Origin of the sequence: Bradyrhizobium sp. CCGB20 (genome assembly GCF_024199855.1) — a bacterium.
GTDB lineage: Bacteria > Pseudomonadota > Alphaproteobacteria > Rhizobiales > Xanthobacteraceae > Bradyrhizobium.
On sequence record NZ_JANADN010000001.1, the window covers coordinates 8,374,771 to 8,432,179 of the forward strand.

48 protein-coding genes and 1 pseudogene (2 of these 49 running past the window's edge) are annotated in these 57,409 nt (G+C 64.7%); 25 read left to right on the forward strand and 24 right to left on the reverse strand.

Annotated elements, in window-relative coordinates:
* Window positions 1–1,030, forward strand: partial view of a hypothetical protein gene (locus NLM15_RS39455; protein ID WP_254123346.1) — the 3' portion only. Its footprint begins 182 nt before the window's first position; only the last 1,030 of its 1,212 coding nucleotides appear in the window; the start codon falls outside the window, past its left edge; it ends in the stop codon at window positions 1,028–1,030.
* A gap of 1,251 nt (window positions 1,031–2,281) precedes the next feature.
* On the opposite strand, the gene NLM15_RS39465 is transcribed toward NLM15_RS39455, so the two are convergent.
* Both NLM15_RS39465 and NLM15_RS39470 read right to left on the reverse strand, forming a co-directional pair.
* Complete coding sequence (locus NLM15_RS39465; protein WP_254123348.1) at window positions 2,282–2,680, reverse strand: META domain-containing protein; 399 nt, start codon at window positions 2,678–2,680, stop codon at window positions 2,282–2,284.
* A gap of 141 nt (window positions 2,681–2,821) precedes the next feature.
* Window positions 2,822–4,486 (reverse strand): L-lactate permease, encoded by a 1,665-nt coding sequence (locus NLM15_RS39470; protein ID WP_254123349.1) that lies wholly within the window; start codon window positions 4,484–4,486, stop codon window positions 2,822–2,824.
* Between the two features lie 311 nt (window positions 4,487–4,797).
* On the opposite strand from NLM15_RS39470, the gene NLM15_RS39475 reads away from it, so the two are divergent.
* The gene (locus NLM15_RS39475; protein WP_254123350.1) at window positions 4,798–6,561 is read left to right on the forward strand and encodes an ABC transporter ATP-binding protein/permease; all 1,764 of its coding nucleotides are present in this window, start codon (window positions 4,798–4,800) and stop codon (window positions 6,559–6,561) included.
* A 245-nt stretch (window positions 6,562–6,806) separates the two neighbouring features.
* Here the strand turns inward: NLM15_RS39475 and NLM15_RS39480 are convergent, their stop codons facing one another.
* The 4 genes from NLM15_RS39480 to NLM15_RS39495 form a co-directional block, all read right to left on the reverse strand.
* Window positions 6,807–7,817 (reverse strand): TorF family putative porin, encoded by a 1,011-nt coding sequence (locus NLM15_RS39480; RefSeq protein WP_254123351.1) that lies wholly within the window; start codon window positions 7,815–7,817, stop codon window positions 6,807–6,809.
* A gap of 449 nt (window positions 7,818–8,266) precedes the next feature.
* The gene (locus NLM15_RS39485) at window positions 8,267–8,638 is read right to left on the reverse strand and encodes a histone (RefSeq protein ID WP_254123352.1); all 372 of its coding nucleotides are present in this window, start codon (window positions 8,636–8,638) and stop codon (window positions 8,267–8,269) included.
* 70 nt (window positions 8,639–8,708) lie between these two features.
* Complete coding sequence (gene glcF / locus NLM15_RS39490; protein ID WP_254123353.1) at window positions 8,709–10,031, reverse strand: glycolate oxidase subunit GlcF; 1,323 nt, start codon at window positions 10,029–10,031, stop codon at window positions 8,709–8,711.
* Entirely contained in the window at window positions 10,028–11,266 is a 1,239-nt protein-coding gene (locus NLM15_RS39495; RefSeq protein ID WP_254123354.1) for an FAD-binding protein, read from the reverse strand. The genes glcF and NLM15_RS39495 overlap by 4 nt, the downstream gene beginning before the upstream one ends.
* Window positions 11,267–11,643: 377 nt before the next feature.
* On the opposite strand from NLM15_RS39495, the gene NLM15_RS39500 reads away from it, so the two are divergent.
* Complete coding sequence (locus NLM15_RS39500; RefSeq protein ID WP_254123355.1) at window positions 11,644–11,979, forward strand: putative quinol monooxygenase; 336 nt, start codon at window positions 11,644–11,646, stop codon at window positions 11,977–11,979.
* 61 nt (window positions 11,980–12,040) lie between these two features.
* Here the strand turns inward: NLM15_RS39500 and NLM15_RS39505 are convergent, their stop codons facing one another.
* Window positions 12,041–13,534 (reverse strand): FAD-linked oxidase C-terminal domain-containing protein, encoded by a 1,494-nt coding sequence (locus NLM15_RS39505; protein WP_254123356.1) that lies wholly within the window; start codon window positions 13,532–13,534, stop codon window positions 12,041–12,043.
* 267 nt (window positions 13,535–13,801) lie between these two features.
* Between NLM15_RS39505 and cycA the strand changes: the two genes are divergently transcribed.
* Window positions 13,802–14,197 (forward strand): cytochrome c-550 CycA, encoded by a 396-nt coding sequence (cycA, locus tag NLM15_RS39510; protein WP_254123357.1) that lies wholly within the window; start codon window positions 13,802–13,804, stop codon window positions 14,195–14,197.
* A gap of 118 nt (window positions 14,198–14,315) precedes the next feature.
* On the opposite strand, the gene NLM15_RS39515 is transcribed toward cycA, so the two are convergent.
* Window positions 14,316–15,272, reverse strand: coding sequence for an alpha/beta fold hydrolase (locus NLM15_RS39515; protein ID WP_254123358.1), 957 nt, complete (start codon window positions 15,270–15,272; stop codon window positions 14,316–14,318).
* A 327-nt stretch (window positions 15,273–15,599) separates the two neighbouring features.
* On the opposite strand from NLM15_RS39515, the gene NLM15_RS39520 reads away from it, so the two are divergent.
* Entirely contained in the window at window positions 15,600–15,782 is a 183-nt protein-coding gene (locus NLM15_RS39520; RefSeq protein WP_254123359.1) for a hypothetical protein, read from the forward strand.
* Window positions 15,783–15,789: 7 nt separating this feature from the next.
* Here NLM15_RS39520 and NLM15_RS39525 read toward each other — a convergent pair whose 3' ends face one another.
* The 3 genes from NLM15_RS39525 to ykgO all read right to left on the reverse strand — a co-directional run bounded on the left by NLM15_RS39525 (window position 15,790) and on the right by ykgO (window position 17,052).
* Window positions 15,790–16,050, reverse strand: coding sequence for a hypothetical protein (locus NLM15_RS39525; RefSeq protein WP_254123360.1), 261 nt, complete (start codon window positions 16,048–16,050; stop codon window positions 15,790–15,792).
* A 125-nt stretch (window positions 16,051–16,175) separates the two neighbouring features.
* Window positions 16,176–16,817 carry a tetratricopeptide repeat protein gene (locus NLM15_RS39530; protein WP_254123361.1) on the reverse strand — a complete coding sequence of 214 codons (642 nt, stop codon included), beginning with the start codon at window positions 16,815–16,817 and terminating at the stop codon, window positions 16,176–16,178.
* Window positions 16,818–16,926: 109 nt separating this feature from the next.
* The gene (gene ykgO / locus NLM15_RS39535) at window positions 16,927–17,052 is read right to left on the reverse strand and encodes a type B 50S ribosomal protein L36 (RefSeq protein ID WP_006611362.1); all 126 of its coding nucleotides are present in this window, start codon (window positions 17,050–17,052) and stop codon (window positions 16,927–16,929) included.
* A gap of 341 nt (window positions 17,053–17,393) precedes the next feature.
* On the opposite strand from ykgO, the gene NLM15_RS39540 reads away from it, so the two are divergent.
* Window positions 17,394–18,278 carry an amidohydrolase family protein gene (locus NLM15_RS39540; RefSeq protein ID WP_234685498.1) on the forward strand — a complete coding sequence of 295 codons (885 nt, stop codon included), beginning with the start codon at window positions 17,394–17,396 and terminating at the stop codon, window positions 18,276–18,278.
* Window positions 18,279–18,335: 57 nt separating this feature from the next.
* Here NLM15_RS39540 and NLM15_RS39545 read toward each other — a convergent pair whose 3' ends face one another.
* Window positions 18,336–20,036, reverse strand: coding sequence for an arylsulfatase (locus tag NLM15_RS39545; RefSeq protein ID WP_254123362.1), 1,701 nt, complete (start codon window positions 20,034–20,036; stop codon window positions 18,336–18,338).
* Between the two features lie 273 nt (window positions 20,037–20,309).
* Between NLM15_RS39545 and NLM15_RS39550 the strand changes: the two genes are divergently transcribed.
* The 3 genes from NLM15_RS39550 (at window position 20,310) to NLM15_RS39560 (ending at window position 22,634) form a co-directional block, all read left to right on the forward strand.
* Window positions 20,310–21,041: a haloacid dehalogenase type II gene (locus NLM15_RS39550; RefSeq protein ID WP_254123363.1), complete on the forward strand. Its 732-nt coding sequence runs from the start codon at window positions 20,310–20,312 to the stop codon at window positions 21,039–21,041.
* 40 nt (window positions 21,042–21,081) lie between these two features.
* Entirely contained in the window at window positions 21,082–21,549 is a 468-nt protein-coding gene (locus NLM15_RS39555) for a YbaK/EbsC family protein (RefSeq protein ID WP_254123364.1), read from the forward strand.
* Between the two features lie 254 nt (window positions 21,550–21,803).
* Window positions 21,804–22,634, forward strand: coding sequence for an adenylate/guanylate cyclase domain-containing protein (locus NLM15_RS39560; RefSeq protein ID WP_254123365.1), 831 nt, complete (start codon window positions 21,804–21,806; stop codon window positions 22,632–22,634).
* Between the two features lie 58 nt (window positions 22,635–22,692).
* On the opposite strand, the gene NLM15_RS39565 is transcribed toward NLM15_RS39560, so the two are convergent.
* Window positions 22,693–23,046 carry a hypothetical protein gene (locus NLM15_RS39565; protein ID WP_254123366.1) on the reverse strand — a complete coding sequence of 118 codons (354 nt, stop codon included), beginning with the start codon at window positions 23,044–23,046 and terminating at the stop codon, window positions 22,693–22,695.
* A gap of 99 nt (window positions 23,047–23,145) precedes the next feature.
* Window positions 23,146–24,117 carry an AraC family transcriptional regulator gene (locus NLM15_RS39570; protein WP_254124657.1) on the reverse strand — a complete coding sequence of 324 codons (972 nt, stop codon included), beginning with the start codon at window positions 24,115–24,117 and terminating at the stop codon, window positions 23,146–23,148.
* A gap of 260 nt (window positions 24,118–24,377) precedes the next feature.
* Between NLM15_RS39570 and NLM15_RS39575 the strand changes: the two genes are divergently transcribed.
* Complete coding sequence (locus NLM15_RS39575) at window positions 24,378–26,996, forward strand: autotransporter domain-containing protein (protein ID WP_254123367.1); 2,619 nt, start codon at window positions 24,378–24,380, stop codon at window positions 26,994–26,996.
* A gap of 7 nt (window positions 26,997–27,003) precedes the next feature.
* Here the strand turns inward: NLM15_RS39575 and NLM15_RS39580 are convergent, their stop codons facing one another.
* Window positions 27,004–27,990: a tripartite tricarboxylate transporter substrate binding protein gene (locus tag NLM15_RS39580; RefSeq protein ID WP_254123368.1), complete on the reverse strand. Its 987-nt coding sequence runs from the start codon at window positions 27,988–27,990 to the stop codon at window positions 27,004–27,006.
* A 147-nt stretch (window positions 27,991–28,137) separates the two neighbouring features.
* On the opposite strand from NLM15_RS39580, the gene NLM15_RS39585 reads away from it, so the two are divergent.
* Window positions 28,138–28,395, forward strand: coding sequence for a hypothetical protein (locus NLM15_RS39585; RefSeq protein ID WP_254123369.1), 258 nt, complete (start codon window positions 28,138–28,140; stop codon window positions 28,393–28,395).
* 89 nt (window positions 28,396–28,484) lie between these two features.
* Here NLM15_RS39585 and NLM15_RS39590 read toward each other — a convergent pair whose 3' ends face one another.
* The gene (locus NLM15_RS39590; RefSeq protein WP_254123370.1) at window positions 28,485–29,420 is read right to left on the reverse strand and encodes a LysR family transcriptional regulator; all 936 of its coding nucleotides are present in this window, start codon (window positions 29,418–29,420) and stop codon (window positions 28,485–28,487) included.
* 117 nt (window positions 29,421–29,537) lie between these two features.
* Here NLM15_RS39590 and NLM15_RS39595 point away from each other — a divergent pair, with 117 nt between their 5' ends.
* The 3 genes from NLM15_RS39595 to wrbA are packed head-to-tail and all read left to right on the forward strand — an operon-like array spanning window position 29,538 to window position 31,672.
* On the forward strand, window positions 29,538–30,290 hold the full coding sequence (locus NLM15_RS39595; protein WP_254123371.1) for an SDR family NAD(P)-dependent oxidoreductase: 753 nt from the start codon (window positions 29,538–29,540) through the stop codon (window positions 30,288–30,290).
* 35 nt (window positions 30,291–30,325) lie between these two features.
* Window positions 30,326–31,024, forward strand: a complete 699-nt coding sequence (locus NLM15_RS39600) for a pirin family protein (RefSeq protein ID WP_254123372.1) — start codon at window positions 30,326–30,328, stop codon at window positions 31,022–31,024.
* A 48-nt stretch (window positions 31,025–31,072) separates the two neighbouring features.
* Window positions 31,073–31,672 (forward strand): NAD(P)H:quinone oxidoreductase, encoded by a 600-nt coding sequence (gene wrbA / locus NLM15_RS39605; protein ID WP_254123373.1) that lies wholly within the window; start codon window positions 31,073–31,075, stop codon window positions 31,670–31,672.
* Between the two features lie 201 nt (window positions 31,673–31,873).
* Here wrbA and NLM15_RS39610 read toward each other — a convergent pair whose 3' ends face one another.
* Together NLM15_RS39610 and NLM15_RS39615 are read right to left on the reverse strand one after the other, a co-directional pair.
* Window positions 31,874–32,758, reverse strand: a complete 885-nt coding sequence (locus tag NLM15_RS39610; protein WP_254123374.1) for a protein-L-isoaspartate O-methyltransferase — start codon at window positions 32,756–32,758, stop codon at window positions 31,874–31,876.
* Between the two features lie 112 nt (window positions 32,759–32,870).
* Window positions 32,871–33,347 carry an Lrp/AsnC family transcriptional regulator gene (locus NLM15_RS39615; RefSeq protein ID WP_254123375.1) on the reverse strand — a complete coding sequence of 159 codons (477 nt, stop codon included), beginning with the start codon at window positions 33,345–33,347 and terminating at the stop codon, window positions 32,871–32,873.
* A 122-nt stretch (window positions 33,348–33,469) separates the two neighbouring features.
* On the opposite strand from NLM15_RS39615, the gene NLM15_RS39620 reads away from it, so the two are divergent.
* Window positions 33,470–34,009 (forward strand): alpha/beta hydrolase, encoded by a 540-nt coding sequence (locus NLM15_RS39620; protein WP_254123376.1) that lies wholly within the window; start codon window positions 33,470–33,472, stop codon window positions 34,007–34,009.
* Window positions 34,010–34,025: 16 nt separating this feature from the next.
* Here NLM15_RS39620 and NLM15_RS39625 read toward each other — a convergent pair whose 3' ends face one another.
* From NLM15_RS39625 to NLM15_RS39635, 3 genes and pseudogenes are all read right to left on the reverse strand, one after another.
* Entirely contained in the window at window positions 34,026–35,168 is a 1,143-nt protein-coding gene (locus NLM15_RS39625) for a GNAT family N-acetyltransferase (RefSeq protein WP_254123377.1), read from the reverse strand.
* 122 nt (window positions 35,169–35,290) lie between these two features.
* On the reverse strand, window positions 35,291–36,643 hold the full coding sequence (locus tag NLM15_RS39630; RefSeq protein WP_254123378.1) for an O-antigen ligase: 1,353 nt from the start codon (window positions 36,641–36,643) through the stop codon (window positions 35,291–35,293).
* A 38-nt stretch (window positions 36,644–36,681) separates the two neighbouring features.
* Window positions 36,682–37,753, reverse strand: a pseudogene (locus tag NLM15_RS39635) (glycosyltransferase).
* Window positions 37,754–37,993: 240 nt separating this feature from the next.
* On the opposite strand from NLM15_RS39635, the gene NLM15_RS39640 reads away from it, so the two are divergent.
* Entirely contained in the window at window positions 37,994–38,980 is a 987-nt protein-coding gene (locus NLM15_RS39640) for a glycosyltransferase (protein ID WP_254124659.1), read from the forward strand.
* 4 nt (window positions 38,981–38,984) lie between these two features.
* On the opposite strand, the gene NLM15_RS39645 is transcribed toward NLM15_RS39640, so the two are convergent.
* Window positions 38,985–40,013, reverse strand: a complete 1,029-nt coding sequence (locus NLM15_RS39645; RefSeq protein WP_254123380.1) for a glycosyltransferase family 2 protein — start codon at window positions 40,011–40,013, stop codon at window positions 38,985–38,987.
* 336 nt (window positions 40,014–40,349) lie between these two features.
* Between NLM15_RS39645 and NLM15_RS43695 the strand changes: the two genes are divergently transcribed.
* The 5 genes from NLM15_RS43695 to NLM15_RS39670 all read left to right on the forward strand — a co-directional run bounded on the left by NLM15_RS43695 (window position 40,350) and on the right by NLM15_RS39670 (window position 46,137).
* The gene (locus NLM15_RS43695) at window positions 40,350–40,913 is read left to right on the forward strand and encodes an acyltransferase (RefSeq protein WP_309144958.1); all 564 of its coding nucleotides are present in this window, start codon (window positions 40,350–40,352) and stop codon (window positions 40,911–40,913) included.
* A 477-nt stretch (window positions 40,914–41,390) separates the two neighbouring features.
* Complete coding sequence (locus tag NLM15_RS39655; RefSeq protein ID WP_254123381.1) at window positions 41,391–43,757, forward strand: exopolysaccharide transport family protein; 2,367 nt, start codon at window positions 41,391–41,393, stop codon at window positions 43,755–43,757.
* Window positions 43,750–44,556 (forward strand): WecB/TagA/CpsF family glycosyltransferase, encoded by an 807-nt coding sequence (locus NLM15_RS39660; protein WP_254123382.1) that lies wholly within the window; start codon window positions 43,750–43,752, stop codon window positions 44,554–44,556. The genes NLM15_RS39655 and NLM15_RS39660 overlap by 8 nt, the downstream gene beginning before the upstream one ends.
* A 19-nt stretch (window positions 44,557–44,575) precedes the next feature.
* Complete coding sequence (gene galE / locus NLM15_RS39665; protein ID WP_254123383.1) at window positions 44,576–45,568, forward strand: UDP-glucose 4-epimerase GalE; 993 nt, start codon at window positions 44,576–44,578, stop codon at window positions 45,566–45,568.
* Between the two features lie 227 nt (window positions 45,569–45,795).
* Window positions 45,796–46,137, forward strand: a complete 342-nt coding sequence (locus tag NLM15_RS39670; RefSeq protein WP_254123384.1) for a hypothetical protein — start codon at window positions 45,796–45,798, stop codon at window positions 46,135–46,137.
* Here NLM15_RS39670 and NLM15_RS39675 read toward each other — a convergent pair.
* The gene (locus NLM15_RS39675; protein ID WP_254123385.1) at window positions 46,111–50,226 is read right to left on the reverse strand and encodes a GAF domain-containing protein; all 4,116 of its coding nucleotides are present in this window, start codon (window positions 50,224–50,226) and stop codon (window positions 46,111–46,113) included. The two genes, NLM15_RS39670 and NLM15_RS39675, sit on opposite strands and share 27 nt — an antisense overlap.
* A gap of 294 nt (window positions 50,227–50,520) precedes the next feature.
* Here NLM15_RS39675 and NLM15_RS39680 point away from each other — a divergent pair, with 294 nt between their 5' ends.
* The 3 genes from NLM15_RS39680 to NLM15_RS39690 are packed head-to-tail and all read left to right on the forward strand — an operon-like array spanning window position 50,521 to window position 53,763.
* Window positions 50,521–51,573, forward strand: a complete 1,053-nt coding sequence (locus tag NLM15_RS39680; RefSeq protein WP_254123386.1) for an Ldh family oxidoreductase — start codon at window positions 50,521–50,523, stop codon at window positions 51,571–51,573.
* A gap of 22 nt (window positions 51,574–51,595) precedes the next feature.
* The gene (locus NLM15_RS39685) at window positions 51,596–52,963 is read left to right on the forward strand and encodes an LLM class flavin-dependent oxidoreductase (RefSeq protein WP_254123387.1); all 1,368 of its coding nucleotides are present in this window, start codon (window positions 51,596–51,598) and stop codon (window positions 52,961–52,963) included.
* 14 nt (window positions 52,964–52,977) lie between these two features.
* Window positions 52,978–53,763 carry a fumarylacetoacetate hydrolase family protein gene (locus NLM15_RS39690; protein WP_254123388.1) on the forward strand — a complete coding sequence of 262 codons (786 nt, stop codon included), beginning with the start codon at window positions 52,978–52,980 and terminating at the stop codon, window positions 53,761–53,763.
* Between the two features lie 117 nt (window positions 53,764–53,880).
* On the opposite strand, the gene NLM15_RS39695 is transcribed toward NLM15_RS39690, so the two are convergent.
* Entirely contained in the window at window positions 53,881–54,336 is a 456-nt protein-coding gene (locus NLM15_RS39695) for an Lrp/AsnC family transcriptional regulator (RefSeq protein WP_254123389.1), read from the reverse strand.
* Between the two features lie 154 nt (window positions 54,337–54,490).
* Between NLM15_RS39695 and NLM15_RS39700 the strand changes: the two genes are divergently transcribed.
* A protein-coding gene (locus NLM15_RS39700) for an indolepyruvate ferredoxin oxidoreductase family protein (RefSeq protein WP_254123390.1) crosses the window boundary here: on the forward strand, window positions 54,491–57,409 show its 5' portion. Its footprint extends 531 nt past the window's final position; 2,919 of the gene's 3,450 nt are visible here — the first part of the coding sequence; it begins with the start codon at window positions 54,491–54,493; the stop codon falls past the right edge of the window.

A 57,409-nucleotide genomic window follows, 5' to 3' on the forward strand; every position in this document is an offset into this window, starting at 1 on the left:
GACGCGGCAGGGCAAGACGGTGACGGCGGCCGTGCTCGATGTCTGCTATCCGGTCGCGAAGAATTCCGACCGCAAGGACCGCTTTGTCGTCAATCTCCAGGTCGCGGGCCAGAACCTGACCGGCACGACGCAGAGCCTCGGCGAAAAGGCGCCCGTCACCGTCAAGCTGCTGCGCAAACAGGCCGGCGACACGTTCGAATTCCGCGGCCAGATCGCGATCGGCCAGACCGTGACCGAGGTCACCTCGCCCGACAATTCCGATCTCAGCGAGAAGGAATTTCAGGACAACCAGACCTCGGACGACGGCATCACACCGCAGCCGAAGGATTTCACCGACGTCTCGCCGGAAGCGATCGCGGTCAAGGTCAAGCTGGATGCGGCGACCGAGTTCCTGAAGAGCCTGAAGGGCCAGGAGGTCGAGGTGACGCTGGCGAGCCTGTCGGTCGGCTGCGATGCGCTGCGCGCCGGCGAGCAGACCATCAACATGTCGGTCGATCCGGAACGCGCCGGCGCCCTGCTCGCAAAGTTCAAGGCAATGCCGGGCGTCACCGCGGCAGGCTGGACCGCTGGCATGACCGAGATGGACCGCACCATCCGCTTTGCGGCCGCCGACTGGCGCGACGGCGACAAGATCAACCGCGACAAGGTTTCGACCGCCGTCTCCAACGTGCTGAGCAGGACGCTCGCGGCAAAGCCGGTGTCGCACAGCTTCAACCCGGCCACCGGCAAGCTCAAGCTGGTCTTCAAGCGGCCGAACCAGGATTTTCCGGCGCTCGAGCTCACTGACACGATCGAGGTTGCGGGGCTGATCTCGCCGGACAAGCCCGGCACGACCGACAAGCTCATGCTGTGGATCGGAAGCCCCTCGACCACCACCGCAGATGAGAGCAGCGGCGCCAAGCTCAATCTCTCGGATGACGCTTCGGCCGACGAGGAAGGCGATCAGCCCGACGACAATGGTTCGATCGAGGCGCTCACCAAAGAACTCAAGGGCCAGCGCTGGGACGCCGACAAGTCGGTGTGGAAGTAGGCCCAGTTGCCGCAGTCATTCGCCTGATTGTTAAGATTCGATTCAGTTTAAACGGCCATCATCGGGTGGTCGAACGTGGGTCGCATCATGCAAGACCACGAGCCGAGTACCCTTGGAAACATCCGGTCCGGGAATGTGGTTGGCGGCCAGCTGCCAACGCATCCGGCCAGCCCATGGGATATCCTAGGCCACCATCGCGAAGAAGTGCTGGTGCTCCGAGACCCGTATGGCTTTCGAGCGCGCACCGCTCTGCTGTTTACAATCGCACTTGCGGCAAGCTTTGGGTTGGGGTGGGCCGGGGGACTGAATTGGCCCGCGTTCGCAAACATGCTCGGCGTCAGCCCAATTACCCAGAAAGCGGCGCCCTCACCGCGAGCTTCTGAAACAAGATCCGGAGGCAAGATTGAAGGCGCTCGAAAGATGGTATCCGCCTCCGAGCAAACAACCGCACCCGCTTTTGTAGGAAGCATTCCCAGGACCGCAACGTCGGGCGCACGCCCGTTGACGGCTTCGCAAGTCACTACAAGCCCATCCGGGCCAGCAATAGCAATGAGGCAGCCTTTGGCGCCGGCACCTGAAACGAGGCCTACAACCATACCCGGGTGGACGGTTGTCGACGTTCGGGACGGAACAGCTGTTCTCGAAGGTCCTGACGGCATTCGGATGGCCGCGCGCGGCGACATTATTCCCGGACTCGGGCGAATAGACTCTATCGTGCGCTGGGGCAGTCGTTGGATCGTCGCCACCGCCAACGGATTGATTGCGACGCCGTAACCGTCAAAGAACGGGGGCCAACTGGGCTGCGCTTGGCGAGGAGCAGGCCACGGTCCGAGCGACACGATTACAGCGTCACTCCGCGAACATGCGACTCTGCGATATCAACCAACTGCTCAATCGAGCTGGTGGCGCTGTCCAGAATGAGACGCCCCCGATCCCAAGGCTCGTAAACTCTATTCACGACACCGCCCCAAGTGGGCAAGTCATGCCCATAGATATCCGGCAAGCGGCCTTTTCCGCGGCCAGCGCGTTCGCAATCACATAACCCATCTCGCCACCGGCCTGGCCCGCCGCGTACAAACTCTGCTCGATCGCGTCGATGCGGAGATAGGTCGCTCACAGTCGTCGTGTGAGCTCCCGTGAGATGGTGGTCTTTCCGGTCCCGGGGAGGCCGCCGAACACAACCAGCAGGGGCTGTCGAGACGCTGCCATGGCTCAAGTCCAATGGCTATGAGGTGCCGGCTGTCGAGAAGCTTAATTCCCGGTCGTGCGGAAGCGTAGCGACTTGGGGCCGACGAGCGTCAGCACGTCACCCTGACGCTTCCAGGTCTCGACACTGCTCAGCGCTGCGACGAGTTCGTCGTCGGCCTGCGCCCTGGCCGGCGGGCAGGAGCGATCCTGGATCTGGCCGGGGACGAAGATCACGGTGTTGCCGGCGACCGAGAACTGGCCCTTGCCGCCCTTGCACCAGAGCTCCAGCACCACTTCGCCATTGTCGCCGATCTCGATGTTCGGAATCCGCTTCGAACCCGGTTGCGGCAGCGCCTCCAGCGTCATCTCGGTGCCGAACGGAAAGCCATCCTCGGCACGCGCGAGCGTGGACACCGCAAGCATTGCAACCGCTACACACACCATCTGCCTGAGCGAAACCATGAGACCTCTCGACCGACCTGATCTGCGGCACCTTCTATAAGACGGCGGCGCCGTTGAGAAGGTTCGCGCACGCTGGATACAAAAATCCCCGCAAGGCGGCGAAGCCCTGCGGGGATCTGCGTTGAAGCGAGGCGTTGCCTGTTACTTCAGGACCAGCGCCGTGAACGGCCAGACATAGGCCTGCAACGTCACGAGCACACCGACGAGGCAGGCGAGCACGATCGAATGCCAGAACACGAAGCGCAGGATGGTGCCCTCGTGGCCGTACCAGTTGGTGGCTGTGGAGGCGACCACGATCGACTGCGCGTCGATCATCTTGCCCATGACGCCGCCGGACGAGTTCGCCGCCGCCATCAGCACCGGCGACAGGCCGAGCTGCTCGGAGGTGATCTTCTGCAGGTTTCCGAACAGCACGTTGGAGGCGGTGTCCGATCCCGTCAAAGCCACGCCCAACCAGCCAAGCAGCGTGCCGAAGAAGGGATAGAGCACGCCGGTCGCAGCGAAGGCGAGGCCGAGCGTCGCGTCGACGCCGGACAGCCGCGTCAACGTACCGATCGCGAGCATCGCCGAGATCGTGATCAGCGAGATCGCGCACAGCCGGATGGTGCGGCCGTACTCGGTCAGGAGCCGGCCGGGACCGACGCCCATCAGGAAGCCGGAGATGATCGCGGCGATCAGCATGCCCGTGCCGGTGAACGAGAGATAGGTGAAGCCGAACACCGCGCTCTCTTTCGTCGGCGCCGGCGCGACCGGCGGCATCTTGTTGATCATCTGATGCAGCTCGGGGACGGGATAGTTCCAGACGAAGATCGAGTTCGCCCAGGTCTTGAAGGCGCCGTTGCCCCAGATCAGCATCACGATGCAGACGATGATCCACGGCAGCAGCGCGCTGAACATCTCGCTCTGCGTCAGCGGCGTCTTGTCGAGCGGCTTTGCCGCGGCCATGGTGGAGGCCGATTCATCATTGCCGCGCAACGCGGGCGACAGCCAGAGCTGCCTGGGCTGCCAGACCTTCAGGAACAGGATCAGCGCGCCCATCGAGATCAGCGACGCGCCGATGTCGACGATCCAGGGATTGATGAAGTTGGAGATCACGAATTGCGGGATCGCAAACGAGACGCCGGTGACCAGGATCGCCGGCCAGACATCCTTCATGCCCTTCCAGCCCGCGAACGCCCACACCACCCAGAACGGCACGATCAGCGAGAAGAACGGCAATTGCCGGCCGACCATCGCGCCGAGGATGTAGGGATCGAGCCCTGTGACGGATGCAAGGCCCTGGATCGGCGTGCCGAGCGCGCCATAGGCGACCGGCGCGGTGTTGGCGATCAGCGACAGGCCCGACGCGGCAAGCGGCGAGAAGCCGAGGCCGATCAGCACGGCGCCGGTGATCGCGACCGGGGTGCCGAAGCCCGAAGCGCCCTCGAAGAACGCGCCGAAGGAGAACGCGATCAACAGCAATTGCAGCCGCCGGTCCTCGGTGACGCCGCCGACCGCGCGCTTGAGCAGTTCGAAGCGTCCGGTGGTCACCGTCACCTGGTAGAGGAAGATGACGTTGAGAACGATCCAGCCGATGGGGAAGAAGCCGGTCACGATGCCCAGCACCGAGGCGCGGATCGACATGTTGGCCGGCATCGTGAAGACGAAGATCGTGATCAGATTGGCCACGATCACGGCGATGATTGCCGCAATATGAGCCTGGACGCGGCCGCTCGCGATCAGGACCAGCAGTGTGACGACAGGCACCGCCGCCGCGATCGTCGACAGCACCGGGCTGTGCAGCGGATCATAGACTTGATTCCACATGGTCTTCCTCCCCCACGCCTGTTGCGGCAGGCGGCCCGCGTGGACAGCCGAGCCTGCTTGACGCTGGAAACGATAACCCCCGAGCTTGACGCGAATTCCTCGCGAGTGCGGCGGTTCCCGTCCGCTCACAAGCCCGCGAAGTCCCGGAGGCCCCCACCCCGCGCCGTTGTACCCATGCTAGGGTTGCAAGCTGCGACAAGCCAACGCAAATTGCTGTCTTGCGACTTTAGTCTAAGCGCGCCCATTTCCGCCATTGCCGCAAGCCCTTGGCTCCAGGCACTTGTGCACATCCCCTCAGGAGACAGAGCTCTGTGAAGAACATTAGCGCCACCCTCGCGATCGTCTGGCGAATCGCCGGCCCGTATTTCCGATCGGAGGACAAGTGGGCCGGCCGCGGCCTGCTCGCCGCAGTCATTGCGATCGAGCTGGCACTGGTCGCGATCGACGTGCTGGTGAACCAGTGGCAGAACCGGTTCTACAGCGCGCTCCAGAACAGCGACTGGGACGCCTTCGTCACACAGATCTGGATCTTCATCGCCCTCGCCTTCACGGCGATCGCGCTGGCGGTCTACAAGCTGTACCTCAACCAGTGGCTCCAGATCCGCTGGCGGCAGTGGCTGACCCGGCACTATCTCGGCGAATGGCTCGACGGCTCGACGCACTACCGCATGCAGCTCAAGGGCGATGCGGCCGACAACCCGGACCAGCGCATCACCGAGGACGTCAAGAACTTCGTCGAGCAGACCCTGACCATCGGGCTCGGCCTGCTGTCGTCGATCGTGACGCTGTTCTCCTTCGTGATCATCCTCTGGGGCCTGTCCAACGCCGCGCCGCTGCACCTGTTCGGCACCGACCTCATGATCCCCGGCTATTTGTGCTGGGGGGCGCTGATCTACGCCATCTTCGGCACGGCGCTGACGCACTGGATCGGCGCCCCGCTGGTCAATCTCAATTTCGAGCAGCAGCGCTACGAGGCCGACTTCCGCTTCAACCTCGTGCGCGTCCGCGAGAATTCCGAGCAGATCGCGCTGCTCAAGGGCGAAGGCGCCGAACGCGGTCGCCTCCTCCATCGCTTCGGCTTCGTGATCGGCAACTGGTACGCCATCATGAGCCGGACCAAGCGTCTCACCGCGTTCTCGGCGAGCTATCAGCAGGCCGCCGTGATCTTCCCCTACGTGCTGGTGGCGCCGGCCTTCTTCGCCAAGAAGATCCAGCTCGGCGACATGATGCAGACGGCATCGGCCTTCTCGAGCGTCCAGGGCGCGCTGTCGTTCTTCGTGGTGGCCTACCGGTCGCTGGCGGAATGGCGTGCGATCGTCGCGCGTCTCGACGGCTTCGAGATGTCGGTCGCCTCAGCCACACACCCGCCGTCGCATGAGCCCGCCATTGCGCTGAAGGCCGCGGGCGGCGGCCGCAACATCGCCCTCGACCAGCTCTGCGTGAACCTGCCCAACGGCACACCGCTGGTCACCGCCGACACCTTCGCGATCCAGGCGCCGGAGCGCGTGCTGGTGACCGGGCCGTCCGGCGCCGGCAAGTCGACGCTGTTCCGGGCCATCGCCGGCATCTGGCCATTCGGCGCCGGCACCATCTTCATCCCCGAAAAGGCGAAGCTGATGATGCTGCCGCAGCGTCCCTATTTCCCGGTCGGCGTGCTGCGCGATGCCGTCATCTACCCCGCAGCGCCTGGCACGTTCGAGAGCGCACAGATCAGGGACGCGCTGGTCGCGGTCGGGCTGCCCGGCCTCGCCGAGCGGCTCGACGAGGACGGCCACTGGAACCGGATGCTGTCGCTCGGCGAGCAGCAGCGCCTGGGGCTTGCGCGCGCGCTGCTGCATGTGCCGGACTACCTGTTCCTGGACGAGGCCACGGCGTCGCTGGACGAGCCGTCCGAGGCCCGGCTGTACCGGCTGCTGGCGGAGAAGCTGCCACAGGCCACCATCGTCTCGATCGGCCACCGCTCGACACTCGACGCCTTCCACACCCGCAAGGTGGCGCTGGTCAAGGACGGCGCGATCCACGTGCTCGGTAACGGCGGCGAACCGGCCGAGAAAGAGCCGAGCGTGGCGAGCTGAGGCGGGCGCAAGGTTGGCGGTTCGGTGCTTGGCTCGGAGGGCGCCCCCCACTCGTCATGCCCGGGCTTGACCCGCCTGCGCGGCCGAAGCCGCTTCGGCGAGGCGAAGGCCCGGGCATCCACGCCTTTTCTGCGTCGGAGCTAACACGTGGATGGCCGGGTCAAGCCCGGCCATGACTGCGTGGAGAAAAGCAAAAGGGCGGCAGGTTGCCCTGCCGCCCTCATCAAGTCTCTTCGGGAAGAAACTTACTTCAGGTTGCTCATCGCCGTCAGGTCGAACGAGAGCTTGGCGATGCCGGTGGCGCCGCACCAGTTGGAGCCGACGCCCGACGGATTGATCGGCGTCACGAAGGTGCCGGTCGAAGCGGTGAGATTGCCGCGAGCCGCAAAGTCGCTGGTGAAGGCGTTGCAATCACCCTTGGAGAGGTTGGTGTCGGAGTAGCGCAGGTCCAGCGTGGCGACCTTGTAGGTGAAGCCGATGCCGATGTTCCAGGTGTTGTAGTCGGCATACTTGATGCCGTTCGGGAAGGCCGGGACGCCATAGAAGCTGTCGGAGGTGCCGAGCCACTGACGGCCGAACTCACCCGACACGTACATGCCGACGCCGCTGGCGCCGAAGATCGTGGGGGGCGCGATGTACTTGCCGGTGACCGAAGCGTAGTTGCCCCAGGCGCCCGAGTTCAGGTAGCTCGGGGTATAGTATTCGGTGAAGCCGAACGAGAAGTTGTCGTTCACCGTGTAGGTGCCCTTGGCGTAGACTTCGAAGAAGCTGAGGTCCTTCTTGATCACGTTGGTGTTGAGCAGGGCCTTCTCGGCGCAGTCAGCGCCCTGGAACACGCCGGCGTTGTCGATGCCGGTGCCGCCGAAATAGCAGGTGCCGCCCGGATACAGGTAACCCCAGACACCGATATCGAAGGCGAACGCGCCGAAGGTCGGGCGGATACCGCCGTAGATGTCGATCTCGGCCGCGGCGCGGTTCGGGAAGGAGATGCTCTCACCGGACACGCCGACATAGAGCTGCAGGTCCTTGGTGACGTTGTAGCGCGGCTCGAAATAGGCCGTGACCGACGGCTTGTGGTTCGACTGGGTGATGCCGCGGAAGACATAGTCGCTCATGATCGCGCCGCCGAAGGCGACATCCCAGGGGTCAAAGGCGGGCGGCGGCGGGGCCTTCAGAGCCTTGACCGGCATGTCTGCCGCGAAAGCCGAACCCGTCACCATTGCCAGCGCCGTTGCTAACAAAGCCACTTTTTTCATTTCAATCCCCATCACCAGTTCTCACCCAGTCGGTTTCCCGGAAGCCCCCCGGGGGTACGACCCGTCTGCAAAATTTCGTTACTGCGACAATCTGGATGGGAGGATGTGAACCGTGAAGCAAAAATCACGAGCATCTGCCGACTTTTTAGGCGTTCTGACGTTTCTACAAAAGGTTGTCAGCCTGTGTTGCTTCTCGATCACATTATTTGCATTCCAAAGTGCACAGAGCCGCCCGGATTAATACGGGCGCCTCCGGTGCAGTGGTGCCGGTGCCACGAATCAGACTGACGCAGGAAACGACAACCGCCCGGGGCCATTGTGACGATGCAAAAAGGCCGCAGCGTCACCGCCGCGGCCTTCCTGTTGTCGGTCGTTATCGCCAGGACGGACCCAGCCTTGCCTCGACCTCGGACCTCGCTCCGGTCCTGACTTTGGCCCTGACTTGGGACCTAGCCTTGTCCGTCGGCCGGCGTCGGCTCCGCAGAAGACGAAGGCATCGCCCAGCTTGTCTCGGCAGCGGGCTCGGGAGCCGGAGCTGCCACCGGCGCTGACGGCTTCGGCGCAGGAGCTGCCTTCGCCTTCCTCGGTGCTGCTTTCTTTGCGGCCTTCTTCGGTGCAGCCGCCTTGGCAGCCTTCTTCACAGACTTCTTGGCCGACGTCTTCGCAGCCTTCTTGGCGGCCTTCTTCGGGGCAGCCTTCTTCGATTTCTTGGCAGACTTTTTCGCGGACTTCTTGGCTGCCTTCTTCGCGGTCTTCTTCGCCGCTACAGCCTTCTTGGCCTTTTTGGCCTTCTTGCTTTTCTTCTTCTTCGCTTTCGCCATCGTGGTCCTCCTGTTGCCGCCAAACAATGGTCGATCGGGCGTCTTCAGCCGTCACCCTCCGGACGAAGGTTCAGCTCGACGCATTCAATGCCGGCCGCGCCCCGCCCGTAGCCCAATCGAGAAGCTCAATCGTGTGTACGACCGGAACTGACGTGCCACTGGCAATCTGCACCATGCAGCCGATATTGCCCGCGGCAATCATGTCCGGCTTGACGCTCGCGATGTTGGCGACCTTGCGATCGCGCAACCGGCCCGCAAGCTCGGGCTGGAGAATGTTGTAGGTCCCCGCCGAACCGCAACACAAATGGCTCTCCGGGACATCTTTCACCACGAATCCATTCTTGGAAAGCAATTCTTTCGGAAGGCCCGTGATTTTCTGCCCGTGCTGCAACGAACATGCGGAGTGATAGGCGACGACGATGTTGTCCTGTCGCGCAGTGGGTTCGAGTCCGAGGTCGGCGATGTATTCGGTGATGTCCTTTGCGAGTGCGGACACCTTCGCCGCATCCGCCGCGAAAGCCTGATCCTCACGCAGCAGATAGCCGTAGTCCTTGATCACGGTGCCGCAGCCGGACGCCGTCACCAGGATGGCGTCGAGCCCCTCGCCGGCAGCTTCCTTCTGCCACGCCGTGACGTTGGCTCGGGCCCGTCCCAAGGCATCCTGGTCGTTGCCGAGGTGATGGGTCAGCGCACCGCAGCACTGCTCGTCCCTGACCAGGACGACCTCGATGCCGTGGCGGGTGAGAAGGCTGATGGCGGCCTGGTTGATGCGCGGCGCCAGCACCTGCTGGGCGCAGCCTTGCAACAGCGCGACCCGGCCGCGCTTCTTGCCGAGCGCTGCGAACACACTGCCCGGCAGGGCTCCCGGCGCCGGCAGCCGGTTCGGCGCCAGCGCCAGCATCGCCTTGAGGCGCTGGATCAGGCCGGGCGTGGCCGAGGGACGAGGCGTCGGAAGAAACACGGCGAGCGGACGGGCCAATCGCGCCAGCCACATGCTGATGCGGAAGCGCTGCGGATCCGGCAGCACGAAGGCCAGCACCTGACGCAACAGCCGTTCGGCAAGCGGCCTCTGGTAGCGCTGCTCGATCCTGACCCTGGCCTGGTCGACGAGGTGCATGTAGTTCACCCCCGAAGGGCAGGTGGTCATGCAGGCGAGGCACGACAGGCAGCGGTCGACATGCTTGACCACTTCGGCCGTCGGGGTCTGGTCCTTCTCCAGCATCTCCTTGATCAGGTAGATGCGGCCGCGCGGGCTATCGAGCTCGTCGCCGAGCAGCACATAGGTCGGACAGGTTGCGGTGCAGAAGCCGCAATGGACGCAGGCGCGCAGGATCTTGTCGGCTTGCGCGATGTCGGGGTCGGCGAGTTGCGCGAGTGAGAATTCGGTCTTCATGCCGCAGCGCCCCGCCTCAAGCGTCCCCGGTTGAGAATGGTTTTTGGATCGAAACTGGCGCGCACCCGCTCGCTCAGGGCGGCAATGCCGGGCGCTTGCGGATGGAACACGTCGACCCCGCGCCTGACCTCCTCGGCCGCCCGGATCAGCGTGGCATGCCCGCCGACGGCGTTCGCACGCCGACGCACGGCGGACTCATGCGCATCGCCCTTCGGCGGCACCGCCGCCCAGATCAGGCCGCCGCCCCAATCGTAGATCACGTCGCCACCGGTCTCGCGCGCCAATTGGGTGCCGAGCGCCGCGCCGGAAGCCGGCGGACAAACAATCCGCCACACCGGCCAGGCCCCGAGCGCGCCGCTGGCCGCGAACGGCAGGACGTCGCGGATCGTGGCCCACAGCACGGCAGAGGCCGCATCCTCGACCAGCGTCGCGGTTCCGAACGGCGCCAGCAATTCCCGCAGCGAGCCGGCGCGATGCGCGGCGGAAGCCGTGATGCCCTCGAGCCGCAGCACCGTCAGCGCCTCGCCCTGGCCGGCGATGTCGCCAAGCCCGTCGGTCTTCGCCCGGAACGCCGATTTCGGCAGATGCGCGGCAGCAGAGACGTCGAAGGGCGAGCCGAGCGCCGCGGTCATCGCCTTGTTGGCGACGGCATCGTCGAGCCCGCGCAGCAGTAGCGTCCGCTCCGCTTCGGGCTTCGGCATCACCTTGAGCGTGACCTCGGTCATCACCGACAGCGTGCCCCAGGACCCCGCCAACAGCTTGCAGAGATCGTAGCCGGTGACGTTCTTGACCACCTTGCCGCCGGTCTTGAAGCTGTCGCCGAAACCGGAGACGGCATGCGCCCCGAGCAGATGATCGCGCGCCCCGCCCGCCCTGATCCGCCGCGGACCGGCGAGACCGGCCGCGATCATGCCGCCGATGGTTCCTGATACGGGCGTGCCGAGCAGCGGCGCGGTGTTGACAGGCTCGAAGGCGAATTGCTGGTTCTTGGCGTCGATCAGCGACAGCACGTCGTTCACCGGCGCGCCGGCCTGGAGGGTGACGATCAGCTCGTTGGGCTCGTAGGAGGTGATTGCATTCAGCGCGGAGACGTCGAGCACGGCGTTGGTCGCCATCGCATGGCCGATGCCGCGCTTGGAGCCATGACCGATGATCTCGAGCGGCTGCTCGTTGGCAATCGCCGCGCGCACCACCTCTTCGACGTCTTTGGCGTCTCTGACCCTGAGCGTATCCACGGGAAAAGGCGGTAGCGAAATTCGGCACCAAAATCAAATGCGGCGTGACGCCGATGGCCGGCCAGCGCGCTCGCGATGGGCCGCTCGCCGCACGGGACGCGACCGCAACGCTTCGATCTCAATCGAAGCGTTCACGACATCGACACTTCGATCGCCGGCGAACCGAACCCGTCGGGCCATCGCTACAAGGTGACGCCGATCGCGATCGAAACCAAGCGATGGAGGCAAACATGCAGCGATCGACAGAGGCGCGGCCACCCGTCCGCGAAACGTACAGCCGCAGATCGGTGATCCGAGCCTGCGGGACCGTCCTGGCGATCTATCTCTCGCCATGGACGGCGTCGTCATCTCATGCCCAGCAGCAAGGAGGAAACCCAATGAACCACTACGCAACGCAGAAATCGATCAGCGACGCCGTCGATGGCGGCGGCCTGCTCGTCGTCGCGCAATGGGAAGCCAAGCCCGGAGAAGCCGACAAGGTCGCCGCCATCCTCGACCATTTTCTGCCGGAAGCGCAGCGCGAGGACGGGGTCAAGCTGTTCCTGATCTCGCGCGGCAAGGACAATCCGGCCCAGTTCCTGTTCTACGAACTGTTCCGTGATGAGACCGCCTTCAAGGCCCACCAGGAGAGCGCGCACTTCAAGACCTACATCGCAGGCCAGGCGCTGCCGCTGCTGGCCAAGCGCGAGCGAGCGCAATACGGGCTGCTGTAACAGCTCTTACTTCCTTCTCCCCTTGTTCAAGGGGAGAAGGTAATTCAGCGCGCGCTTGAGGTCAGAACCGCGGGATGTCCGGAAACGCCAGCTTGCCGGCATGAACATGCATGCGGCCGAGCTCGGCGCAGCGATGCAGGGTCGGAAACACCTTTCCGGGGTTGAGCAGGCCCTGTGAATCGAAGGCGCATTTCAGCCGCTGCTGCTGGTTGAGGTCGATCTCGCTGAACATGTCGGGCATCAGGTCGCGCTTCTCGATGCCGACGCCGTGCTCGCCTGTGAGCACGCCGCCGAACTCGACGCAGGCGCGCAGGATGTCGGCCCCGAAGGCCTCGGCGCGCTCGATCTCGCCGGGCTTGTTGGCATCGTAGAGGATCAGCGGATGCAGATTGCCGTCGCCGGCATGGAACACGTTGGCGCAGCCGAGCTGGTATTTTTCCGAGAGCTCGCGGATGCGGGCGAGCGCCTTCGGCAGCGCGCCGCGGGGAATCGTGCCGTCCATGCAGAGATAATCGGGTGAGATGCGGCCAACGGCCGGAAACGCGGCCTTGCGGCCGGCCCAGAACAAATTGCGCTCGGCTTCAGACGTCGAGATCTGGCAGGTGGTCGAGCCGCAGGCGTTCGCGATGGTCTCAACGCGCGTGATCAGCTCGTCGACCTCGATCTTGGGACCGTCGAGCTCGATGATCAGCAGCGCCTCGACATCGAGCGGATAGCCGGCATGAACGAAGGCCTCCGCGGCGTGGATCGCGGGCTTGTCCATCATCTCCATGCCGCCCGGGATGATGCCGGCGCCGATGATGCGCGCCACGCATTCGCCGGCGGCCTCGACCTGCGCGAAGCCGACCATCAGCGCGCGTGCCGTCTCCGGCTTTTGCAGGATGCGCACCGTGATCTCGGTGATGACGCCGAGCAGGCCTTCGGAGCCGGTGATGACGCCCATCAGGTCGTAGCCGGCGTTTTCCGCCGACTTGCCGCCGATGCGCAGGATCTCGCCGCTCATCAGGACAATCTCGCAACCGAGCACGTTGTTGGTGGTCATGCCGTATTTCAGGCAGTGCACGCCGCCGGAATTCTCCGCGACATTGCCGCCGATCGAGCACGCGATCTGCGAGGACGGATCGGGCGCATAGTAGAAGCCGGCATGCGCGACCGCCTGGCTGATCGCGAGGTTGGTGACGCCGGGCTCGGTGATGACCACGCGATTGTCGAAATCGATCTCGCGGATGCGCTTGAACTTGCCGAGGCCGAGCAGCACGCCGTCCTCGAGCGGCAGCGCGCCGCCGGACAGCGAAGTCCCGGAACCGCGCGGCACCACCTTGATGTTCTGCCCTGCACAATATTTCAGGACCAGCGAGACCTGCTCGGTGGTATCCGGCAGCACCACGACCATCGGCGGTTGCCGATAGGCGGTCAGCCCGTCGGATTCGTAGGCCCGCATCTCGGCAGGCGTATCGATCACGCCCTCGCCGGGCACGATCGCGCGCAATGCCGCCACGATTTCGGCGCGGCGCGCGAGCACGGCCTGGTCACTCGCAGGCATCATGATGGCCATGGCATATCCTTCCGATTCACGCCGCACGATCGAATTATCACGGCAAATCAACCACGTCCGCGGTGGTTTGGGTAGGCCATCCGAAAGTCGCAGCGGCGATCTTCGGCGAGTTCGCTCTGGGACAAGTAGGACACCATGAAACCTGTCATGGTTTCGCGGCTTGTCCAAGCCGGGCGGGCCTGCCAAAACCGGCGGGTCCGTCGTTTGCCGACCAGGCAAGAGATCGACCAGGCCTAGACCCACCAGGGAAGAGACGAAGAGCACCCGATGACAAAACTGACTTTTGGCGCACTGATGATCCTCACCGTGACTGCCGCCGCACCCGCCGCGATGGCGCAGGATGTTGCGGCCGGCAAATCGTCGTTCAACAAATGCCTGGCCTGCCACGCGATCGGCGAAGGCGCCAAGAACAAGGTCGGCCCCGAGCTCAACGGCCTCAACGGCCGTAAGTCAGGCACCGCTCCGGACTACAGCTACACGGATGCGAACAAGAATTCCGGCATCACCTGGGACGAAGCCACGTTCAAGGAATACATCAAGGACCCCAAGGCCAAGATCCCCGGCACCAAGATGGCGTTCGCCGGCATCAAGAACGAGAACGAGATCAACAATCTCTGGTCCTACGTCTCGCAGTTCGACAAGGACGGGAAAATCAAGCAGTAAGCGCGCAAACGCGCGGCCGCTAGAGCTTCGGTTCTGATTGGATCAGAACCGAAGTTCCAGCTTCTTGGTTTGACGCGTTTTTTCACGCGAACCGGTATCCGCTTCGCTCCAAAACGCTCTAATCGGCGGCCGCCTGCGCCGGGGCGATTTGACCGATCATCGTCTCGATCTCCGTCTTCACGAGATCCGGCACCGCGTTCTGCACCATGTGGCCGAGATCGGGCAGCACGATCAGCTTTGCATTCGGCACGGTCGCGGCGAACGGGCGTGCGTGGATGTCGGTTTTCACTGTCTTGTCGGGCTCGCCGGCAATGATCGTGACCGGCGCCGAGATCTCGCCATAGCGCGAAACCTGCGCAGCCACAGCTTCCTTCAGCGTCACCAGATCATACGCGTTGGCGATGAACTCGCGCGGACGCAGCAGCAGCGGCGTCGCCGAGTCCTGCACGAAACCATCAGGCATGACTTGCGGCAGGAAGACGCTGCGCGCACCAGCCTCGGCAACGAAATACCCGAGCGGCAGCGTAATCGTGTAGGCGAGCAGCGGCCCGATCACGGGCGTTGCGATGATCTCGTTGTAGCGGCCGACGCCGCCGCGCCAGGGGTGGGTCACTGGCGCCAGCATCACGAGACCGGCGACGCGGCTCGCGTGATCGAGCGCGATCCGCGCGCCGAGCGCACCGCTCCAGGAATGCACGACGAAGACCGCGCGATCGATTCCAAGCTTTTGAAGCGCCTCGTCGATCATCCGGGCCTGGATCTGCGGCGTCGAATCCTGCCGCCGCATCCGCGTGCTCCAGCCGTGGCCGGGGCGGTCGATCAGGATGACGCGATGATCCTTGGCAAGAAGGTCGCCGAGCGGACGCCGCATCGCTTCGAGATTGGAGCTGGCGCCGTGCAGCATCACGATCGGCATGCCTGAACCACGCGGACCGATATCGACGACGTGAAGCACCGCGCCGTCGACCTCAACCATCCGGCCCTGGGGCGGAAAGGTGCGTTGCACGGCGAGAACGCCGGCCTGCGTCACCAGCGCCAGCAGAACCAGCGCGGTCACGACTGACATCACGATCATGGGGAGAATCCGGGCGATCCAGGGCACTTGGCAGTTACGCGACTTGCGGGCGGCAGTTTCGCTCCGTGAGACCGGACGCTCCACCTGAAATGTGGGGCTGTGGATATGTGCACAATTCCGGCAGGAAAAAATGCAATGAAATCAATCACATTCTCGATAGCGCGCAAGCCTCGGGCCAGCTTCATGCAGTCGTCATCGCGGTTTCCATATAATCGCCACGGTCGGTTCCGCCATCTAGGCGCAGGTAGGCGCCGATCCTCCTCGCGACCCCCAGGGGATGCGGGAAAGGCCGGCAGGATTTGTCCTGATTTGAACCGGAGAATTTCGATGAGCTTCAGATCCAACGACACTGCGATCGACGAGATCGTGGCAAGCTGCAACGGTGACCTGCGCGGTGCCGTGCGGGCACTGCTCCTGATCAACGAGCATCTCGAGACGGAGCTTGCAAAGGCCTACGCCGCGGCCGCCGACCGCAGCCTTATCGAGCGCGGCGGCAGCGCCCTGCACTAGGTGCAGGCTAGTTCGTTCCGTCCTCGTCCTTTTCCTCGTCGGGCGTGACCGCGGGGCAGGCGCGGATGGTCGAACGGGCAAGCTTGGCATCGGCCCTGGACCTGTAGGGACCGTCGCCAAACCAGATGTCGCCGATGATCACGGGATTGCTGGTGACGATGTTGCATTTGCCGGTGGCGCGATTGCCGACCACCCAGAACAATCCGTCGGCGAGGCTCGCCGTGCCCGACGCGAGCAGCAAGCTACCCGCAAAGATCAAACGCTTCATGGCTTTCGCTCCTGCCATGCAGGTAGGCCTGCGCGCGCGTCGACAATAGCCCTCAAGATGCTGCGTCTCCGATCTTGGTTAATCCGAAGACGCCGCATTCACTCAAGAATTGATCGAGTTCTAGGCTAGATGTCGCGTCCCTCGACCTTCTCGGTCAGCGCCTTGACCTGGTCGGGGATCTTCTCGAGGTGCGGGTTGACGGCGAGCGCCTTGCGGTAGGCCTCGAGCGCGCGCTTCTCGTCGCCGACCTCCTGCATGATCATGCCGAGACCTGCGAGCGCGCCGAAATGGCGGGGCTCCCGGATCAGCACCTCGCGGATGTCCGCCAGCGAGCGAGCGTAATCATTCTGCATGTAGTAGAGCGTGGCGCGCCGGTTCCAGGCCTCGATGTAATCGGGCCTGAGCTTGATGACCGAATCCAGCAGCTTGATCGCGATGTCGATCTTCTGCGCGTCGACCGCGGTCTTGGCCCGCGACATCAGCAGCGAAGCGGTGTCGCTCGGCGTCTGGATCCAGATCGCCCAGATCCGCGCCTCGACATGCTTGGCGCTGGCCTCGTCGGGCGCCGCCTTCAGCGCGCCGAACAGGAAATCGAGATTCTTGCTGCGGTCGACCTTGGGCAGTTTGGCCGGCGCCTCGGGAAGCTTCTTCTGTTGCTTGCCGGGCGGGGCCGGCGGATCAGCCTGCGCCAGCGCCGGACCGAGGCCGGCGGCTCCCAGAACGAGGGCCAGACACAGGGTGCGCGCGAAAGGGAATCTCACTGCCATGGACAAAGTCTAAACGCGCAAAGCCGCCCTTGCAAAGCAAAGGCGGCGTCAAACTCGTGTGAGAACGTGGTCTTGCGGGGCGCGCGAAGAGGCGACCGCGAGGGCGATATTAGCCCTGGCGAGCCTTGAAGCGGCGCTGCACCTTGTTGATCACGTAGACCCGGCCCTTGCGGCGGACCAGGCGGTTGGCGCGATGGCGACCGCGCAGCGATTTCAGCGAGTTACGGACCTTCATGGCAGAATCCTGAACGTTCGAAAGGCCGTGTTCGGCACTACCGTTTCGGCACGCGCGAATGTGGCAAAATGAGATCTTTCCCGCTGGCGGACGACCGCCCGGGACGGGGCGGTTCTTAAGGCATGGGGGGACCGGATGTCAATGTTAACTGCCCTGTTCCGCCACAGCAAATTCTTGAAAACAACCCCATGCACAGTAGAAGCGGCCGGATCGGCCCGATCTGTCCCTTCGCGGCCAGCCAGAGCAAGGACTTTTGCGGGCTTGCGGTTTCGGCTCCAACGACGCCTTGCCAAATTCGTTATATGATATAATCAATTTGGCAACCCGTCGGGAGGAAACCAATGCCGAAGCTGAAGCTGCCCAACATCGACGACGTCGTCGCCATCGACATCCACACCCACGCCGAGGAGCCCTGCGGTTGTCACGCCGACGATGGCTATGACGATTTCCAGGCGCAGATGGCGGAATACTTCAAGTCGCCGAACAAGCATCCGCCGACGGTGCCGGAGACTGCGGCCTACTACCGCTCCAAGAACATCGCCGCGGTGATCTTCCCGGTCGACGCCGAGCGCGAGACCGGCTTCCGCCGCTACAACAATTACGAGATGATCGAGGCCGCCTCCGACCATCTCGACGTCCTCATCCCCTTCGTCTCGATCGACCCGCACAAGGGCAAGCTCGGCGCGCGCGAGGCGCGCAAGCTGATCGAGGAATACGGCGTGCGCGGCTTCAAATTCCACCCGACCATGCAGGGCTTCTACGCCAACGACCGCATGGCCTATCCGCTCTACGAAGAGATCAACAATGGCGGCGCGATCGCGCTGTTCCACACCGGCCAGACCGGCGTCGGCTCGGGCATGCCCGGCGGCATGGGGATGCGGCTGAAATATTCCAACCCGATGTACATGGACGACGTCGCGGCTGACTTCCCCGACCTCAAGATCATCCTCGCCCATCCCTCCTTCCCATGGCAGGAAGAAGCGCTGTCGGTCGCGACCCACAAGCCGAACGTCTATATCGACCTGTCCGGCTGGTCGCCGAAATATTTCCCGCCGATCCTGGTGCGCTACATCAACTCGATCCTTCAGGACAAGATGCTGTTCGGCTCGGACTGGCCGGTGATCACGCCGGACCGCTGGCTGTCGGACTTCGCCAAGATCGACATCCGCGACGAGATCCGGCCGAAGGTGCTGAAGGCCAACGCGCGCAAGATTCTGGGGATCTAGGCGCGTCCTCATGGATTGACGGGCGCCCGCGATTGGGGCGCCCGCTCACCGCAGATTCTACTTGCCAGCTTGCGACTGCATGGCCTTTTCGATCTGCTCCTTGACCGCCTCCAGGTTGAAGCTCGCCCCCTTCTGCATCGGCGGGAACTCGATCGCCGTCTGGGCGAGCTTGCCGACCTCCTGCTGCACGAACTGGAATCGCCAGAACTCGAAGACAAACCAGTTGTAGTATGCCAGCGATCCCTTATCGCCACTTGGGATGCCGGTGCGCTCGAACGGATCAAGCCGAATGTTGGTGAGGATCGGCCAATCAACCTTGACCGTGCCTCCCAACCAGCCGCTCGGCTGATCGGTGAAGCGATATTTGAAGTCGTCGATGCGCACCGCGCTCAGTGTGCCCTCAGTGAAATAGAAGACCGAGTGGCGGGCAGACGGGCCTTTCCCGGTAATCAGGTCCATCTGGTTGTACCCGTCGAGGTAGACCTTGTAGGTCTTGTCGCCGAGCTGCTTTCCCTTCCTCAACTCTTCGGCGATATTTGGATTGCCCGCGGCGGCGACGAAGGTCGGGAACCAGTCGAGTCCGGAGATAATGCCGTTCTCGACCTTTCCCGCCGGCACTTTGCCCGGCCAGCGGATCATGCAGGGCACGCGGAAGCCGCCTTCCAGCGCCGTTCCCTTGCCGCCCGCAAACGGCGTCTGTCCGCCATCCGGCCAGGTGAAATTTTCCGCGCCGTTGTCGGTTGTGAACGCGACGATCGTGTTGTCGTCGAAGCCCTCGTCCTTGAGCTTCTTCATGACGGCGCCGACGATGTCGTCGAGCTGGGCAAACCCGCCCTCTGAGACAGACCAGCCGTTCTCGGAGTTGCGCATGTTCTCGTATTTTTCCGAGAGGTGGGTCACGACGTGCATGCGCGTCGGGTTGAGCCAGACGAAGAACGGCTTGTTGTCCCGCTTCGCCTTGTCGATGAAGTCGAACGTGATCTTCAGAATCTCGTCGTCAACCGTCTCCATCCGCTTGGGGTAAAGCGGTCCGGAGTCCTCGATCTTTTGCTTGCCGATCTTGCCCCAGCGCGTCTGCACTGTCGGATCGTCGACGTTGGTCGCCCATGAATGAACCATGTTGCGCGGACCGACGGTGGCCAGCAGCGATTGCGGGTAATTGCGGTGGGCCGGATCCTCCATGGCATCGAGGTGATAGAGGTAGCCAAAGAACTCGTCGAAGCCGTGCACAGTCGGCAGGAATTCGTTGAGGTCGCCAAGGTGGTTCTTGCCGAACTGCCCCGTGGTGTACCCCATGGATTTCAGCGCTGTCGCGATGGTCGGCGCTTGCGCCGGCATGCCGATCGGGGAGCCTGCCTGGCCGACAGTGGTAAGGCCCGTGCGGATCGGTAACTCGCCGGTGATGAAGTTGGCGCGGCCCGCCGTGCAGCTTGCCTCTGCGTAGTAGTCGGTGAAGCGCATTCCCTCCGCGGCGAGCTTGTCGAGGTTTGGCGTCCGGCTCGCCATGATGCCCTGATGGTAGGCACCAATGTTGAACCAGCCAATGTCATCACCCATGATGAAGACGATGTTCGGCCGCTGGCCGGCCGGCGCGGTTGGTTGTTGCTGCGCTTGCGCCGGGATTGTCAGACCCACGGCCGTGAGCGCGGAAGCGGCGACGAGAGAAGTACCGCTCAATAGCAGATCCCGGCGTTTCAGTCCTGCCTTGGCCGGCTCGATGCAGGTCTCAGGGTTTTTCGAAACCTTATCATTACTCATGACGCGACCCTCTGCCTCGTGATGCCCTCGCAACCGGCACAGAGCGGCACACTTCCGGCTTGATCTAGATCAAGGGATGTCCGAATAGGCTCAGAACCTGCAATGCTCTGGTCGCGCAGGTATTTTCTGCATGAGCCCAAAAGCCGACGCCGCGCCCCATGATCGCACCCCCTCGCCGGCGGAACGGCGCCCGATGCGAGTTTCCTTGTTGGATCGATGTCGCGGCGCCTTATATAGTCCGTGCGCCCGCAACGATCCCGGAGGACCGGTCAATTGAGCATCAAGGCCGTCGTCTTCGACGCTTACGGAACGCTGTACGATATCCAGTCGGTCGCGGAGATTACCGAGGACGCGTTTCCGGGTTACGGCGAGATCATCACGCAAATCTGGCGGATCAAGCAGCTCGAATACACCTGGTTGCGCTCGCTGATGCGGCGCTACCAGGATTTCGCGGCCGTCACGCGCGACTCGCTCGCCTATACGCTGCGCCTGCTCGGCCTCGCCTATGAGGGTGAGGCATTCGAGCGCGTGATCGAAAAATATCTGCACCTCGACCTCTATCCGGATGCGGCAGCAACACTCGCGGCCTTGAGGCCGCGCAAGCTCGCGATCCTCTCCAATGGCAGTCCGGACATGCTGAACGCGCTCGTGCGCAACTCCGGTCTCGACCGCCTGCTCGACGCCACCATCAGCGTCGATGCGAAGAAGATCTTCAAACCGAGCCCGGAAGCCTATGAGCTGATCGGCGAGGCGCTCGGCACCAAGCCGGATGAGGTGCTGTTCGTCTCCTCCAATCCCTGGGACGTCGCGGGCGCAAAGTCGTTCGGGCTGAACGTCGCCTGGATCGAACGGGTGACGCCCGAGGCGATGGCGCTGGCTTGCGTCGAGAACGAACTCGTGGCACCGCTGACGATGTTCAAGGCGATCCGCACCCAGATGGACGAGCTCGGGTTTGCGCCGGACCATCGCGTCCGTTCGCTCTCCGAGCTTCCAGGGATCGCATAAGCATCGCCGCCCGCCCACAAATCTGAATGAGCCGCCTGGAATGAGCCTGGAATCCGTTCGCGCCTTCTTCGCCGAGAAAGCCCCCGACATATCAGTGATTGAATCGCCGATCAGCTCGGCCACGGTGCCGCTGGCCGCCGAGGCCTATGGCGTCGAGCCCGGCCGGATCGCCAAGACGCTGTCATTGCGGATCGGCGAGCGCGTGATCCTGATCGTCGCTGCCGGCACCTCGCGCATGGACAACAAGAAGGTGAAGGCGCAGTTCGGCGGCAAGCCGAAGATGCTGGGGCTGGAGGAGGTTGCCGGGATCACCGGCCACGAGGTCGGCGGCGTCTGCCCGTTCGGGCTGAAATCACCGCTGCCGATCTACTGCGATGTGTCGCTGAAAGCCTTCGACGTGGTGGTACCGGCCGCAGGCTCGACGCACAGCGCCGTGCGCATCACGCCGGAGCGGATGGCGGAGCTGACCGCGGCTGAATGGGTCGATGTCTGCGAGCACAGACCCTAAGGCGGCTAGGCGGGCGAGGCAAGCGCCGAGCAGCGTCCGGATTAGCTCAGACAGATGATGTCGTGACGGCTGGTGTGCTGTTCGGCAAATGGCCGGAGGATGACCTCACGCCAAGTCGTTTTCGGCACTTGGCTGACTGCAAGTCGTTGCACGGTTATGACGGTTTCGGCACAGGACGACCGGTCGTTGAACCCCGATGGCGCCAGACGTGATGGCTGGTGCATTTACCGGTCAAGGACGCTACCATGGGGACCATGACCGACGACAAGGTGAAACGACGACTGACCACCGTGCTGTGCGCTGACGTGTACGGCTATTCTCGTCTCATGGAAGCAGACGAGACCGGAACGCTGGAGACGCTCCGCCGCTACCGCACGGCCATTGCGCGACTGGTCGAGCGTCATGACGGCCGCATCGTGAATACCTGGGGCGATGCCGTGATCGCCGAGTTCACCAGCGTCGTCGAGGCCGTGCAATGTGCGGTCGAGCTTCAGCAGGAAATCTCCAATCAGGGTTCGGGCGCGTCTCAGGCGAACCCGATGCAGTTTCGCATCGGCATCAACCTCGGTGACGTCATGGTGGACGGCACCGACATCTATGGCGACGGCGTCAATATCGCATCGCGCCTGCAAGAGCTCGCTGAACCCGGCGGCGTCGTGATCTCGAGCTCCGTCTACGATCAGGTGCACAACAAATTATCCGTTGGCTTCGACTGCCTTGGCCAGCGCCCGATGAAGAACATTGCTCCACTGACCAGTTATCGGCTGACGCTGGGCGGCCGAACCGCCGCGCCGGAAAGCTTCCCGCTCGAAGAAAGCGCCGCTCCCTCAGAGAGATCGCGTGCTGCGCGGATGGAAGACAGGCGCGCGCCATCCTCGTCGACGAATGTCGTCTCGGATTGGCTCACAAAGCTGCCCCGCCCGGTGGCAGCGGCCCTCACGGTGTCGGCCTTCCTGATTCTGATCAATCTCTTCACTGGCCATAAGATCTGGTTCCATTGGCCGGTCGCAGCCATTCTCTTCGCTGTCGTCCTGCGGATGGTGCTTGGACATCGACCGGAATCGGACCGCGAGGGCCAGCGTTGAACGAGGCGGCACGACCGCATCTTCGCTCCTGACGCTGCGTACCATGCTCTAGGTAGCGCTAATCGTCGTCATTGTCATAGGGCCGCGGCTGCACCTGCTGAGGCGGTGGCGCGTTGTTGTAGCGTGGGGGCGGCGCGACGCGATTGCGCGGAACCGGCTGCTGCGGCGGCATCTGGTTATTGGACTGGAATACTGCGCGGCAGCCGCTCGAGAGCTGCGGTGTATTCTGTTGCAGGCACGCCGTAATGCGGCTCACGTCCGGGATCTGGTCGCTGCACAGCCGCCACACATCCGGCGTGCAGGCCATCTGTTGTTCCATGGTGCCGCGATATTCCTGTGCAGACGCAGCGCCCTGCGCGACGATGCCGCTGACCGCGAGCGCCACACCCAGCGCAATCCGCTCTGATCGCATGTCTCGATCCTTCCTGAATCCCACGAATTCTCATCAATCAATGAGGCGGGAGCCGGTTCTGGACCAACAACAAAATGTGAAAGCGCGCCTGGAACCTGTTCATCCTTCGGCCGTCCGCGCTTTCGCGTCCAGAGGCGTCATGCCAAAGCGCCGACGAAACGACCGATGGAAGTACGAGACATCGTTGAAGCCGGAGAGATGGGCGATATCGCTGATCTTGCCCGCCCGGTGCAGCGGATCGCGCAGCAGCCGTGCCGCGCGCAGCAGCCGCTGCTCCAGCACGAACTCCGAGAACGTGGTGCCGCTGCGCTCGAATAGCAATTGAATGGTGCGAGGGCTGGCGCGATGGCGCCGCGCGAGGTCGGCGAGCGTGAGGCTGCCGCCGCCGAGCCGCTCCAGAATGTCAGCCTTGATGGCTTCCAGCCGCGCCGCGGCGAGGCCGCGCTCTTTCGCCAGTTCAGTGGCGTCGCGCCTGCCGCCGAGCACCAGCACCATCAAATCCATCAGGTGTTGCGAAACGGCATGCTGCGCCAGCGCATCGAGCCCCGGGGCGTGCTGAAGTGCGAAGTCGTAATATCGATGCAGCAGCGCAGTGAGCGCGGGGTTATGATCGAGCGGCCGCGCAACGCTGTCTTCGGCATCGGGGCAATAGGACAGCAGCGTCTTGCGGTCGAACAAAGCGGCCTTGTTGCTGCCCTTCTCGAGCTGCGAGACGAATGCGCCCTTGATGGAGCCGTCGATGAGACTGATGCCCAGCGGCGCGACTTCGAGCGTGCGACGGCCCATGACCGCGTGCAACGGCGAATCCGGCGCAATCAGCAACGCCAGATTGTCGCTGGCGCCGAGCGTCATAAATCTGATCGGCGTGCCGTTGCAGGAGGATATCGTTGCCTGCGGCAACATCAACGCTTTGACATCGCAGTTAAAGGAGCCGTCGGACAAAGGCGAAAGATCGGCTGCCATCACGCGGCGGCAAAATTCCTCCCGCCACATCTCATAGGCCGGCCCATGCGGCTCGCCGGTATAGCCAAGGCGCGGCGCGGCGGGAATCGATTGTCCGTCGGTCGCCATCAACGCGCATCTCCAGGCTCATTCCGGAAGCACTGATATCGCGTTGGTTGCAGCGCGCAATACGCTGCGGTCGCGATTGCGCGTAAGCCCAGTCAATTTGCGCTCTAGTCCATTTGCCGCGGCAACACGCCGTGGCGGCGCCGCAACAAGTCCGGAGCAAACCGGCACCTTGCGCCTTTAACCATAGGGCATTTCGCATTACGCCAAGAAGCGCGGTCACTTCCCCGCTAGCAATTGTGCTGGACTGGGGGAATGCGGCGATGCCGACTGCAATGCCGGCCCGTGCGCAAAACGCCACAACGGCCGCCATGCTGCGTAACAGGCTGCTCGTCACCACGGCGCTGGCGCCGCTGGTGCTCGCCATGCTGCCGGTCCTCGTGCCTGGCCCGGCCTTCGCGGCCTGCACCGTGGCCGGCACCGGCGTGATCGGTGCGCTCAATTCGGGTGACGTTGCGACCTGCACCGGCCTTGGCAACACCGACCACATCAACGCCACGGGCGACAGCAACGTCACGGTCAATATCGGCGACGGGACGTTGACATCACTCCTGCCCGGCGCCGGCATCCCCGCGATCGTTTTCGACGGCACCATCGCTTCGCACGTCACCGTCAACAATCAAGCCACGGCTTCGACCTACAGCGGAGCCGTTCTGCTCTCCAACGGATCGAAGCACAACAATGTGACGATCGCGGCCGGCGGGATCGCGGAGGGGACGGGCAACGTCGAAGCGGCTGTTGTCATCGACAATTCGAACGACAATGTCGTCAACATTCGCGGCACGGCCGTCGGCACCGGCGGAAACACGACGGGACTTCGAATCAGCGGGACGTCGACCGCCAATGTCGTCCTTGTTTATGACAGCGGATCGATCGGCGGTGGCCATACCGGCGTGCAGTTCATCGCCGGCGGCAACACCCTCCTCAACGGCGGCACGATTTCCGGCGGCTTCTTCATCGCCATCCAGGGTTCTTCCGGCGCCGACAAGATCCTCAATTCCGGGACCATCACGGGCGGCGGCAGCGGGGCGATCGACCTGTCCGGGGGCGATGACGTGCTCAGCCTCGCCCCCAGCTCGACGATCACCGGCAATGTTCGCGGCGGGACCGGCACCGACACGCTGAACCTTGCCGGCAGCGGCAGCGGCTCGTTCGACCTCAGCAATCTCGGCGCCTTCCTGCAATATGACGAGTTCGAGCAACTGTCCAAAACCGGCACCTCGGTCTGGACGCTGACCGGCGCCACCGCCTTCAACGGCGCAACGACGGTGGACGTCGGCGGTCTGATCGTGAACGGCACGCTGCCATCGGTGGTCACCGTCAATGGCGGCTATCTCGGCGGCAACGGCACGGTCGGCGGCATCGTCGTCAACAATGGCGGCATGGTCGCGCCGGGCAATTCGATCGGGACCCTCAACGTCAGCGGCAACGTCACCTTCAACGCCGGCTCGATCTTTCAGGTCGAGATCAACCCCGGCGGCCAATCCGACAAGATCGCGGCGACCGGAACGGCAACCCTCAACGGCGGCACGGTGCAGATCGTGCCGCTCGGCGCGGGCTTCCTCGCCAACACTCAATATACGATCCTCACGGCGGCCGGCGGAGTCAGCGGCACGTTCGCGACGCTCACGACCCCGGGCGGCCCGCTCGTCTCGGGGCAGCTCAGCTACGATACCAACAATGTCTACTTCCTGCTGCAACAGATCGGCGGCCTCGGTACGTTGTCGGGCCTGACGCCGAACCAGGCCGTGGTGGCCGGCGCTCTGGATCAGGCGCAGTCGGCCGGCGCATCAGGGCCGCTCGGCACCGCGATCAACACGCTCGCCGCGCTCAACACGCCGGGCATCAAGGCCGGTCTCGACGATCTCGCCGGACAAATCCACGCCGACGGGCGCCGCTTCACCGCTGACCAGACCGACATGTTCCAGAGCTTCATGTGGAACGCCGGCACGCAGTTGCGCGGCGAGAGCGTGCGCATGTCGGCGTCCGCCTATGCCGAAGTGCCGGCGGACCCGATCGGGAAGGCGCTGCGCAACCGCCGCGTTGCGCCGGCGCAGAGCGTCTGGTTCGGCGGTTACGGCAATTGGGACAAGGTGGCGACAAGCAATATTGCTTTCGGAACGAACACGGTCGTCGGCGGCGCGGCGCTCGGCGCCGATCTCTGGAACCTGCCAGGCTTCACGGCCGGCCTTGCGATCGGTGCATCGACCGGCCAGCTGCGCATGGCGGGACGCGCCGACCGCATCGACGCCAATGCCGGCCATGCCGGCTTCTATGCACGCGGCGCGAGCGGCGGCTTCAATCTCGCATCCGCGATCAGCTATTCGTTCGCGGCGCTCGACTCCTCGCGCACGATCTCGTTCCTGGGCGAAACGGCAACCGCGTCCTCGCGGGCCGACACCTTTGCCGCCTCGTTCGGCATCGCACGTCCGTTCGAGAGCGGATGGGGTTTTACAGCCGAGCCATTCGCCAAGGCCGACTGGTATTCGACCCATCAGGGCAGCCTTTCCGAAACCGGCGCGCCCGGCGTGAACCAGTTGGTGCGGGGCGGCAGATTCGACGTCGTCTATGGCACGGCGGGCCTGCGCGCCGGTCACCGCATGGTGATGCCGAACGGCCGAGCGGCGCAGCTCGGCGCGACCCTTGCCACGCGCCATGAGTTTACCGGCAGCGCGGCAACCACCATTGCGGCCCTCGAAGGCGCGCCGGGCCTTCCGTTCGCGATCACCGGCGTCGAACGCGCCCGCACGGTCGCGATCACCGGCGCGGAGATCCGCTGGGATCTCACGTCCGCGACGTCGTTCAAGGCGTCCTACGAGGGTGCGTTCGCGCCGGGCTACGACCGCCACACGCTGCGGGGCATCGTCCGCAGCGAATTCTAGATGACCGCTACTCCACCTTGCCGATCTTCTTGACCGCTGCGATCAGCCGCGCGCTGTCGGTCGCGACGAAGTCCGAGAAGGCCGGCGCGTCCTGATAGGCGACAACACTGCCCGAGGCCTCGAACGATCTGAGCACGTCCGGGCTCGTCATCACCTGCGCCATCGCTTCGCGCAGGCGGGTCGCGATCGGCGCAGGAAGAGAGCTCTGCGCAAAGAGCCCGGCCCAGATGTACATCTCGACGTCCTTGTAGCCCAGCTCCTGGAAGGTCGGCACGTCGGGAAAGCTCGCGATGCGCTGCGCGCCGCAATTGCCGAGCACGCGCAGCTTGCCGTCGTCGACCTGCGGCTTCAGCGTGCCGGGCGCGGCCGCAATCGCCTGCACGGTGCCGCTGAGCAGCGCGGTCAGCGCCGGGCCTGCGCCGCGGAACGGCACATGCAGCAATTTGATGTCAGCGCTGCTCGCGAACATCTCCATCGCGACATGCAGCGTCCCGTAAGGCCCGGACGAGCCATAAGTGATCTGGCCCGGGCGTTTCTTCGCGTCCTCGACAAAATCCTGCGCCGTCTTCCACGGCGCCGATGCCGGCACCGCAAGCAGCGTGGGATCGGCGAGCACGCGCGCGATCGGCATGAACTGCGAGACTTCGTAGGCGACGGGCCGGTCGAACAGACGGTCGGCTTCGGGAAGCACCGCGAGCGAGGACAGCGTCATCAGCAGCGTGTAGCCGTCGGGCTCGGCGCGCGCCGCCGCGGCATTGCCGACCGATCCGCCGCCGCCACCGGCGCGGTTGTCGACGATGACGGGCTTGCCGAGGATCCGTTCCAGCGCCATCGCGACGGGACGCGCGGCAAGATCAGCCTGACCGCCGGCCGGAAACGGCACGATCAGGGTGACGTTGCGTACCGGATAGGTTTGCGCGACGGCCGGCTCAGGCAATGCAGCCCGCAACAACGGCAACGCCGCAGCGATACGCAAGAGATCGCGTCGATCCATCATGGCCTCCTACCCCCGATTTTCTTTTGTTTCGCCAGCCTAGCGTGCCGCGCGGCAAGAACAAGGCGTTAACGAAGCATTGACCATGTCCGGCCCCATCCGGAACGCATCCGTGAACCCGCCGTTGCCCACTCGAGGGAGTGCGTGATGCGGAATCTAGCGACCATCGACGTCGCCCTGGACGAGATGCTGGTGAATCTCGCCGCGATCGTCCTGCGGCTTTCGAAGCCCGAAATGACGCGAACGCCGGAAGCGCGACGCGCCCTCGCGCGATCGGTCCATCAATATGCGGTGTGCGCGAAGCGCTCGAGCGACCCGCGGGTGCACGAATTGAAGTCGCGGCTGGAAGAGACGTTGAAGCCGAGCTTGCGCGTTGTCGTCAGGGATGGTGTGAAGGTGTCGTAGTCGAATTCCAGAATACCTCCGCGGAGACACTCTGGATTGCTTCGTCGCTTCGCTCCTCGCAATGACGGAGATCGTTGAAACTGCTCGCTCTACGTCGCCTTTGCTTTTCCGCGCGCGCGCCGCTTGCACGTGCCCGGCAATTTTGCCGCGAGAAAATCGCCGAGTGCTTCGACGCGCGCGGGGCGCGGGCCGCCGGGCGGGGTGACGAGGTGCACGGCGCCTTCGGCCTGCTTCCAGTCTTTCAGGATCACTTCGACCTCGCCGGATGAAATCGCTTCACCGACGATGAACTCGGGCAGCTCGGCGATGCCGAGACCGGCGATCAGTGCCGGCATCACCGCTTCGCCGTTGTTGACGCGAAGCTGTCCGCCCGGACGGACGCTCGCCTGCTCGCCGGCCGAATTGGTGTAGTGCCAGACATTGGGCGTGGAGAGATAGGCGTAGCTGAAGCATTTGTGTTCGGCGAGATGCATCGGATGCGTCGGCCGCCCATGGCGCTTGAGGTAGGACGGCGCGGCCACCGTGAAGCGCGGCATGGTGAAGAGCCGCCGCGCGATCAGCGAGGAGTCCGGCAGCCGCGCGATCCGCACCGCCATGTCAAAGCCTTCGCCGATCAGATCGACGGTCGCATCGCTCAAATGCAGATCGACCGAGACCTCGGGATAGGTCTCGAAAAATTCCGGCAGCAGCGGCGCCACCGCCTTGATCCCGAACGTCATGGGCACGGCGAGCCGCACCAGGCCGCGCGGCGCCACCGATTGCGCCAGCGCCTCGTTCTCGGCCGCCTCGCCGTCGACGAGCAGACGCGTCGCGCGATCCGCGAGCTTGTGCCCGGCGTCGGTCAGCGCGAGGCGACGCGAGGTGCGGTTGAACAGCCGGGCGCCGAGCCGCTCCTCCAGCCGCGTGACCGCCTTGGAGACCGTTGCCTTGGACATCGCGAGCTCGCTCGCGGCCCCCGCAAACGACCGTAATTCCACGACTTTTGCGAAAATCGCGAGCGCCTCGAAATCGGGGAGTTTTGCCATGGGAGCCGGTCCAATCGGGGTATTTTGGGAAACAATACGTTTCAACAGTTTCTATTTCTATACCACAGGCGGAGGCTTATCCAAGGGTCATCAGAAATTCAGGAATGGAGAAATCCAATGACCAAGAAGCTCTCAGGCAAGGTTGCCCTCGTCACCGGCGGCTCTCGCGGCATCGGCGCGGCCTCTGCCCGGGCTCTCGCCGATGAAGGCGCGGACGTCGCCATCAGCTATGTCGCTTCGCCCGACAAGGCCGAAGCGGTCGTCGAAGACCTGAAGACCCGCGGCGTCAAGGCGCGCGCCTTCAAGGCCGATCAGGCCTCGGCCAAGGACGTGACGCAACTCGTCAACGACGTCGCGAAGGAGTTCGGCCATCTCGACATCCTCGTCAACAATGCGGGTGTCGCCAATGGCGGTTCGATCGACGATGCCAATGCCGACACCGATGCGCTCGCCCGCCAGGACCAGATCAACGTGCATGGCGTGATCGCGGCGATCCGCGCGGCCTCGCACTTGATGGGTGAAGGCGGCCGCATCGTCACCGTCGGCTCGATGCTGGCCGACCGCGCCTCGTTCCCCGGCCTTGCCGACTACGTCGCCACCAAGGCGGCCGTGGTCGGCTACACCAAGGGCGCGGCACGCGACCTCGGCCCGCGCGGCATCACGGTGAACGTGGTGCAGCCCGGCTCGATCGACACCGACATGAACCCGAAGGACGGCGGCGAGTTCGCCGAGACCCAGCGCAAGCAGCACGCGCTGCAACGCTTCGGCCGCCCCGAGGAAGTCGCCGCCGGCGTCGTCTTCCTCGCCAGCCCGGAAGCCTCCTTCGTCACCGGCACCGTGCTCAACGTCGACGGCGGGTTCGGCGCCTGATCCAGGCGCCGACCGCTCCAACAAGGATTACGCAGATGATCGAACTCAGACCTTTCGACAAGCTCGGCGGCGCCGATCACGGCTGGCTCAAGGCCAGGCATCATTTCTCCTTCGCTGGCCATTACGACCCGAACAACATGGGTCACGGTGCGCTGCGAGTGTGGAACGACGACGAGATCGCGCCGAACACCGGCTTTCCCGCCCATCCCCACGCCAACATGGAAATCATCACCTATGTGCGCGAAGGCGCGATCACCCATCAGGACAGCCTCGGCAACGAAGGCCGCACCGAAGCGGGCGACGTGCAGGTGATGAGCGCCGGCAGTGGCATCCGCCACTCCGAATACAATCTCGAACCGACGCAGACGCGGATCTTCCAGATCTGGATCGAGCCGACCGCGCGCGGCGGACAACCGACCTGGGGCTCGAAGCCGTTCCCCAAGTCGGACCGCTCGGGCAAGCTCGTCACCATCGCGAGCGGGATCGAAGGTGATACCGACGCGCTGCCGATCCGCGCCGATGCGCGGGTGCTCGCCACCACGCTGAAGGCCGGCGAGAGCGCGGAGTACGCGCCGCAGAAGTCGCGGCACCTCTACCTCGTGCCTGCGGCAGGCTCGGTCGAGATCAACGGCGTGCGCGTCAATGCCCGCGACGGCGCCGCGATCCGCGACGAGGACAGGCTGCAGATCACGGCGCTGGAAGATACCGAGCTCGTGCTCGTCGACGCGGCGTAAGCGCCGCTCAAACAGAAAAACTCAACTCATCATTCAACGGAGACCACCATGACCAAAGTTCTCGTCCTCTATTATTCCGCCTACGGCCACATCGAGGCGATGGCCAATGCCGTCGCCGAGGGCGCGCGCGAGGCCGGCGTGACCGTCGACATCAAGCGCGTGCCCGAGCTGGTGCCGGCCGAGGTCGCGAAGGCGTCCTATTACAAGGTCGACCAGGCCGCCCCCGTCGCCAAGATCGAGGATCTCGCGAACTACGACGCGATCATCGTCGGCACCGGTACCCGCTTCGGCCGCATGGCCTCGCAAATGGCGAACTTCCTCGATCAGGCCGGCGGGCTCTGGGCCAAGGGCGCGCTGCACGGCAAGGTCGGCGGCGCCTTCACCGCAAGCGCGACCCAGCATGGCGGCCAGGAGACGACGCTGTTCTCGATCATCACCAACCTCTTGCATTTCGGCATGGTGGTGGTCGGACTGAACTACGGCTTTTCGGGCCAGATGGGCGTCGAAGAGGTCACGGGCGGCGCGCCCTATGGCGCGACCACGATCACTGCCGGCAACGGGAGCCGCCAGCCCAGCGCCAATGAGCTCGCCGGCGCGCGCTACCAGGGGCGCCAGATCGCGGAGACCGCAAAGAAGCTGCATGGCTGATGCGATGTGGGCGGCATTCTCATTCGGGGATGCCGCCCCATTTAATTGATATGGCTTTTGAGCTCCTCCTGATCGCGCAGATGATCCGCAGGCCCGCGCAGGCGCTGGCGCGGCGCTGGTATTGCCGCAGCCTGTTCCGCGCCTCGCGCGGCCGATTCCACTGTGCGGGCTGCAAGGGATCGTGATGCGCGGCGCCTGACCTCAGGCCTGCGTGATGTCCGCGTGCGGCGGGATGCTGATGACCGGCGCAGGTGCCGCCGCCGTCGAAAGCCACCAGCCCTCACCGGCAAACCAGCACGTCTCGTCCGGAGCGACTTCTCTCCGCAGCGACTGCACGCTCTCCCATCCCTTCGCGAACGCGTCGGCCAATCGTCGGGCGGCATCGGCATCCTGCAATCCCGCGCAGCCGATGAACTGGGCGCGGCTGAGGAATTTCGCCGGCCAGATCGGCCCTTCGTTCGGACGCGTGATCATCAACATGCCACCGAGCATGCCCTCCGGCGCCAGCGGAAACACCAGCCGCCCGCCGGGCCGCAGCGCCTCGAGCCATTCGGTGGCCGGCTGCGCCGCGCCCGCACAGACGTAGATCACGTCAGCAGCGGGCAAATCGGACGCGATGCCTGAGCGATCTTCCAGCGCGACATGGGCAACGTCCTTCAGATTTTCGCGCGCGAGTGCCGCCAGGCGCTCGTCGATCTCATAGGCGTGGACACGACCCGAGGGGCCCGTGAGCTCGGCGAGGATGGCCGTGTAATATCCGCTGCCGGCGCCGATCTGGATCACCGTCTCGCCTTCCCTCACGCCACAGCCGCTGAGCCAATAGGCGTGCGCGCCGGGCATCCCGATATTGAGGTTGCGCGTCGGGTCCAGCGCCAGAAGCGTATTTTGATAGAGGAAGGCGGGATCATCGTCGGGCGTCACGACATAGGGATGGCCACCGACGGAGATCGACCACGGCCCGGGTCCGGCGAAGGGCTCGCGCCTGACGGTGCGAAAGGCCTGCTCGATACGGGGATCCGTCGTCTTGGCCGCAGCGCAGAGCAACTGCGCATAGAATGCGCGATATTTCGCCGAACGATCTTCCATGTCGCCTCCGGAGCGGACGCGACCGTAACACAACGTCCGCGAGAATTGGAAGCACAGCGCCGTCGCGCATTTTGTGTCAGTGCGATGACTTGCCGACTGCGCGGACCACCGCTCAACTTCGCTCGGTCTTCCTCTTGACGAGGTCCCGCCCGATTGGCCGCACCGGCTCGCTCCGCAGCACCAGCGAGGTCGTGACCGCACCGAATCCGGCGATGCGATCCACGATCGTCTCCAGATCTTCCGGCGCCGGGACGAGCACTTTCAGCACGAAGCAGTCATCGCCGGTCACGCGATGGACCTCGACGATGTGGGGAATCTCCGCGAACCGCTTGAGACAGGTCTTGATGTGCTCATGCGTGGTGCGCAGGCGCACCAGTGCCATCAGGCCGAGCCCGAGGGCGCGCGGATTGATCCGGGCGCCGTAGCCTTCGATGATCCCGGCTTCCTCCAGCCGCTTGACGCGCTCGGAGACCGCCGGCTGGGACAATCCGACGGAACGGCCGAGCTCGGACAGCGGCACGCGCGCATTGGCTTGCAGAGCTTCCAGGATCTTCAGGTCCTTGGCGTCGATGCTTCCGAAGCGATCCAACAAAATTCTCCATTCCGCCTTGAGATCATCGGCAGATGATCCATTCCACCGATGATCTGCCATGTGACGCAGCGCCCGGACCGGCCACACTGCGCCTCCATCTCAGATATCACGGGACGATCATGCACGACATCATCACCTTGCCCGGCCTCGGCGGCTCCGGCGACACCCATTGGCAGACGATCTGGGAACGCAGCGACGCGCGCTTCTCGCGATTTCAGCCGACGAGCTGGGACCAGCCCGAACTCGACGACTGGGAGCAATCCCTGGAGCGGGCGGTCGGACGCTGCGCGAAGCCGCCTGTGCTTGTGGCGCATAGCCTCGCTTGCCTGCTGGTCGCGCACTGGGCCACACGTTTCCCATCCGCGATCGCGGGCGCGTTTCTGGTCGCTGTCCCCGATCCCGATGGCGCCAATTTCCCCGCGGAGGCCGCCGCGTTCAGGCCGGTCCCGGACCGAGCGCTGCGTTTCCCGTCGCTCGTCATCGCCAGCACGAACGATCCCTATGGCGGGCTCGAGCTAACGCGGCAGCGCGCCCGCGTCTGGCAGTCCGGTCTGATCGTGCTGGGCGCGCTCGGCCACATCAACGCCTCGAGCGGGATCAGTGACTGGTCGCAGGGCCGCGCGCTGCTTGATGCGTTCAGTGCGGGCCTTTCGAGATGACGGGCGGAGGCCTCTGTCAGCGCAACTTGCGTATCGCCGGGGTCGCGACCGCGGCGAGCCGGGGATAGCGGCGCAGGGCCTGCGCCGCATGGTCGCGCCAAGCATAGGGAGCACCGCGCCAGGACAGCGCGATGCTGACATCGGTCAGCGGCACCGGCTCGGCGCCGAAGCGACGCTTGTAGTCCTGGTTTCCGATGCTGAGATCGAAACGGCGCACGCCCTCCGCATGCAGCGCCGCCATGGTGCGCTCGGTCACGAGCAGCCCCGGCGAGCAGCGCGACCAGGAATCGCCAGCGTGGCTGATTCGCAGGAGGAAATAGGTCGCGCCGAACCTGACGCCGAGCGTGGTGGCGACGACGGCCTCGTCGCACACCAGCGCCGAGATGACGGCATAACCTTCCGCAATACCCTGGCGGGCGACCTCGCGATAAAACCGGGCATGGGCGTCGTCGTTGAGGACGAAGCGCGAGCCGAGCTTTCGCATCCGCGCCTGCTGCTGGACATCCATCACATCCAGAAGTTCATGCGCACGCGCGACGTCCATGGCAATCTCGAAACGCGCGCCGGCGTGACGATTGAAGACACGCCAGGAGCGCGGCATCTGCATGCGCTTGATCGAGGCCTGGTAGTCTTCGTAGGCGTCGCCCATCAGCACCAGATTGCCATTGAGCGAAGAGGATCCGATCCGGCCGAGCGACGCCAGCGGGTTCGGCTTGCCGCCGACATGGGCCGGCATCTTCTTCAGGCGCAGCAGGTCGAAACGGTCGGGCAGCGCGCGCAAGGCGTCGACCAGCGCCTTGTTGACCGCATCGGTCGCCGCCGCATCCAACGCGGCATCGAGCGCCAGGATCGGCGCGTTGTTGTCGGAAACGCCGAGGTCGGCAAACTCGACGATGCGGATGCCGCGCCTGACGTGACTGATCATCGGCACCATCGCGATGTCCTTGCCGGTCGCGGCATCGGAGATCAGTGCAATCAGCGGCGCAACATCGTGGAACGCCTCGTACCAGGCCCCTAACCAGTGAGCATGCTGGAACGCGGTACGATGGCCGGCGCTCAGGCGCGACGCAGCCTGCCGCCAGTCACGCACGAAATCGACAGCGATTCCCGACGTGCTGGACACAAGACCATCTGGCTGCTCGACGCTGAGAAACGTCATCCCCGGGGACATACGATTACTGAATGTTTCCAGATAGATTATGTTTTGCCGCAGACCACAAGTGACGTCACCGCTTATCGTTAAGCCGATGCCACCATCGCCGCTCCGGCTGCGACAAGCTGTCAGCGATCGGGTTCCGCATGTTCGACGCATTGGAACCTGGCCAGGAAATGCAGGCCGGCCACCGCGAGCGCGAACATGAACCAGATCGCATTCTGCCGTTCGAGCAGGAAGGTCTCGGTGGTCCCGTAATAAAGGCCGAACAGCCATATGGTGAGGAACAGCTTCGCCAGCGCACCGCTGCGACTGTGAGCCTGGGCCGACTGGAAATCGACCAGCGGCGCGAGCACGAAGACGAGGATCACGAGCGCCAGCCCCGGCAGGCCGATGGTGACCGCGAGTTCGAGATAGCTGTTGTGGCTGTGCGCCGCGCTCGTCGCCCATTCGGCGCCCTGGGCAGTTTGCCGCGCGGTCGCGTCGTCCCAGAAGGCCGCATAGCCATGGCCGATGACCGGCTTCTCGGCGACGGCCGCGAGCGCCAACTGCCAGACGTCGGACCGGCCGGTGAAGGTCGGATCGAGCGGAAGCAGGCGCGTCATGGCCCCGAGCGCCGGGCTCAGGACGCTGCCGACCGTCAGCAGGTTCATCACGATCAGCGGCACGAAGCAGATGGCCCGCTTCAGCCACAGGCTCCGCGTCACATAGACCAGCGAGGCGAGCGCGTAGATCGCAAGGCACAGCACCGATGACGTCTTGCCGCCGGTGAAGATCAGGAAGATGCCGGCAAGCGCGGCGATCGCCGGGCCCATCACGAACGAGCCGACGGCGGACAGGTAGATTCCGACATAGACCAGGATGGTCATCACGGGCGAGGCGACGTTCTTGTGGCCAAAGCTGCCGCGCCAGTCACCGGCGAGCTGCGGCTCGGTGACGTCAAGCGCGGTGTGAATCGAATATTGCGGCGCGAGGAAGACGCCGAGATAGCACAGCACCAACAGCGCGAGCGCGGCGATGCCGACACACCGGTTGAAGCTGCGCTGCGTCGGCGGCAGCAGCGGCAACAACATGGCGAGCGAGGTCACGCTGGCCGCGAGCACGAAGCGCTGCATCGAGACGCCGCGGCTCTCGGAGAAGACGATGTTGATCAGCAGCCAACCGACGAGGCAGAGATGCAGCGGGGTCACCAGGGTTTTCAGCGCGGGTGCGTCGGTGGCGGCGACGAACAGCACCGCGACCGCAGCCAGAAGGCCCCAGGAGACATAGTCGAGCGCCATTCGTCCGCCGACGACGATGGTCACTTCCTCGCTGCGCAAGTCGGGAAACGGACTGAGCGTGACCATCACCAGCAGCAGCGCCGCAACCGCGACGACGCAGCGCGCCGCCCGCACGGCATTGAGCCCGGCAAGCCCGTCGTGCAGAACGTGACCGAGCGATCGGGCCTCGACGTCGGCGATGTCAGTGGCGCTGCGATCCATGGCTCGAGGCTGATGGTGAAGCCGGAAAATCCGAGGTCTTAGCCCATCCCCGTTAAGCATTCGTCAACCAACGTGCCGGAGGCCTGCGACATCACCGCCTTCCGCTCGCATGATGCTCAGCGCGATCTCGTAATATTGCAGCGCGCGCTGCTCCAGCGTGAGATTGTCGAGCACGAAGGCGCGCGGATCGAACGCACCGGCGGCGCACCCGCCCCAGAAATCGTCCCAGCCCGCCTCGAACCCGGCGATGTCGGGGAATTTGGCGCCGCAGCGCTCGTCCCAATACGGCACCGACGACACCGGGGCGAACTGGACGCGGTGCGGATAATAATCGGGGTCCCGCCACGGGCCGCCGGGATCCCAGGCGAACACCGGCACGCCGCAGGACAGAGCCTGCTGATATGCGATGCCCTGGCTCTCGTTCTGGCACAGGAAGATCATCACGCGCGAATGCGCGAGCGCGGCCTGATAGTCTTGTTCCTTGTAGCTGCCGTAGCGCAGCTCCGTGAACGAGCGGCCTTCCTTGCGAAGGCGGGCGCGAACAGGCTCGATCAGTTCCGACGCAAAGCGCTCGCGGTCCCAATGGACCTTGTCGTAGATCAGGACGTCGACGGTCTTTTGCGACGGCGCAGACGGCGCCCAGAGATCCGTGTCGATGCCGATCGGCCAGGCCTCCGTGTCCGGCCAGTACGGCCGGTACATGTCGACATACCAGGGGCCGGGCACCACGACCTTCTTCACCGGCAGGCGCTTGAACAGATCAGGATCGTCGAGCGGATGATTGTGGGCGGCGACGCCGAGCAGGATCGGATTCTTCCACGCGAACTTGTCGAGCAGGAAGGTGCGACCGATGATGCAGGCCAGTTCCTCGGGATGCTGCGCGATGTGGCCGTAGTCGTTGACGCGGTAGCGGATGCCGAGCCGGTCGAGCCCCGCACAGAGATTGAGGAACACGCGAAGCTGCCCGCTCATGCGCGGTTCGCCGAGCAGCATCCGGCGCGCCATGCGTCGCAGATGCCGGTCGCCGGGAAACCAGCGATCGTCCTTGTCCTCGTAGAAGAGGTTGAGGACGATGGCATCGGGGTCGTGTCTGGAGGTCGTTGCGGGCACTGAATCCATCCGCGGCAATCAGGTCCGCATTCTCGCATGGGACCGGCTGTCGCACTCTTCCAAATTTGCCACAGGCTTAATGCCACTGGCTTAACGCTAATTGACGAAACCAAAGTCGCGCAGACGTTCGCGGCAACGATTTGGCTGTAATGCGGGTATCATTCGCAAGGTCGCGATCCATCGCATTGCCAATTCGGCGGATGGCCCTGGTTAACAGATCCTTAAAGGCGAGCCGTGGCTCTGATCACTGCCGAAGACGTTCTCGATTTACCGGCCACCACACGCATCGTTCCGGCGGTGCGCCCGCCGCTGCCGGCGAGCTCGACCAATTCGGTGTCCGTCGTCATTCCCGCCAAGAACGTTGCGGCCTATGTCGGCGAAACCCTCGCCAGTGCATTGGCGCAAGGCGAGGTGAGCGAAGTGATCGTCGTGGACGACGGCTCGAGCGACAACACCACGGCCATCGTCCGCGCCATTCGTGACCCGCGGCTACGCCTGATGACCAACGACTCCGCCGGCGTATCGGCGGCGCGCAATCTCGGCGCGCGGCATGCGAACGGCGAGTGGCTGCTTTTCCTCGATGCCGACGACCGCCTGCGCCCCGGCGCGGTGTCCGCGCTGCTCGCCGCGGCCCGCGGGGCTCCGCGCGCGGTTCTCGTCTACGGCGACTACAACACGATCGACAGCGAGGGACGGCAGATCGGCCGGCGGGGCCTGCTGAAGGGACGCCGCAAGCCGTCCGGCGATGTGCTGGCGCGGCTCGCGGCCGGCAATTTCATCGTCAATGGCGGCATCGCGCTCGCACGTGCGGAGGCTTTCCGCGCCATCGGCGGCTTCGACACCTCGCTTCGATATTGCGAGGACTGGCATTGCTGGTGCCGCCTCGCCGCGATCGGCGAATTCGAGTTCGCGCCAAAGCTTCTGCTCGATTATCGCCTGCACACCGCCAACACCATGAACGCGGCGGTGCGGACGCCGAAGGACTTCTTCCCGGCGATCGCGCGGGTGTTCGACGACGGACTGATCCTGGCGAGGCTGCCCGAGGGCACGGCGGCCGGGCTGCGTCTCGCCGCCGAGATTCATCTCGTCACCTATTCGGCGATGCAGGCAGTCCGCTTCGGCCGATATCGCGACGCCTTCGGCTATCTCGGGATGGTCGGCCGGCGCTCGCTCAAGGCGCTGCCGCGCGCCGCAGCGAGGACAGCCCTCGCACGGTTCGGGATCTAGGCCGTCAGGAAACGATCTTCGAGGCCTCATAGGGCTTCGGATCGTAGCCGAATGCGGCGAGAGCAGAACCGACGGCCACCAACGTCGGGTGCATCGCAACGATCGCTTTCGATGACATCAGCAGGCGAGCCGAGCGCATCAGCGACAGTGGCAGCCGTCCCAGGGTCTGCGCCAACAAACCCGCCCGCGCGCCTAAACCCTGCGTGGCTTTGGACCGCACGCGATAGTTGATCACCCCGAGGCGGAGGCTCCGTCTGGCAATCCAGCCGAGACTGGTGCGGTTCTGCGGCACGGTCTCGGTGATGACGGCTTCCGCGGTCCAGTGGAAAGTCATTCCGGCATGGCGGCCGCGGTAGAAGAAATCGCAATCTCCGCCGCCAAGGAAATTGAAGCGAAGATCGAAAGCCGGACTGCCGAGCCTCTCGAACGCCGCGCGCGTGATCAGGCAATTGCCGCAGCCATAGATCACCGGCACCGCACCGGTGTAATCGTAAGTGGGGCAGAAGACGGGATGAAGCGCGAGCCAGGGTTGGCTGTCGTCGTCGAACACCGGCAGCACCGGTCCGCCGACCACGTCGGCACCGGTCGCCTCCGCGGCACGGATCATCAGCTCGAGCCAATCGGGCGAAGCGATCTCGTCGTCGTCGATCATCAGGAAGCGGGTCGCGGCGGGAAACACCGCCTGGCCCGTCTCGAACGCGGCGTTGATCGCCTGGCAATTGCCCTGCCGCTTCTCGACCAGACAGATACCCTGCAGCTTGCCGGCGGCGAGATATTCCGCAGCGACCGGAGCGCTCGCGCGTCCTGCCGCATCGTTCTCGACCATGACCACCGCGAAGGAGCGCGTGGTGCGCTGACCGACAAGCGAATCCAGTGTCAGCCGGAGATGGTCGGGGCGGCGGAAACAGGGAATGCAGACGACGATTCCGACCGAGAGATCAATGACGCGCGAACTCGCGGCGATCTCCCGATTGGAGTCGCGCACGGCATCCGAGATCCGCCTGGCGGACAAATCTGTCGGGATCAGGGTCATGGCCTTCTAGATGGCTGAGACATGTTGAAAAAACCTTGCGTCCATTGTCCCAGGACGACACGTCGGCGCGGGACAGATACGTCGCAAAATGAACGGCCTGCTCCGGAACTCAAACTGCTCCGCGACACCAATGTCCTCGCTGGGACGCGCGTTATCATGCTTAACCCTTTCACGCGCTTTCCTGCGAACTCCTGCACGCGTGGTACTGCAATTTACAGTCCATCACCCATCGACGGCGGGCGCGCCGGGGCGCGACGTCGTTCTTCACCGCATTTTTACGCGCGGATGCTAGGGCTCGGCACGGCATGAGAGGCGCCGCAAGGGTCAGGAACGAACGTGGTGCGCAAGATCGAGAACCCGGCGCTGCGGGCCGGCGCGCTCCTGTTGTTCGCTTGCCGGCGCGCCTGGCTGACGGTGCGGTACGGGCGCCGACTCCAGCTCGGACCGGGGATCGTGTTCAAGGGTCGGCTGGTTCTCGGCCGCGGAGTCCGGGTGTCGATCGGTGCGAACTGCCGGATCGGCAAGCGCGTGCTCATCACCGGGCGCGGCCAGGTGACGGTCGGCAATGACACTTTTCTCAATGGTTGCTGGATCGGCTGCGAACAGAAGGTCGAGATCGGTTCGTTCTGCTTGATCAGCGACTGCGACGTCGTCGACACGGACTTTCACAATCTCCCGCCGCGGCTTCGGCACGAGCCTGCGGTTGCTCAGGCCATCGCGCCGGTGAAGATCGGGCACAACGTGTGGGTGGGCGCGCGCTCGATCGTGCTCAAGGGGGTGACGATCGGCGACCACTCAGTCGTGGGCGCCGGAACGGTGGTGCGTGAGGACGTTGCCCCGCGCGTGGTCGTCGCCGGAAACCCTGCTGCAGTCGTCAAGCGGTTCCGCGACGACGAATAGGCAGGCACGAACGCGGGCGAATCGCAAACCGAATTGCGGAAACAGTTGATCCGCTCTTCAACGATCTTGGCAACCAGATCCACACAAGCCTTGCGACGATCCAGAGTCCAATCGCGCGTTAATGTCTATTTTACTTCGTCGCGGAATCCTCCATCTGGAATCGCCGCGACGTGCTTCAAAATTCCCGCCAGAGTCAGATAGAGAAGTTCAGCAGGTCCCCGTGGCGCGCACACCGCTTGGCTAGTATCGTAACGAACCGTTAAGCACTGGGGCTCGTGGTGACACCAAAGCGGCACGAAGACGCGGCAAATGACGGCCTGGGCTTAAACGCTTTGTTTGCCATTTCAGTGAATAGTCCCTCACTGAGTATGGTTAATTTTCCCTGTTGCGTTGATTGGGCACCTATATCCCGGGTGCGTGGCGTAGAGCGAAGAGTAACCCCTCAGCCTGCGGCAGTTGGAATGAAAGCTGGGGATCATGCTTGACTATAACCAGCCGATCGATCGGGCCGGACCGGAGACCCCGCGACAGGGGACACAGGCCGGCTTCAATGTGCTGGAGCTCGTCAATCTGCTCTGGCGGCGGAAGGTCGCGATCGCCGCTGCCGCCCTGCTCGGTGCGACGCTCGCCGTTACCGTCGGCAAGAGCCTGACGCCCCGCTACACCGCCACGGCACAGCTCTATGTCGACCCGCGCGAGCTTCAGCTCGTCGATCGCGAGCTCACGCCGCGCGCGCAGGACGTCTCCGGAATGGCGATGGTGGTGGAGAGCCAGGCGCGGCTGATCACCTCCAACAGCGTGCTGCTCCAGGTGATCCAGCAGGCCGGCCTCGACAAGGATCCCGAATTCGGCGGCGGCGATGCGAGGAGCCTGATGTCGTCGCTGCTCGGCCTGATCGGCCTTCAGCCCCCCGCGCCCTCCGCCGCGGAGAAGAAGGAAGTGCAGCTTGCGGCGCTCGACGCGCTGAACAGGCACATCACCATCCGCAAGACCGAGAAGAGCTTCATCGTCGACATCGAGGTCTGGTCGACCGATCCCGCAAAGGCGGCGATGCTCGCCAACACGCTGACCAGCGCCTATCTCGCGGAATCCCGCAACTCGCAGGCTTCGGCCGCACGGCGCGCCACCAACGATCTCTCCGGCCGCCTCAAGGAGCTGCGCGAGCGGCTGCGCAGCGCCGAGACCGCGCTTGCGACCTACAAGGCCCAGAACAATTTCGTCGGCACCCAGGATGCACTGATCAGCGACCAGCAGCTCTCCGCCAGCAACCAGCGGCTCTCCGCCGCCCGCGCGGCGACGATGGATGCACAGGCGCGGCTCGACCAGATCGAGGCGAGCCGCCGCACCGCTGCGGATGCCGGCGCGATCCCCGAGGCGCTGCAATCGCCGACCATCGCGAATTTGCGCGCGCAATATGCCGATGCCCGCAAGAAATATGCGGAGCAGGCCGGCGAGCTCGGCCCGCGCCATCCGGCGCTGCGCCAGACCGAGAAGCAGGTCGAGGATCTCAAGCGCACCATCAACGAAGAGATCGATCGCTTCGCCCAGTCTGCCAAGAACGATCTGACGCGCGCCCGCGACTTCGAAGCCTCGCTCAACCGGGCGCTGGAAGCGCAGAAGCGGCAGAGCGTCCAGCTCAGCCAGGCCGCCGTGCGTCTGCGCGAGCTCGAGCGCGAGGCCGATGCCAGCCGCGACGTCTATCAGTCCTTCCTCAAGCGCTCGCGCGAGACCGAGGAGCAGGAGACCCTGAACACCTCGGCGGCCCGCGTCATCGGCGAAGCCACGGTGCCGCAGCGGCGCTCGTTCCCGCCGGCGATGAGCATGTTCGCCATGATCGGCTTCATTTTCGGCGCGCTCGCCGCGGCAAGCTGGTTCGTCGCGGCGGAGTTGCTGTCCACCGGCGCGACCGCGCCGGCTGCGCCGACACCGGCCCGTCGTGAGCGCGCACAGGCTCCGCGCGCACCAGAGCCGCCGCGGCCTCCGGAGATTGCTTCGCCCCCGCAAGTTTCACGCGCTCCGGAAGTTGCGCAGGTTTTGCCGGAACTTGCCGCGCCATCGCTGCAGCCCGAGATGGACGAAAATACGCTGATCGGAAAGCCTCTGATCGCGCGTCTCCAGGAGGCCGACGTCATTCACACGCTCGGCGCCATTCTCGCCACCGGCGGCGGCGTCGATCTCACCCGGCTGGGCTGGCCGACACTGCGCCCCGGCTTTCCCCTGACGACGCTGCTCAATGCGTGGCGTGACATGCGCACCGCGGTCGCCCGCCGTGCGGGCGGCAAGGCGATGCCGGTCATCGCGCTCGTCGGCGCCGCCGAGACCACCGGGCGCAGCGTCACCGCGCTGAATTTCGCGCTCGCGGCCGCGCGCGACGGCGCCCGCGTGCTGATGATCGATGCCGACCATCAGGCACACTCGCTCTCGAACACGGTGAGCCGCCCCGGCAAGAGCGAGCCGAGCAGGCTCGGCTGGCTCTCGATCGGCAGCAAGGCCGCGCGCGAGATCAAGACGGTCAACGGCATCTCGGTGCTGCCCGCCGCCGAAAGCGATGCCGGCAAGGCGACCGAGGCGATGCGCAAGGCCATCGAGCAGGCGCGCTCCGCCGGCGGCTATGACCTCGTTGTCCTCGACGGCCCCGTGACGCCGCTCGACGCAGGCGGCCGCAAGCTGCTCGACGATGCCGATGCGCTGGTGGCCGTGCTGCCGACCAGCCTCGACATCAACGACGGCCTCGAAGAAATCCTGAACACGCTCGGCCGCGCCGAGCGCAAGCTCGTCGGCGTCGTGCTCGACGAACTCACCCCCGCAACCCAAGCGCGCCAGCGAGGCAGACAATATGCTTGAGCGCCGCGTCAATCTGGACGGACGGGCTGCAACTGCCGACGTGCCGCGGATCACCATCGGCGGCCTCCGCATGGCCGCGCTCGACCTGGAAGCCACCGCCGATTTCATGATCGAGGCCACCGATCCCAGGCATCGCATCGGCCGTCCGCTGCATCTGACCTCGGCCAATGGCGAGGTGCTGGCGCGCTGCTCGACCGAGCCGGAGACCGAACGCCTGTTCCGCGGCGCCGACCTCATCAATGCAGACGGGCAGCCGCTGGTGGCGGCCTCAAAACTGCAATCCTGGTTTCCGCTGCCCGAGCGCGTCGCCACCACGGACCTGTTCCACGTCGTCGCGCGCAAGGCAGAAGCGATCGGCCGCACCTTCTACATGTTCGGCGCCAGCGAGGCCGAGAACGCCGCTGCGGTCGAGAACGTCCGGAGGATGTACCCAAACCTCAAGATCGTCGGCTACAGCCACGGTTATCTGCGCGGCGACGCCCTGCGCGCCAAAGTCGAGGAGATCAACGCGCTCGCGCCGGATTACCTCTGGGTTGCACTCGGCGTGCCCAACGAGCAGGCATTCGTCGAGGAATACACGCCGCTGCTGACCAATGTTGGCGTTATCAAGACATCCGGCGGATTGTTCAACTTTTTATCGGGCAGCCGGTCCCGCGCACCGCAATGGATGCAGAACATCGGACTCGAATGGGCCTGGCGCACCTGGCTCGAGCCGCGCCGTCTGTTCTGGCGCTATTTGACCACCAACCCCCGCGCGCTCTATCTTCTCTTCAGCCGCAAACGACCTTCAAATCGCTGAGAGAAGAGTAAGAGACGACATGACCGACCGACCGACCGTCCTCGTCACAGGGGGCGCGGGCTATATTGGCTCGCATGCCTGCCGTGCACTGTCTGCCGCCGGCTATCAGCCCGTCGTTTATGACAATCTCTCGACAGGTCATCGCAGCTTCGTCGCCGGCCCGCTGGTGACCGGCGATCTGCTCGACGGCGCCGCGCTGGCGCGCGCCTTCGCCGACCACAAGGTCACTGCGGTGATGCATTTCGCGGCGGCAAGCCTCGTCGGCGAGTCCATGACCGATCCGCAGAAATACTACATCAACAACGTGCAGGGCACGCTGTCGCTGCTGCAGGCGATGCGCAACGCGGGCTGCCATCGCATCGTGTTCTCCTCGACCGGCGCCGTCTACGGCAACGCCGATTCCAAGGAGCTGCCGGAGGACTTCCCCTGCGCACCGATCAATCCCTACGGCGCGTCGAAATGGATGATCGAGCGCATACTCGCCGATTATCGCGCAGCCTACGGGTTCGGCGCCTTCTGCCTGCGCTATTTCAACGCCAGCGGCGCCGACCCGGCCGGCGGCATCGGCGAGTTGCGTGACAACGAAACGCATCTCATTCCGCGTGCCATGATGGCGCTGCAGGGCCATGTCGACTTCGCCGTGTTCGGCGACGATTACGACACGCCCGACGGCACCGCGATCCGCGACTACATCCACGTCACCGACCTCGCCGCGGCGCATGTCGCTGCGCTGAAGCTCCTGGAAACGGGACATGCCGGCGGCAGCTTCAATCTCGGCACCGGCTCCGGCTTTTCGGTCCGCGAGATCCTGAACGCCATCAGGCAGGAGACCGGGCGCGAGGTGCCGCACACCATGAAGCCGCGCCGCGCCGGCGATCCCACCTATCTGGTCGCCGATGCCTCCGCCGCGCGAAAAGTGCTGAACTTCGTGCCGCGCCATTCCGACCTCGCCTCGGTCATCCGGACCGCCTGGGCCTGGCACCAGAAGGCGCATCCGCTCAGGTCGCGTTAAGCAATCGGCGCGCCCGCGCCTTGCCGGCCGGGTGCCTGAACGGCTAGTATGGGTCTTCACTGTCGGCGCCGGCCTTGGTCCGGCGGCCGCTTGTTCCCGCATCCCGGCGATGATGCCGGCCTTGCGTGGCTCCGCCGATTGCGCGAGCCGATTTTCTCCGAGTGCCAGGACCACGATCAGTTCCGCGCGTCGGCCCGTCATCAGGCGCGGACCCCAGGGAAGATCCCATGCATCAGGCTGTACGCCTGGAATTCGAGCGCGTGATGGAAGAGTTTGCCCGCTGGCAGATCGTGCCCGCGGGCGAGCGCTCGCCCGCACCTGCCTGGTGGTGGGGGCCGGCCATGGCGGTGTTCGACGACCATGAACCGATGAGCGGCGCATGGTGCGCCGAACTCGGACTCGGCGAAGGAACAAGCTTCGCTGAAGGCGCGCGCACGATCCTCGCGCTGTTCGTCGAGCAGACGTCGCTGACGGGGCCGCAGGATTTTCCGAGCAAGGCCGAGGGCGGGGATCACGAGGTCCGCGAGCTGCACCCGCAGCCGTCAGATGACAGCGCGTTTCAGCCGTAACGCCGCGGCCTGTTCGGCGGCATAGTCCGGCTCCGGCTGGAGCGGCGGCGCGACAGGCAAGACCATCGGCCGCAGCAGCTCGGCCATCTCGCGCGCGGGCACCGGCTTGGAGATCAGGAAGCCCTGCATCTCGTCGCAGCCATGGGTGCGCAGGAACGCCTCCTGCTCGGCATTCTCGACGCCTTCGGCGACCACGGTCATGCCGAGTGCCTTGCCCATGCTGATGATCGCCTGCGCGATCGCCTGGTCCTCCGAATCCTGCGGCAGGTCGCGCACGAAGGAGCGGTCGATCTTGATGGTGTCGATCGGGAAATGCTTCATCAGCGACATCGACGAATAGCCGGTGCCGAAATCGTCGATGGCGAGACGGATGCCGCGGCTCTGGATAGCGTCGAGAACCTTCAGCGCGCGCCCGACATTGCGCATCATCATGCTCTCGGTGACCTCCAGCTGGAGCAGCACCGGCGACATGCCGCTGGCGGCCAGCGCCTCGTCGACGTCCTGCAACAGATGCTCGTCGACAAACTGGCGCGGCGACAAATTGACCGCCATCGATACCGGCAACAGGCCGCGGCGCTGCCAGGCCATGGCCTGCGCGCAGGCCTCCTTCACCACCCAGCGGCCGATCGGCACGATCAGCCCGGTCTCTTCCGCAAGCGGGATGAACTGCGCCGGCGAGATGCTGCCGAGATCCGGGTGCGTCCAGCGCAGCAGCGCTTCCACGCCGGTGATCTGGCCGGTCTCCATGTCGACCTTGGGCTGGTAGTTCAGCGAGAACTGCTCGCGCTCCAGCGCCCGGCGCAGCGCGCTCTCGAGCGACAGCCGCTCGATCGACTGCGTCTTCACCTCCTTGGAGAAGAAGCGATAGCCGTTCTTGCCGTCTTCCTTGGCGAGATACATCGCCATATCGGCGTTCTTGGTCAGCGTCTGCACGTCGGAGCCGTTGGCCGGATACATCGCGATGCCGATCGACGCCGTGGTGTGGCACTCGTGGCCGGCCAGCTCCATCGGCTCGGCGAGCGCCGCGAGCAGCGCGGTCGCGATGCGCTGGACGTCGTCGATCTCGCCGCACTGGTCGAGGATCACCACGAACTCGTCGCCGCCGAGGCGTGCGACCACGTCGGTTGCCCGCAGCACACCGCGCAGCCGGTTCGCCACCTCGAGCAGGAGCAGATCGCCGGCCTCATGGCCGAGCGAATCGTTGATGACCTTGAAGCGGTCGAGATCGATGAACAGCACCGCGAAACGGTGATCGTGGCGCTGGGCTTCGTCGATCGCCTCCCGCAACAGCCCGTTGAAGGTCTCGCGGTTTGGCAGGTCGGTCAGGCTGTCATGCGAGGCGAGGTATTCGATCCGCTCGTCGGCCTCGTTCTTCTCGTCGGCGCGATCGAAATTCTCCATCGCAAAGGAGACGTTGTCGGCGAGGCGCTGCAACAGCTCGACGAACTCGGCCGTGAAAGTCTCCTGCTCGGTCGACATGTAGATCATGACGCCGACGGGCTGGTCGTGCGTGATCAGCGGGAACGCGGCGCCGGAGCGCGCACCGTCGCCCTGGACGATGGCTTGGAAAGCGCTGACGCGGTCGTCGTTGCGGTAGTCGTTACTGATGCAGGGCTGGCGCGTGCGGAAGGCGGTTCCGCTCATCCCGCGCCCCTCCGGGCGCTCCGGGTCGATGGAAAGACGGACGTTGCGCGTCGTCTCGGCAGACGGCCCCGCCGCGCTCACGATCTCGAGCTGGTCGCTGCCGGCGCGGGCCAGCGCGATCGTGGTCGAGGTGAACTTGGCGCCGTTCGATGCCGCGAGGCAAACGAGATCGAACAGCTCGGCGCGCGACTTCGCCCGCATGATCGCCTCATTGGTGGCACTCAGTGCCGCGAACATGCGTGTCAGGCGCTCCTTCTGCGCCTCGGTGCGGGCCTTCTCCTCGGCGCGATCGAAATTGTCGAGTGCAAAGGAGACGTTCTCGGCCAGACGTCCGAGCAGCTCGACCAGGTCGGGCGTGAACGTATTTTCCTCCGGTGCAAGGAAGAGCAGAATGCCGATCGGCTCCAGCCCCGCCCGCAGAAGCGGGAAGCTGGCAGCGGCCCGCGTTCCGTCTTCGGTCGCCTTGGCGTGCCAATGCGCCGACCGCGGATCGTTCAGATAGTCGTTGATGACGCTCGGCCGTCGGGTCCGTAGTGACGTGCCGATAATTCCATGCCCCTCCGGATGGTCGGCGGAGACGACGCATGTACGCCCGAACATTCGCTCCTGGAGGCGTCCCTTGACCGCAACGACGCGAACAAGCTCGCCGCTTTCGTCCATGATGCCGATCGTCGCCGATGCGAAGACGTCGCCGAGCACGGCCGCCTGGCATGCAACCTCGAACAGCTCCTCGCGGGTCTTGGCGCGCATGATGGCTTCGTTCGTGGCGCTCAGCGCCTCGAACATGCCACTCAACCGATTGCGCTGCTTGTCGGCCTTCGCCGTCTCGTCGGCGCGGTCGAAATTCTCCAGCGCGAAGGCGACATTGGCCTGGAGCTTGCGCAGCAACTCGACGAATTCGTCCGTGAAGGTGTCGCGCTCCGGCGAGTTGAACAGGAATACGCCTTCGACCCGGTCGCCGTTGAACAGCGGCAACGCCGCCGAGGACGCAATCCCGTTGCGGCGGGCGCTGGCCTGCCACGGCGCAATGCGGTCATCGGAGAGCACGTCGTTGCTGACCGCGGGCTGGCGGGTGCGGAACGCAGTGCCCGTCAGTCCCCGCCCTTCGGGCACCTCATCGGACGTGGAAAACTTGAAATTACGGACCTGATCCGCATTCGGCCCGTAACAGGCGACGACACGCAGCAGCTCGGCGCGATGATCGGCGAGCGCAACGGTGACCGAGGTGAACTTGGCTCCCTTCGCCGTCGCCTCGCAGACGAGGTCGAACAGCTCGGAGCGTGACCGCGCGCGCAGGATCGCCTCGTTGGTGGCGCTGAGCGCCGCATACATGCGCGCCAGACGTTCTTCTTCCGCGGCGATCCTGGCCTTCTCGGCCTCGCGCCCGAAATTCTCGAGCGCGAACGAGACGTTCTCCGCCATGCGCAGGAGGAGCGCGACGATCTCCTCGTCCTCGGCCCAGGAGCGGCTGATGAAGAACAGGAGCACGCCGACACTTTCACCGTGCCTGATCAGCGGCGCGACCACGCAGGCGGCGACGCCGGTGTTGACGTTGGCCTGCTCCCACGGCGTTCCCCTGGTGCGGCTGGCGAGATCGTCCTCGACGATGGCCTTCTGCGTCCGGAACACCTCACCGGAGATGCCCCTGCCGTAAGGATTCTCCGGATCGATCGAGTAGCGCGCCTGGGTCACCAGTTCGAGATTCTCTCCCGTGGACGCGACCGGAGTCATCCAGTGCGAGTCCGGTTCGCGGAGCAGGACGATGGTCGCCAGCGACTTGCCGCCGTGCACGGAGGCGTCGCACACGAGCTGGTACAGCTCCTGCTCGGACTTGGCGCGCAGGATCGCCTCGTTGGTCGCGCTGATGGCACCGAACATGCGGTTGAGCCGGCGCATCGCCCGCTCACCGGCCTGCCGTGCAGTCTCGCGCGCGAAAATCTCCAGTACATAGGAAATGTTGGCCGACATGCGCTCGAACAGCGACACCATCTGCTCGCTCAGCGAGTTGGCTTCCCTGCGGGTCACGTACAGCACGCCGACGCTTTTGCCGTTGCAGAGCAGCGGCAGCGCCGCAGCAGCGCCGATCTGGGCTGTTGCCGCACCCGCGCGCCACGCCAGAGAACGCGGATCGTTCAGATAGTCGTTGCTGACGCACAGCTTCTGATCGCGAAATGCTTCGCCGCCAACGCCCGCCCCTTCGGGCGTGCCGGCTTCCGTCGTAATCACGATGGAGCGCAGCCGCGAAATGTCATCGCCACAGCCGGCCGCAAACTGCAATCGCCGGCCATCCGGTCCTATCAGGAACACGGCAACAGCCAAAAAGTCCCCGCTCGAAAACCCGGCGTCGCAGACCTTCTGGTACAGCTCGTCCGGCGATTTCGCGTAGAGGATCGCTTCGTTGATGGCGCTCAACGCTGCAAAGGTGCGCGCGAGGGTCGTCTGCACGATCTCAACTCCCGGGCATTTCTGCCTATTTCTCCCGGGTGCTTTATGAACGGCGACCGCCTAAGTGGTCGTTATTGCGCGCTGCAAACCCTCGATCAAAGTGAACGAGCTGCGAACGGCAGGCGCAAAACTGTCGGGAATGCCGCCGCACGGGAGGAATCTTCGACCAAAGGCGCGCTCTCTTTGCGAATTTGCAGCCCTGTATTGGTTTACGGGAGATTGATATCGCTCCCGCGCTTTGAGACGATGGCTCACAACAATGAGCCCGTTAAGGGCACATGCCGGGGAAACGCCATGCCCATCGTCAAGGCCGACCGCCTCACGCGCATCAGCGCAGCACTGCTCCGCGCCGCCGGCGCTTCCGAGGAAGAGGCCGATGCAGTGGCCGTCGGCTGCGTCAACGCCAATCTCGCCGGCCATGACTCCCACGGCGTGATCGCGGTTCCGACCTACATCGATCGCATCAAGGCAGGCCACATCGTTCCCGGCGCCAAATGGTCCATCGTCCAGGAATCGTCGACCACGACCGTGATCGACGGCCAGTGGGGGTTCGGCTTTCACGTCAACGCCAAGGCGATGGCGCTGACGATCGAGAAGGCGAAGACGGCCAACGTCGCCGCCTGCACCGTGTTCCGGCAAAGTCATGTCGGCCGCCTCGCCGCCTATCCGTTGATGGCGATGCGCGAAGGCATGATCGGGATTGCGACGGCGGATTCCGGCCGCTCGCCGAAGCACGTGGCGCCGTTCGGCGGCAAAGAGGCGCGGCTCGGCACCAACCCGATCTCGATCGCGGTGCCGTCCGATCTCGGCGCGCCGTTCTATCTGGACATGGCAACCTCGGCGGTTGCGGCCGGTAAGGTCCAGCTCGCGGTCGCCCGCGGCGAGGAGATTCCGACGGGATGGATCATCGATGCCGAGGGACGGCACACCACCGACCCCACGCAATATCGCAAGGGCGGCGCGCTGCTGCCGCTCGGCGGCACCGAAGGCTACAAGGGCAGCGGCCTCGCCGCGATGGTCGAGGTGCTGTGCGGCCTGCTCACCGGTCTCGGCTTCGGCGTCGAACCGACGGGACGTCACAATGACGGCTGCTTCATGGCGGTGTTCAACGTCGCCGCGTTCCGACCGCTGAAGGATTTCAAACGCGAGGTCACCGAATTCGCGCACTATCTGAAATCCACGCCGCCCTCCGAAGGCAGCAAGGGCGTGTTCTATCCCGGCGAGATCGAGGGGTTGCGCGAGCAGCAACGCCTGCGCGACGGCATCGAGATCGAGGATGCGACCTGGGAGAAGCTGCGCGCGCTGGCGGACGAGTACCGGCTCGGTACCGTCCTCGATCTGGCCTGACGGAATTTGGGAGAACAGCAGCATGACGCGGCAGATGGTACTTGTCGGTTTCCTCCAGGCGCAGAACTGCACGAATTTGCCGAGCTCGTGGCGGCATCCGGACTCGCGCGACGATTCGATGTCGGCGGACTATTATCAGGAGATCGCCAGGATCCTCGAAGCCGGCAAGTTCCACATGGCGTTCTTCGACGATCGGCTGGCGATGCCCGATCGCTACGGCAACGATCACGCCCATACCGTCGAATACGGTATCCGCTGCGTGAAGATGGATCCGCTGATCGTGCTGACCACGATGGGCATGGTCACCGACAAGCTCGGCCTGGGAGCAACCTGCTCGACCACCTATTACGAGCCGTTCGACGTTGCCCGCCGCTACGCGACGCTCGACCTGATGTCCGGCGGGCGCGCGGGCTGGAACGTCGTGACCTCGCTCAATGACGGCGAGGCGCTGAATATGGGCCGGGACTCCCATCCCGAACACGACTCCCGCTACGACAAGGCCGACGAGTTCATGGAGGTCGTGCTCGGCCATTGGGACACCTGGGAGGACGGCGCGCTCATCATGGACAAAAAGAGCGGCCGCTTTGCCGATCCGAGCAAGGTGAAGCGGCTCGATCACAAGGGACCGGCCTTCAAGTCGCGCGGGCCGTTCACCGTACCGCGCTCGGACCAGGGCCATCCTGTCATCATCCAGGCCGGCGCGTCGGGCCGCGGCCAGCGCTTTGCCGGCCGATGGGGCGAAGTGATCTTCACGGCAGCACGCAATCTCCAGGGCGCCAAGGAAGGCTATGCCGCCGTGCGCAACGAGGCCGCGAAAGCCGGCCGCGATCCCGACCAGATGTTCCTCTGCAATTTGACGACCCCGGTCTGCGCCGCGACGAAGGCCGAGGCCGAGGACAAGATGGCGCTGATCAACAAACTGCCGCTCGAGATCGACGCGCTGTCGCTGCTCGCGGAAGCGCTCAACTATGATTTCGCGTCCAAGGATCTCGACGAGCCGCTGACGACGGACGAGTTGAAGAGCATGCAGGGCATTTTGGGCATCCGCGACGGCGTGCTCAAGAACTCCGGAAAGAGCAATCCGAGCGCGCGCGACTTCGTCACCTTCTCCGGCCGCGGCCAGGTTCATGACGCGATGGTCGGCGGCCCCAAGGAGATCGCGGACAGGCTGGAAGAAATGTTCGTCGAGCGCGGCTGCGACGGGTTCGTCATCGCCGCGACCTATGTGCCCGGCTCCTACGCCGATTTCGTGCAGCATATCGTACCGGAATTGCAGCGCCGCGGCCTGTTCCAGAAGGACTATCGCGGCAAGACGCTGCGGGAAAATCTCGGGCTGAAGCGGCCCGCCGCCGGCGCCTGGAAGGTACAGCCGCGCGATGCCGCGGAATAACTGGAGGAACCGACATGCGCTGGCTCAAATTCACCGCCGCGGACAAGACGTCCTGGGGGATCGTCGAGGGCGAGCAGGTGATCGCGGTCGATGGCGATCCCTTCGGCGAATGGCAGCGCACCTCGCGCGCGCATTCGCTTGGCGACGTCAAAATCGAGCTACCGCTGATCCCGCGCACCTTCTATTGCGTCGGCTTGAATTACCTGAAGCACCTGAAGGAAGCCGCCGACAAGCGCGGCGAAGTGCCGGCCGTGCCCGACCGACCCGAGATCGGCTATCGCGCCCAGAACGCGCTGATCGCGCATGACGAGGAGGTCGTGATCCCGTCCTTTGCGACGGACAAGATCCACTATGAAGGCGAGCTCGTCGTCGTCATCGGCAAGAAGGTGAAGCATCTCACCAAGCAGAACGCGATGGATTGCGTGTTCGGCTACACCATCGGCAACGACGTCAGCGAGCGCAGCTGGCAGAATGCCGATCGCAGCCTGTGGCGCTCGAAGAACGCCGACACGTTCAAGCCGATGGGGCCGTGGATCGAGACTGAGGCCAATCTGGCTAAAATGGAGACCGTCGTCCGGGTCAACGGCAAGGAGACCAACCGCTTCTACACCAACGACATGATCTTCGGCGTGGTGCCGTTCCTGGTCGAGCTGACCAAGTATTTCACGCTATGGCCGGGTGACGTGATCTGGATGGGCACCGACGGCGCTTCGCCTGACATCAAGCACGGCGATGTCGTGGAGATCGACATCACGGGCGTCGGGACGCTGCGGAATCGTTTTGCGCGGGAGCAACGGTAACGGAAGTGCCGTAGGGTGGGCAAAGCGAAGCGTGCCCACCGCCTTCGTCATCGGGGCGAGATGGTGGGCACGGCGCTATGCGCCTTTGCCCACCCTAAGGCCATCCTATGAAGCCGCTCAAAACGGCAGCGCCACGCCGGTCTTGATCTCCTTCAGCACCACGTTGCTCCTGACGTAACGGATGCCGGGGATGCGGAACATGAACTCGTCGAGGAAGCGGTTGTAGGCCGCCATGTCCTGCACGACGACGCGCAAATGATAGTCGGCATCGCCCGTGGTCGCGAAACACTCGAGCACCTCGCGCCGCGTGGTCACGCGCGCGACGAACTCGTCGACGAATTTTGCGTCGTGCCGCTCCAGCGAGACGTGGAGAATGGCGGACATCGCAAAACCCGCCTGCTCTCGCACGACCAGCGCCGCATAACCCTTGATGACACCGGCCTCTTCCAGCGCCCGCACCCGGCGCCAGCAGGCTGAGGTGGACATACCGACCTCGTCCGCGAGTTGCTGGTTGGTCGCGCGGCCGTCTTTCTGGAGGTGGGCAAGAATCCGCGTATCCTGATCTTCGATCATGAAGGCACCTCAATTCGATAGATTACACCAATAATTGATGTCTCGAGGAAAATTCTACCGATTTTTCCTCCCTATCAGAATGAATAGGTAAGACCTACCAGTCGCCCGGGCCTACCCTTTGCCAATCCGGCACCGACGCCGCGCGAGGTCCGCCATGGATGCCATTCCATCATTCGACGCCTACGAGCTCTCCGACCGTTACGACCGCGAGGAGGGGCGCGTCTTCCTCACGGGCACGCAGGCCATCGTCCGCATCGCGCTTGACCAGGTGCAGCGCGACCGTGCCGCGGGGCTCAACACCGCGGGTTTCATCTCCGGCTATCGCGGCTCGCCGCTCGGCGGCATCGATCTCGAGCTCTGGCGCATCCAGGAGCGGCTCAAGCGGGACCGCATCGAATTCCTGCCGGCAGTGAACGAGGACCTCGCGGCAACCGCGGTGCTCGGCTCGCAGCAGGTCGAAACGCAGGCCGATCGCGAAGTCGATGGCGTGTTCGGGCTCTGGTACGGCAAAGGCCCCGGCATCGATCGTTCCGGCGATGCCCTCAAGCACGGCAACGCCTACGGCTCCTCGCCGCATGGCGGCGTGCTGGTCGTCGCTGGCGATGACCATGGCTGCGTCTCCTCCTCGATGCCGCACCAGTCCGATGTCGCCTTCATGAGCTGGTTCATGCCGACGCTGCACCCCGCAAGCGTCAGTGAATATCTCGAATTCGGCGAATATGGCTACGCGCTGAGCCGCTTCTCCGGCATGTGGGTCGGCTTCAAGGCGATCTCGGAGATTGTCGAGTCAGGCGCATCCGTCGCGCTGCGCCCGCCGCGCGCCTTCCGCACGCCCGACTTCACGCCGCCACCCGGCGGCCTGCACTATCGCTGGCCGGATCTGCCGGGCCCGCAGATCGAGGAACGACTGGAGGCAAAGAAACACGCGGTCTACGCCTTCGCGAAGGCCAATCCGATCGATCGCCACATCTACGACATTCCCAATGCCACCTACGGCATCGTCACCACGGGCAAGGCGCATCTCGACCTGATGGAGGCGCTGCGGCTGATGGGCCTTGATGAAGCGGCCTGCCGCAACATCGGCGTCGACGTCTACAAGGTCGGCATGGTCTGGCCGCTTGCGCTGCATGACGCGATGGACTTCGTGAAGGGCAAGCGCGAGATCCTCGTGGTCGAGGAAAAGCGCGGCATCATCGAGAGCCAGTTCAAGGAATATTTCTACGACTATCCGGGATCAAAGCCCGAGCGCATGGTCGGCAAGCACGACGAGACCGGTGCTCGGCTGATCTCCTGGATTGGCGAATTGTCGCCGCGTGCGCTGGCGTCCGTGCTGGCGCGCCGGCTCGATCCGATGTTTCCCGGCCTCAATCTCGCCGCGCGCGCCGCCGCGCTGCTGCCGGAGGCAGCCCGCACGATCAATGTCCCAGGCGCAACGCGTACGCCGTATTTCTGCTCGGGATGCCCGCACAACACGTCGACAAAGGTGCCGGAAGGCTCCAAGGCGCTGGCCGGCATCGGTTGCCACTTCATGGCAAGCTGGATGGACCGCGAGACATCGTCGCTGATCCAGATGGGCGGCGAAGGCGTGAACTGGGCGGCCTCGTCACGCTTCACCGGCCACCAGCACGTCTTCCAGAATCTCGGCGAAGGCACTTACTATCATTCGGGCTCAATGGCGATCCGGCAGGCGATCGCAGCCAAAGCCAACATCACCTACAAGATCCTGTTCAACGATGCCGTCGCCATGACCGGCGGCCAGCCGGTCGACGGCCCCATCAGTGTGCATGCCATCGCGCACAGCGTCCGCGCCGAAGGCGTTGGGCGCATCGCGCTGGTGTCGGATGACCCCGCGCAGTTTTCTCCGGGAGACCTGCCGATCGGCGTCACCATCCATCCGCGCGAGGAGATGGACACCGTGCAGCGCGAACTGCGCGAGGTCTCCGGCGTCTCGGTGCTGATCTATCAGCAGACCTGCGCCACCGAGAAGCGGCGCCGGCGCAAGCGCGGGCAGACCGCCGATCCCAAGCGCTTCGCCTACATCAACGACCTCGTCTGCGAAGGCTGCGGCGACTGCTCGGTCGAGTCCAACTGCCTCAGCATCGAGCCGAAGGAGACGCCGTTCGGCCGCAAGCGCCAGATCAATCTCTCGACCTGCAACAAGGATTTTTCCTGCCTCAACGGCTTTTGCCCGAGCTTCGTCACCGTCGAAGGCGCAATCCGCCGGAAGAAAAGCGCGAGCCAGATCGACGCGATCGGTCGCGCGGCGACGCTCCCCCTGCCTGCTCCCGCTACGCTCGACCGTCCCTATGACCTGCTGGTGACCGGCGTCGGCGGCACCGGCGTGATCACGGTCGGCGCGCTGATCGGCATGGCGGCGCATCTGGAACGAAGCGGCGTCTCGGTGCTCGATTTCACGGGCTTTGCGCAGAAGTTCGGGCCCGTGTTGAGCTATATCCGGCTTGCCGCGAGCCCCGAGGCGCTGCACCAGGTCCGCATCGACCAGGGCGCCGCCGATGCACTGATCGGCTGCGACCTCGTCGTCAGCTCCTCACCAAAGGCGTCCGGCACCTATCGCCGCGGCACGCGCGCTGCAGTCAACTCCGCGGAGATGCCGACCGGCGACGTCGTCCGCTTCCGCGACGCCGATCTCGCCTCGCCCGCCCGCCTGCGCGCCATCCGCCAGGTGATCGGCGACGGCAATCTCGACACGATCAACGCCAACGCTCTGGCCGAACGCCTGCTCGGCGATGCCGTCTATGCCAACATCATCATGCTCGGCTTTGCCTGGCAGCGCGGTCTCGTGCCGATCTCGCTGCAAGCGCTGCTGCGCGCGATCGAGCTCAACGGCGTCGCGGTCGAGCGCAACAAGCAGGCCTTTGCCTGGGGCCGGATCGCCGCAGCCGATCCGGACTTCCTGCCGAAGGCTGACGAGGCATCCAAGGCCGAGACGCTCGACCAGCTCATCGCCCGCCGCGCCGATTTCCTCATCGCCTATCAAGACGAAGCCTATGCGACGCGCTATCGGACAATCGTGGCAAGAGTTCGCAACGCCGAAATCGCCCTTGGCAGCGAG

Bases quoted from the DNA above. Each gene is read 5' to 3' on its own strand.
- NLM15_RS39680 (WP_254123386.1), top strand. From the start codon at position 50,521: ATGCCCATCGTCAAGGCCGACCGCCTCACGCGCATCAGCGCAGCACTG.
- glcF (WP_254123353.1), bottom strand. From the start codon at position 10,031: ATGAAGACCGAATTCTCACTCGCGCAACTCGCCGACCCCGACATCGCG.
- NLM15_RS39625 (WP_254123377.1), bottom strand. From the start codon at position 35,168: ATGACGTTTCTCAGCGTCGAGCAGCCAGATGGTCTTGTGTCCAGCACG.
- NLM15_RS39485 (WP_254123352.1), bottom strand. From the start codon at position 8,638: ATGGCGAAAGCGAAGAAGAAGAAAAGCAAGAAGGCCAAAAAGGCCAAG.
- NLM15_RS39580 (WP_254123368.1), bottom strand. From the start codon at position 27,990: ATGGATCGACGCGATCTCTTGCGTATCGCTGCGGCGTTGCCGTTGTTG.
- cycA (WP_254123357.1), top strand. From the start codon at position 13,802: ATGACAAAACTGACTTTTGGCGCACTGATGATCCTCACCGTGACTGCC.
- NLM15_RS39595 (WP_254123371.1), top strand. From the start codon at position 29,538: ATGACCAAGAAGCTCTCAGGCAAGGTTGCCCTCGTCACCGGCGGCTCT.
- NLM15_RS39575 (WP_254123367.1), top strand. From the start codon at position 24,378: ATGCCGACTGCAATGCCGGCCCGTGCGCAAAACGCCACAACGGCCGCC.
- NLM15_RS39655 (WP_254123381.1), top strand. From the start codon at position 41,391: ATGCTTGACTATAACCAGCCGATCGATCGGGCCGGACCGGAGACCCCG.
- NLM15_RS39525 (WP_254123360.1), bottom strand. From the start codon at position 16,050: ATGAAGCGTTTGATCTTTGCGGGTAGCTTGCTGCTCGCGTCGGGCACG.
- NLM15_RS39505 (WP_254123356.1), bottom strand. From the start codon at position 13,534: ATGGCCATCATGATGCCTGCGAGTGACCAGGCCGTGCTCGCGCGCCGC.
- galE (WP_254123383.1), top strand. From the start codon at position 44,576: ATGACCGACCGACCGACCGTCCTCGTCACAGGGGGCGCGGGCTATATT.
- NLM15_RS39610 (WP_254123374.1), bottom strand. From the start codon at position 32,758: ATGGAAGATCGTTCGGCGAAATATCGCGCATTCTATGCGCAGTTGCTC.
- NLM15_RS39570 (WP_254124657.1), bottom strand. From the start codon at position 24,117: ATGGCGACCGACGGACAATCGATTCCCGCCGCGCCGCGCCTTGGCTAT.
- NLM15_RS39560 (WP_254123365.1), top strand. From the start codon at position 21,804: ATGACCGACGACAAGGTGAAACGACGACTGACCACCGTGCTGTGCGCT.
- NLM15_RS39685 (WP_254123387.1), top strand. From the start codon at position 51,596: ATGACGCGGCAGATGGTACTTGTCGGTTTCCTCCAGGCGCAGAACTGC.
- NLM15_RS39630 (WP_254123378.1), bottom strand. From the start codon at position 36,643: ATGGATCGCAGCGCCACTGACATCGCCGACGTCGAGGCCCGATCGCTC.
- NLM15_RS39465 (WP_254123348.1), bottom strand. From the start codon at position 2,680: ATGGTTTCGCTCAGGCAGATGGTGTGTGTAGCGGTTGCAATGCTTGCG.
- NLM15_RS39480 (WP_254123351.1), bottom strand. From the start codon at position 7,817: ATGAAAAAAGTGGCTTTGTTAGCAACGGCGCTGGCAATGGTGACGGGT.
- NLM15_RS39660 (WP_254123382.1), top strand. From the start codon at position 43,750: ATGCTTGAGCGCCGCGTCAATCTGGACGGACGGGCTGCAACTGCCGAC.
- NLM15_RS39540 (WP_234685498.1), top strand. From the start codon at position 17,394: ATGCCGAAGCTGAAGCTGCCCAACATCGACGACGTCGTCGCCATCGAC.
- NLM15_RS39500 (WP_254123355.1), top strand. From the start codon at position 11,644: ATGAACCACTACGCAACGCAGAAATCGATCAGCGACGCCGTCGATGGC.
- NLM15_RS39585 (WP_254123369.1), top strand. From the start codon at position 28,138: ATGCGGAATCTAGCGACCATCGACGTCGCCCTGGACGAGATGCTGGTG.
- NLM15_RS39645 (WP_254123380.1), bottom strand. From the start codon at position 40,013: ATGACCCTGATCCCGACAGATTTGTCCGCCAGGCGGATCTCGGATGCC.
- wrbA (WP_254123373.1), top strand. From the start codon at position 31,073: ATGACCAAAGTTCTCGTCCTCTATTATTCCGCCTACGGCCACATCGAG.
- NLM15_RS39695 (WP_254123389.1), bottom strand. From the start codon at position 54,336: ATGATCGAAGATCAGGATACGCGGATTCTTGCCCACCTCCAGAAAGAC.
- NLM15_RS39545 (WP_254123362.1), bottom strand. From the start codon at position 20,036: ATGAGTAATGATAAGGTTTCGAAAAACCCTGAGACCTGCATCGAGCCG.
- NLM15_RS39690 (WP_254123388.1), top strand. From the start codon at position 52,978: ATGCGCTGGCTCAAATTCACCGCCGCGGACAAGACGTCCTGGGGGATC.
- NLM15_RS39520 (WP_254123359.1), top strand. From the start codon at position 15,600: ATGAGCTTCAGATCCAACGACACTGCGATCGACGAGATCGTGGCAAGC.
- NLM15_RS39530 (WP_254123361.1), bottom strand. From the start codon at position 16,817: ATGGCAGTGAGATTCCCTTTCGCGCGCACCCTGTGTCTGGCCCTCGTT.
- NLM15_RS39670 (WP_254123384.1), top strand. From the start codon at position 45,796: ATGCATCAGGCTGTACGCCTGGAATTCGAGCGCGTGATGGAAGAGTTT.
- NLM15_RS39600 (WP_254123372.1), top strand. From the start codon at position 30,326: ATGATCGAACTCAGACCTTTCGACAAGCTCGGCGGCGCCGATCACGGC.
- NLM15_RS39590 (WP_254123370.1), bottom strand. From the start codon at position 29,420: ATGGCAAAACTCCCCGATTTCGAGGCGCTCGCGATTTTCGCAAAAGTC.
- NLM15_RS39555 (WP_254123364.1), top strand. From the start codon at position 21,082: ATGAGCCTGGAATCCGTTCGCGCCTTCTTCGCCGAGAAAGCCCCCGAC.
- NLM15_RS39470 (WP_254123349.1), bottom strand. From the start codon at position 4,486: ATGTGGAATCAAGTCTATGATCCGCTGCACAGCCCGGTGCTGTCGACG.
- NLM15_RS39565 (WP_254123366.1), bottom strand. From the start codon at position 23,046: ATGCGATCAGAGCGGATTGCGCTGGGTGTGGCGCTCGCGGTCAGCGGC.
- NLM15_RS39620 (WP_254123376.1), top strand. From the start codon at position 33,470: ATGCACGACATCATCACCTTGCCCGGCCTCGGCGGCTCCGGCGACACC.
- ykgO (WP_006611362.1), bottom strand. From the start codon at position 17,052: ATGAAGGTCCGTAACTCGCTGAAATCGCTGCGCGGTCGCCATCGCGCC.
- NLM15_RS39515 (WP_254123358.1), bottom strand. From the start codon at position 15,272: ATGATCGTGATGTCAGTCGTGACCGCGCTGGTTCTGCTGGCGCTGGTG.